52 protein-coding genes, 2 tRNA genes and 4 pseudogenes (1 of these 58 only partly in view) are annotated in these 56,115 nt (G+C 58.7%); 27 read left to right on the forward strand and 31 right to left on the reverse strand.

Annotated features, from left to right (window positions below; genetic code table 11):
• Positions 1 to 295 precede the first annotated feature (295 nt).
• Both QRN20_RS23075 and QRN20_RS23080 read right to left on the reverse strand, forming a co-directional pair.
• Entirely contained in the window at positions 296 to 934 is a 639-nt protein-coding gene (locus QRN20_RS23075) for a peroxiredoxin (RefSeq protein WP_122415802.1), read from the reverse strand.
• Positions 935 to 1,103: 169 nt separating this feature from the next.
• The gene (locus QRN20_RS23080; protein WP_029243870.1) at positions 1,104 to 2,456 is read right to left on the reverse strand and encodes an OprD family porin; all 1,353 of its coding nucleotides are present in this window, start codon (positions 2,454 to 2,456) and stop codon (positions 1,104 to 1,106) included.
• Positions 2,457 to 3,235: 779 nt separating this feature from the next.
• Between QRN20_RS23080 and tauA the strand changes: the two genes are divergently transcribed.
• Genes tauA through tauC form a run of 3 tightly spaced genes read left to right on the forward strand, consistent with a single transcriptional unit; the run spans position 3,236 to position 5,850 of the window.
• Positions 3,236 to 4,213, forward strand: coding sequence for a taurine ABC transporter substrate-binding protein (tauA, locus tag QRN20_RS23085; RefSeq protein ID WP_029243871.1), 978 nt, complete (start codon positions 3,236 to 3,238; stop codon positions 4,211 to 4,213).
• A 24-nt stretch (positions 4,214 to 4,237) separates the two neighbouring features.
• Complete coding sequence (tauB, locus tag QRN20_RS23090) at positions 4,238 to 5,023, forward strand: taurine ABC transporter ATP-binding subunit (RefSeq protein WP_029243872.1); 786 nt, start codon at positions 4,238 to 4,240, stop codon at positions 5,021 to 5,023.
• Entirely contained in the window at positions 5,020 to 5,850 is an 831-nt protein-coding gene (gene tauC / locus QRN20_RS23095; protein WP_029243873.1) for a taurine ABC transporter permease TauC, read from the forward strand. Before tauB ends, tauC begins: the two co-directional genes overlap by 4 nt.
• A 278-nt stretch (positions 5,851 to 6,128) precedes the next feature.
• On the opposite strand, the gene QRN20_RS23100 is transcribed toward tauC, so the two are convergent.
• Complete coding sequence (locus tag QRN20_RS23100; RefSeq protein WP_029243874.1) at positions 6,129 to 6,569, reverse strand: hypothetical protein; 441 nt, start codon at positions 6,567 to 6,569, stop codon at positions 6,129 to 6,131.
• Between QRN20_RS23100 and QRN20_RS23105 the strand changes: the two genes are divergently transcribed.
• Complete coding sequence (locus QRN20_RS23105) at positions 6,568 to 7,023, forward strand: tRNA (cytidine(34)-2'-O)-methyltransferase (RefSeq protein ID WP_025993333.1); 456 nt, start codon at positions 6,568 to 6,570, stop codon at positions 7,021 to 7,023. The two genes, QRN20_RS23100 and QRN20_RS23105, sit on opposite strands and share 2 nt — an antisense overlap.
• Positions 7,024 to 7,179: 156 nt before the next feature.
• Here QRN20_RS23105 and secB read toward each other — a convergent pair whose 3' ends face one another.
• Genes secB through QRN20_RS23120 form a run of 3 tightly spaced genes read right to left on the reverse strand, consistent with a single transcriptional unit; the run spans position 7,180 to position 8,377 of the window.
• A complete protein-coding gene (gene secB / locus QRN20_RS23110; RefSeq protein WP_004883102.1) occupies positions 7,180 to 7,671 on the reverse strand; it encodes a protein-export chaperone SecB in 492 nt (163 codons plus the stop codon).
• 38 nt (positions 7,672 to 7,709) lie between these two features.
• Positions 7,710 to 7,961 (reverse strand): glutaredoxin 3, encoded by a 252-nt coding sequence (grxC, locus tag QRN20_RS23115; protein ID WP_029243875.1) that lies wholly within the window; start codon positions 7,959 to 7,961, stop codon positions 7,710 to 7,712.
• Between the two features lie 2 nt (positions 7,962 to 7,963).
• Positions 7,964 to 8,377: a rhodanese-like domain-containing protein gene (locus tag QRN20_RS23120; RefSeq protein ID WP_004883098.1), complete on the reverse strand. Its 414-nt coding sequence runs from the start codon at positions 8,375 to 8,377 to the stop codon at positions 7,964 to 7,966.
• Positions 8,378 to 8,522: 145 nt separating this feature from the next.
• Here QRN20_RS23120 and gpmI point away from each other — a divergent pair, with 145 nt between their 5' ends.
• The 4 genes from gpmI to QRN20_RS23140 all read left to right on the forward strand — a co-directional run bounded on the left by gpmI (position 8,523) and on the right by QRN20_RS23140 (position 13,670).
• A complete protein-coding gene (gene gpmI, locus QRN20_RS23125; RefSeq protein WP_025993335.1) occupies positions 8,523 to 10,055 on the forward strand; it encodes a 2,3-bisphosphoglycerate-independent phosphoglycerate mutase in 1,533 nt (510 codons plus the stop codon).
• Positions 10,056 to 10,208: 153 nt separating this feature from the next.
• Positions 10,209 to 11,519: a murein hydrolase activator EnvC family protein gene (locus tag QRN20_RS23130; RefSeq protein WP_004883095.1), complete on the forward strand. Its 1,311-nt coding sequence runs from the start codon at positions 10,209 to 10,211 to the stop codon at positions 11,517 to 11,519.
• A 33-nt stretch (positions 11,520 to 11,552) separates the two neighbouring features.
• On the forward strand, positions 11,553 to 12,884 hold the full coding sequence (locus QRN20_RS23135) for a S41 family peptidase (RefSeq protein WP_025993337.1): 1,332 nt from the start codon (positions 11,553 to 11,555) through the stop codon (positions 12,882 to 12,884).
• Positions 12,885 to 12,887: 3 nt separating this feature from the next.
• On the forward strand, positions 12,888 to 13,670 hold the full coding sequence (locus tag QRN20_RS23140) for a divergent polysaccharide deacetylase family protein (protein WP_285361305.1): 783 nt from the start codon (positions 12,888 to 12,890) through the stop codon (positions 13,668 to 13,670).
• Between the two features lie 3 nt (positions 13,671 to 13,673).
• Here QRN20_RS23140 and QRN20_RS23145 read toward each other — a convergent pair whose 3' ends face one another.
• The 8 genes from QRN20_RS23145 to QRN20_RS23180 all read right to left on the reverse strand — a co-directional run bounded on the left by QRN20_RS23145 (position 13,674) and on the right by QRN20_RS23180 (position 20,710).
• Positions 13,674 to 14,429 carry a substrate-binding periplasmic protein gene (locus QRN20_RS23145; RefSeq protein ID WP_029243877.1) on the reverse strand — a complete coding sequence of 252 codons (756 nt, stop codon included), beginning with the start codon at positions 14,427 to 14,429 and terminating at the stop codon, positions 13,674 to 13,676.
• Between the two features lie 189 nt (positions 14,430 to 14,618).
• Complete coding sequence (gene hisF, locus QRN20_RS23150) at positions 14,619 to 15,389, reverse strand: imidazole glycerol phosphate synthase subunit HisF (RefSeq protein ID WP_122428848.1); 771 nt, start codon at positions 15,387 to 15,389, stop codon at positions 14,619 to 14,621.
• A gap of 35 nt (positions 15,390 to 15,424) precedes the next feature.
• Entirely contained in the window at positions 15,425 to 16,162 is a 738-nt protein-coding gene (gene hisA / locus QRN20_RS23155; protein ID WP_057409562.1) for a 1-(5-phosphoribosyl)-5-[(5-phosphoribosylamino)methylideneamino]imidazole-4-carboxamide isomerase, read from the reverse strand.
• A 23-nt stretch (positions 16,163 to 16,185) separates the two neighbouring features.
• Entirely contained in the window at positions 16,186 to 16,446 is a 261-nt protein-coding gene (locus QRN20_RS23160; protein ID WP_069143216.1) for a DUF2164 domain-containing protein, read from the reverse strand.
• Between the two features lie 5 nt (positions 16,447 to 16,451).
• On the reverse strand, positions 16,452 to 17,090 hold the full coding sequence (hisH, locus tag QRN20_RS23165; RefSeq protein ID WP_004883085.1) for an imidazole glycerol phosphate synthase subunit HisH: 639 nt from the start codon (positions 17,088 to 17,090) through the stop codon (positions 16,452 to 16,454).
• A complete protein-coding gene (gene hisB, locus QRN20_RS23170; RefSeq protein ID WP_004883084.1) occupies positions 17,090 to 17,683 on the reverse strand; it encodes an imidazoleglycerol-phosphate dehydratase HisB in 594 nt (197 codons plus the stop codon). Before hisB ends, hisH begins: the two co-directional genes overlap by 1 nt.
• Positions 17,684 to 18,237: 554 nt before the next feature.
• Positions 18,238 to 19,434: an amino acid aminotransferase gene (locus QRN20_RS23175; RefSeq protein ID WP_029241411.1), complete on the reverse strand. Its 1,197-nt coding sequence runs from the start codon at positions 19,432 to 19,434 to the stop codon at positions 18,238 to 18,240.
• A 262-nt stretch (positions 19,435 to 19,696) separates the two neighbouring features.
• Positions 19,697 to 20,710, reverse strand: a complete 1,014-nt coding sequence (locus QRN20_RS23180; protein ID WP_217386425.1) for a zinc-dependent alcohol dehydrogenase family protein — start codon at positions 20,708 to 20,710, stop codon at positions 19,697 to 19,699.
• 179 nt (positions 20,711 to 20,889) lie between these two features.
• Here QRN20_RS23180 and QRN20_RS23185 point away from each other — a divergent pair, with 179 nt between their 5' ends.
• Positions 20,890 to 21,789, forward strand: coding sequence for a LysR family transcriptional regulator (locus tag QRN20_RS23185; protein WP_122606333.1), 900 nt, complete (start codon positions 20,890 to 20,892; stop codon positions 21,787 to 21,789).
• A gap of 106 nt (positions 21,790 to 21,895) precedes the next feature.
• On the opposite strand, the gene QRN20_RS23190 is transcribed toward QRN20_RS23185, so the two are convergent.
• A complete protein-coding gene (locus QRN20_RS23190; protein WP_043306308.1) occupies positions 21,896 to 23,557 on the reverse strand; it encodes an OFA family MFS transporter in 1,662 nt (553 codons plus the stop codon).
• 263 nt (positions 23,558 to 23,820) lie between these two features.
• On the opposite strand from QRN20_RS23190, the gene QRN20_RS23195 reads away from it, so the two are divergent.
• The 5 genes from QRN20_RS23195 to QRN20_RS23215 all read left to right on the forward strand — a co-directional run bounded on the left by QRN20_RS23195 (position 23,821) and on the right by QRN20_RS23215 (position 28,262).
• The gene (locus QRN20_RS23195) at positions 23,821 to 24,225 is read left to right on the forward strand and encodes an acetyl-CoA sensor PanZ family protein (RefSeq protein WP_122606300.1); all 405 of its coding nucleotides are present in this window, start codon (positions 23,821 to 23,823) and stop codon (positions 24,223 to 24,225) included.
• 103 nt (positions 24,226 to 24,328) lie between these two features.
• Positions 24,329 to 26,551, forward strand: a complete 2,223-nt coding sequence (locus QRN20_RS23200; protein WP_122606302.1) for an AsmA family protein — start codon at positions 24,329 to 24,331, stop codon at positions 26,549 to 26,551.
• A 197-nt stretch (positions 26,552 to 26,748) separates the two neighbouring features.
• The gene (gene mutY, locus QRN20_RS23205; protein WP_004883066.1) at positions 26,749 to 27,816 is read left to right on the forward strand and encodes an A/G-specific adenine glycosylase; all 1,068 of its coding nucleotides are present in this window, start codon (positions 26,749 to 26,751) and stop codon (positions 27,814 to 27,816) included.
• Entirely contained in the window at positions 27,813 to 28,085 is a 273-nt protein-coding gene (locus QRN20_RS23210) for an oxidative damage protection protein (RefSeq protein WP_004883065.1), read from the forward strand. The genes mutY and QRN20_RS23210 overlap by 4 nt, the downstream gene beginning before the upstream one ends.
• A 101-nt stretch (positions 28,086 to 28,186) precedes the next feature.
• A tRNA-Phe gene (locus QRN20_RS23215) sits at positions 28,187 to 28,262 on the forward strand.
• A 130-nt stretch (positions 28,263 to 28,392) separates the two neighbouring features.
• On the opposite strand, the pseudogene QRN20_RS23220 reads toward QRN20_RS23215, so the two are convergent.
• Together QRN20_RS23220 and QRN20_RS23225 are read right to left on the reverse strand one after the other, a co-directional pair.
• Positions 28,393 to 28,602: pseudogene (locus QRN20_RS23220) on the reverse strand (type II toxin-antitoxin system RelE/ParE family toxin); the annotation flags it as partial.
• A gap of 73 nt (positions 28,603 to 28,675) precedes the next feature.
• Positions 28,676 to 28,921 (reverse strand): type II toxin-antitoxin system ParD family antitoxin, encoded by a 246-nt coding sequence (locus QRN20_RS23225; RefSeq protein ID WP_029244074.1) that lies wholly within the window; start codon positions 28,919 to 28,921, stop codon positions 28,676 to 28,678.
• Between the two features lie 181 nt (positions 28,922 to 29,102).
• On the opposite strand from QRN20_RS23225, the gene QRN20_RS23230 reads away from it, so the two are divergent.
• The 4 genes and pseudogenes from QRN20_RS23230 to QRN20_RS23240 all read left to right on the forward strand — a co-directional run bounded on the left by QRN20_RS23230 (position 29,103) and on the right by QRN20_RS23240 (position 31,649).
• Complete coding sequence (locus QRN20_RS23230) at positions 29,103 to 29,384, forward strand: hypothetical protein (protein ID WP_004883057.1); 282 nt, start codon at positions 29,103 to 29,105, stop codon at positions 29,382 to 29,384.
• Positions 29,385 to 29,717: 333 nt separating this feature from the next.
• Positions 29,718 to 30,425 (forward strand): annotated as a pseudogene (locus QRN20_RS26970) (PAS domain-containing protein); the annotation flags it as partial.
• A gap of 102 nt (positions 30,426 to 30,527) precedes the next feature.
• Positions 30,528 to 30,995, forward strand: a pseudogene (locus QRN20_RS26975) (methyl-accepting chemotaxis protein); the annotation flags it as partial.
• Between the two features lie 168 nt (positions 30,996 to 31,163).
• Positions 31,164 to 31,649: a hypothetical protein gene (locus QRN20_RS23240; RefSeq protein ID WP_069143187.1), complete on the forward strand. Its 486-nt coding sequence runs from the start codon at positions 31,164 to 31,166 to the stop codon at positions 31,647 to 31,649.
• Positions 31,650 to 31,914: 265 nt separating this feature from the next.
• Here the strand turns inward: QRN20_RS23240 and gabP are convergent, their stop codons facing one another.
• Complete coding sequence (gabP, locus tag QRN20_RS23245) at positions 31,915 to 33,306, reverse strand: GABA permease (protein WP_029244071.1); 1,392 nt, start codon at positions 33,304 to 33,306, stop codon at positions 31,915 to 31,917.
• 537 nt (positions 33,307 to 33,843) lie between these two features.
• Here gabP and QRN20_RS23250 point away from each other — a divergent pair.
• The 5 genes and pseudogenes from QRN20_RS23250 to QRN20_RS23270 all read left to right on the forward strand — a co-directional run bounded on the left by QRN20_RS23250 (position 33,844) and on the right by QRN20_RS23270 (position 38,117).
• On the forward strand, positions 33,844 to 34,617 hold the full coding sequence (locus QRN20_RS23250) for an ABC transporter ATP-binding protein (protein WP_029244070.1): 774 nt from the start codon (positions 33,844 to 33,846) through the stop codon (positions 34,615 to 34,617).
• Positions 34,618 to 34,630: 13 nt separating this feature from the next.
• Entirely contained in the window at positions 34,631 to 35,401 is a 771-nt protein-coding gene (locus QRN20_RS23255; RefSeq protein WP_122413250.1) for an ABC transporter substrate-binding protein, read from the forward strand.
• 66 nt (positions 35,402 to 35,467) lie between these two features.
• Entirely contained in the window at positions 35,468 to 36,163 is a 696-nt protein-coding gene (locus QRN20_RS23260) for an ABC transporter permease (protein ID WP_122437673.1), read from the forward strand.
• On the forward strand, positions 36,160 to 36,849 hold the full coding sequence (locus QRN20_RS23265) for an ABC transporter permease (RefSeq protein WP_285361309.1): 690 nt from the start codon (positions 36,160 to 36,162) through the stop codon (positions 36,847 to 36,849). Before QRN20_RS23260 ends, QRN20_RS23265 begins: the two co-directional genes overlap by 4 nt.
• Before the next feature lies 1 nt (position 36,850).
• Positions 36,851 to 38,117 (forward strand): annotated as a pseudogene (locus tag QRN20_RS23270) (methyltransferase).
• Positions 38,118 to 38,418: 301 nt separating this feature from the next.
• Here QRN20_RS23270 and QRN20_RS23275 read toward each other — a convergent pair.
• The 3 genes from QRN20_RS23275 to QRN20_RS23285 all read right to left on the reverse strand — a co-directional run bounded on the left by QRN20_RS23275 (position 38,419) and on the right by QRN20_RS23285 (position 41,443).
• Positions 38,419 to 38,745, reverse strand: a complete 327-nt coding sequence (locus QRN20_RS23275; RefSeq protein WP_043306320.1) for a DUF6124 family protein — start codon at positions 38,743 to 38,745, stop codon at positions 38,419 to 38,421.
• Between the two features lie 454 nt (positions 38,746 to 39,199).
• Complete coding sequence (locus QRN20_RS23280) at positions 39,200 to 39,523, reverse strand: DUF6124 family protein (RefSeq protein ID WP_088236210.1); 324 nt, start codon at positions 39,521 to 39,523, stop codon at positions 39,200 to 39,202.
• Positions 39,524 to 40,429: 906 nt separating this feature from the next.
• Positions 40,430 to 41,443, reverse strand: a complete 1,014-nt coding sequence (locus QRN20_RS23285) for a J domain-containing protein (protein WP_122434474.1) — start codon at positions 41,441 to 41,443, stop codon at positions 40,430 to 40,432.
• An 822-nt stretch (positions 41,444 to 42,265) separates the two neighbouring features.
• On the opposite strand from QRN20_RS23285, the gene QRN20_RS23290 reads away from it, so the two are divergent.
• The 4 genes from QRN20_RS23290 to QRN20_RS23305 all read left to right on the forward strand — a co-directional run bounded on the left by QRN20_RS23290 (position 42,266) and on the right by QRN20_RS23305 (position 46,164).
• A tRNA-Thr gene (locus tag QRN20_RS23290) sits at positions 42,266 to 42,341 on the forward strand.
• A gap of 1,406 nt (positions 42,342 to 43,747) precedes the next feature.
• On the forward strand, positions 43,748 to 44,791 hold the full coding sequence (locus QRN20_RS23295; RefSeq protein ID WP_285361311.1) for a DUF262 domain-containing protein: 1,044 nt from the start codon (positions 43,748 to 43,750) through the stop codon (positions 44,789 to 44,791).
• Between the two features lie 2 nt (positions 44,792 to 44,793).
• Positions 44,794 to 45,447: a hypothetical protein gene (locus tag QRN20_RS23300; protein WP_285361313.1), complete on the forward strand. Its 654-nt coding sequence runs from the start codon at positions 44,794 to 44,796 to the stop codon at positions 45,445 to 45,447.
• A gap of 69 nt (positions 45,448 to 45,516) precedes the next feature.
• Positions 45,517 to 46,164: a hypothetical protein gene (locus QRN20_RS23305; protein ID WP_285361315.1), complete on the forward strand. Its 648-nt coding sequence runs from the start codon at positions 45,517 to 45,519 to the stop codon at positions 46,162 to 46,164.
• Between the two features lie 3 nt (positions 46,165 to 46,167).
• Here QRN20_RS23305 and QRN20_RS23310 read toward each other — a convergent pair whose 3' ends face one another.
• The 10 genes in view from QRN20_RS23310 to QRN20_RS23355 are tightly spaced (at most 8 nt apart) and all read right to left on the reverse strand, a layout consistent with a single transcriptional unit that may run on beyond the window.
• On the reverse strand, positions 46,168 to 47,139 hold the full coding sequence (locus tag QRN20_RS23310; RefSeq protein ID WP_285361317.1) for a phage baseplate assembly protein V: 972 nt from the start codon (positions 47,137 to 47,139) through the stop codon (positions 46,168 to 46,170).
• Entirely contained in the window at positions 47,124 to 47,822 is a 699-nt protein-coding gene (locus QRN20_RS23315; protein WP_285361318.1) for a hypothetical protein, read from the reverse strand. Before QRN20_RS23315 ends, QRN20_RS23310 begins: the two co-directional genes overlap by 16 nt.
• Positions 47,819 to 48,355 (reverse strand): baseplate complex protein, encoded by a 537-nt coding sequence (locus QRN20_RS23320; protein ID WP_043305069.1) that lies wholly within the window; start codon positions 48,353 to 48,355, stop codon positions 47,819 to 47,821. Before QRN20_RS23320 ends, QRN20_RS23315 begins: the two co-directional genes overlap by 4 nt.
• Entirely contained in the window at positions 48,352 to 49,284 is a 933-nt protein-coding gene (locus QRN20_RS23325; protein ID WP_285361319.1) for a hypothetical protein, read from the reverse strand. Before QRN20_RS23325 ends, QRN20_RS23320 begins: the two co-directional genes overlap by 4 nt.
• Positions 49,274 to 49,765 (reverse strand): hypothetical protein, encoded by a 492-nt coding sequence (locus QRN20_RS23330; RefSeq protein ID WP_285361320.1) that lies wholly within the window; start codon positions 49,763 to 49,765, stop codon positions 49,274 to 49,276. Before QRN20_RS23330 ends, QRN20_RS23325 begins: the two co-directional genes overlap by 11 nt.
• Positions 49,762 to 52,104: a phage tail protein gene (locus QRN20_RS23335; RefSeq protein ID WP_285361322.1), complete on the reverse strand. Its 2,343-nt coding sequence runs from the start codon at positions 52,102 to 52,104 to the stop codon at positions 49,762 to 49,764. Before QRN20_RS23335 ends, QRN20_RS23330 begins: the two co-directional genes overlap by 4 nt.
• Before the next feature lie 8 nt (positions 52,105 to 52,112).
• Positions 52,113 to 52,637, reverse strand: a complete 525-nt coding sequence (locus QRN20_RS23340; protein WP_029242418.1) for a phage tail protein — start codon at positions 52,635 to 52,637, stop codon at positions 52,113 to 52,115.
• Positions 52,634 to 53,803, reverse strand: a complete 1,170-nt coding sequence (locus tag QRN20_RS23345) for a baseplate J/gp47 family protein (RefSeq protein WP_285361323.1) — start codon at positions 53,801 to 53,803, stop codon at positions 52,634 to 52,636. The genes QRN20_RS23340 and QRN20_RS23345 overlap by 4 nt, the downstream gene beginning before the upstream one ends.
• A complete protein-coding gene (locus QRN20_RS23350) occupies positions 53,800 to 54,117 on the reverse strand; it encodes a DUF2590 family protein (protein WP_285361324.1) in 318 nt (105 codons plus the stop codon). Before QRN20_RS23350 ends, QRN20_RS23345 begins: the two co-directional genes overlap by 4 nt.
• Positions 54,117 to 56,115: the 3' portion of a phage tail tape measure protein gene (locus tag QRN20_RS23355; protein WP_285361325.1), read on the reverse strand. Its footprint extends 365 nt past the window's final position; 1,999 of the gene's 2,364 nt are visible here — the last part of the coding sequence; its start codon lies off the right edge, out of view; the stop codon is at positions 54,117 to 54,119. Before QRN20_RS23355 ends, QRN20_RS23350 begins: the two co-directional genes overlap by 1 nt.

A 56,115-nucleotide genomic window follows, 5' to 3' on the forward strand; every position in this document is an offset into this window, starting at 1 on the left:
TGCCGGCGATGCTTTTTCTGAAGCGACCTATCAGTGACTGAACGGACGCCATCGCTGGCAAGCCGCCTCCCACGGGGTATGCATTCAGTCAGTCACTTTCGTTTAGGCCCCCGTTTTGCGCGTCTTGCGGACTTGTGTATAACGATGAGCGCGGAGCGTGGGTATGCAGCCCGTGACGCTGCGCGTCACATTTCCAAGTGAACACAGGGGCATCGAACATGACTGTCCTCAAAAACCGCCGATAAAAAAGGGCCGATAAATCGGCCCGAATACCCCACGCTTGGTGAATCAGGAGTCAACGATTCGGCTGAGGCGTCAGGCGCAGATATGGCGTGACGGCCTTATAGCCCTTGGGAAAGCGCTGCCTGATCTCTTCCTCGTCCTTGATCGACGGCACGATCACTACGTCCTCACCATCCACCCAGTTAGCGGGCGTGGCGACCTTGTAGTTGTCGGTCAATTGCAGGGAGTCGATGACCCGCAGAATCTCGTGGAAATTACGCCCGGTGCTGGCGGGATACGTAATGGTCAGACGCACCTTCTTGTTCGGATCGATCACGAACAGCGAGCGTACGGTGAGGGTGTCGCTGGCATTGGGATGAATAAGGTCGTACAGGTCGGACACCTTACGGTCCGCGTCAGCCAGAATCGGGAAATTGACCTGGGTGTTCTGTGTGGTGTTGATGTCGTCGATCCATTTGACGTGCGAGTCCACCTGGTCCACCGACAGCGCAATGGCCTTGACGCCGCGCCTGGCAAACTCGTCCTTCAATTTGGCAGTGAAGCCCAGCTCAGTGGTGCAGACCGGCGTGAAGTCTGCGGGATGGGAAAACAACACACCCCAGCTGTCGCCCAGCCACTCATGAAAGCGTATACGGCCTTCGCTGGAGTCCTGTTCGAAGTCGGGGGCGATATCGCCAAGTCGCAGTGTCATGGTGTGGCTCCTGTCTTGTTCGATTGAGTCTTTCAGTCAAGACCACTCTGCCTGTCGTTGAAGTAAATTAAAAAGAATGGATATCGCTTTGATTAGATCGATAACGAATATCAAAAAACAGGTAAAAGAAACCCCGCACGGGGCGGGGTTTCTTTGACACTCAGTACACTTACATGAAGTTGTAGGTGTAGTTGAAGATCAGACGGGTCTGATCGGTGTCAGCAGTGGTTGCGCTGTCGCCGCGGAAAGTACCGTGACGCAGAGTAGTGCCGAAGCCCTTGAGTGGACCGCTCTGGATGACGTAGTCAACACGCATGTCGCGTTCCCACTCGGAGTGAGAGTCACGAGCACGGTTCACGTCACGGATGTCATCACCGCTCAGGTAGGCAATGGCAGCTTTCAGGCCTGGAACACCAACCTTGGCGAAGTCGAACGAGTACTGACCGAACGTGGTGTTTTCACCCGCGCGGTTGAAGCCGTTGATCATCGAGTCAGTGAACAGGTAGAAGCTGGAGCCACCGTTACCTTCCAGGCTGCCAACGCCGTTGTTCTTACGAACGTTGCCTTGGCCGAGGTAAACCATGCCGCCATCGTCGCCTACCTGCTGGTGACCAACCATGAGTGCGTGGCCGCCCAGAGAGTAGGTGAACATTGCAGACCAGGTCTGGTTATCAACTTCGCCCGGAGTCTTGGCATAGCCACCGTTGTTGTTGAAGCTATAGCCAGAGGTGTTGCTGCTGTTCTTGCCATCAGCGCTGCTGTTGAAATAGCGCAGGTCAGTCTTGAAGGACTGGTTGTCGTTGATCTGGTAGACGTGAACCAGGCCCAGGAAGTGCTGCTTGTAGAAGTCTTCCAGATTGGCGTAGTAGTACTGCAGGGTCAGGTCTTTGGTGACTTTCCAGTCGGCACCGGCAAAGCGGAACTCGTCGCTGGTCTTGGCAGCACCGGCTACGGACAAGTCAGTCCAGTTGCTCGAAGCACGGCCAATGGATTTGCTCAACTGACCAGCAGTGAAGGTCACATTGTCCAGATCCTTGGAGGTCACGATGCCGCCCTGGAAGGCTTGCGGCAACAGACGGCCATCGTTGCTGACCAGAATCGGCAGGTTAGGCGCGAGAGCGTTACCCACTTTCAACTCGGTCTTGGAGAAGCGGACCTTGGCGTTGGCGCCGGCACGGCTCCAGTCGCTGACAGAAGAGCCGTCAGTGTCGGTCGGAACAACGGTGTTGGCCGTGGTCGCGTTGTGGTGCTGAATGCCACCACCCAGATGCAGACCCATAACTGCCTGTGCATCAAGACCGAAACCAACGGTGCCTTGTGTGTAGCCCGACAGGTAGTCGAACTTCAGGCCGGTAGCGGTTTCACGCTGATCTGGAGCACGACGGCCTTCACGCAGATCGTTGTTGAAATACAGAGTACGAGAACTGACGGACGCTTTACTGTCTTCGATGAAACCAGCTGCACCGGCCTGTTGCGCCAATACACCAACGGTTACGGCCAGGGCCAGGGTGGACTTCTTCATTGCAACGCTCCTCGTGAATCTAATTTTTTATTTCCACGGTGCCGGGCATTTTTGCCCTGACCCATGGATTCGCGCAGGTGACAGGCCCGACCTTGAGGTCAATGGTTTCTGTGCACCCCGACTGCATGACTAGACCGCGCATGTCGGTGGCTGGACGGTAGTGAAAACCCTGAAGATCAGAAAGGAATCAATTAACCCCCATCAATAACTTTTCGGCATATGTCACAACTCGTGTCAATCACGACGTCACGGAGTGTATCGACCTAATTCGCTAATTCACAAAATATATTTTGCTACCGCTCGTCAGATCGCTCTGTTTCGTGCAACCAAATGGCCAGTTCAAGACCCGCCGGTCACGCCCGCCCCGCAAGCGGCATTAGGCCATCTCGCCTAAAACCCTTGTAGGCCGGGAGCTTCGGAGAGAATAGGGATCAAATGTTACAGTTGTCATCACTGCGCAGACGCACGCTCCCCTGCCTCAAATATTTTTTGAAGAATGGTTTTTCAGGCCATAAAAAGGTCGGTTTTGCTTCGTGAACCACTTCCGACAGGGGCGCATGCGTGAACAAATCGCCCGTTTTACTGTCTTGCGCCAGCGATGTGAGCCAGTTGGCAGATGCAGAATAGACGTGAATGTGCGGATTGCCCGTTTTGCATTCTCAAAAAAGAGACAAAAACCGTTTCTAAGCTAATGCTCAAAAGTTATTTATTTAGAAATTCTTAGATCATTTAGGCTCCAGATCAGCCAGCCCCCCGGCCCGCTTGACTCGGAGCAACCCATGAAACTGCACTTTTCCTTGCGCCTGTTAACGGCGTTATCACTGACAGGCGCGGCGTTTATCGCCCAGGCGGCTGACTTTACCGTGGCTTACCAGACCACGGTTGACCCGGCCAAAGTGGCGCAATCCGACAATGCCTATGAAAAAGCCACTGATTCGAAAATAGCCTGGCGCAAGTTCGAAAATGGCGCTGACGTGATCACCGCGATTGCTTCCGGCGATGTACAGATCGGCTATCTGGGCTCTAGCCCGTTCACAGCAGCCGCCACCCGCAAGCTGCCGGTGGAGACGTTCCTGATCGCTACCCAGATCGGTGCCGCAGAAGCACTGGTGGCGCGCAACGGGTCGGGGATCACTTCGCCCCAGGACCTGATCGGCAAGAAAGTCGCCGTGCCGTTCGTGTCCACCGGGCACTACAGCCTGCTGGCTGCGCTCAAGCACTGGAACATCGATCCTGCCAAGGTGACGATTCTGAACCTGGCTCCGCCCGCCATCGCTGCGGCATGGAAACGTGGCGACATTGACGCCACCTATGTGTGGGACCCTGCATTGGGTGTCGCCAAGGAAACCGGCAAGGTACTCATCACCTCCGGCGAACTGGCGAAGGTCGGGGCGCCGACCTTCGATGCCTGGATCGTGCGGAAAGACTTCGCCGCCAAGCATCCTGACGTAGTCAGCGCCTTCGCCAAGGTGACGCTCGACGCTTACGCCAACTACCGCCAGGACCCTGGTGCCTGGATCGCCAACGCCTCCAACATCGACAAGCTGACCCGCCTTTCCGGTGCCAAGGCCGCAGACATCCCGGGCCTGCTGCAAGGCAACGTTTATCCGCTGGCCGCAGACCAGATCGCGCTGCTCGGCGCGCCCACCATCGAAGCCGTGACCAAAACCGCCGCCTTTCTCAAGGAGCAAGGCAAGGTCGACGCCGTGCTGCCTGATTACTCACCTTACGTGACGGACACATTTATCCCTCGCTGACCGACCCGGAAGGAGCCAAGAGCCATGGCCTTATTGAAGCTTGAGCGCATCGGCGCACGGTATCCCGGCGCAGCACAGCCCGTACTGACGGACATCAACCTGAGCCTCGGCCCCGAGCAATTGCTGGTGGCGCTTGGGCCATCCGGCAGCGGCAAGACTTCGTTGCTGAACCTGATAGCAGGCTTCATCAAGCCCGCCACCGGACGCATCACGCTAGACGGCAAAGACGTTGAAGGGCCAGGCGCCGAACGCGGCGTCGTGTTTCAGGACGATGCCTTACTGCCCTGGCAGGACGTGCTGGCCAACGTCGCTTTTGGTCTTGAGCTGGCAGGCGTAGGGCGGGCCGACCGGGAAGCGAAGGCGCGGGACATGCTCGCGCTGGTGGACCTGAGCGGCTTTGAACGACGGCGCATCTGGCAACTGTCCGGCGGACAACGCCAGCGTGTGGGTCTGGCACGCGCGCTGGCTGCGGACCCGCGAGTACTGTTGATGGACGAGCCGTTTGGCGCACTGGACGCCTTCACACGCGAAAACATGCAGGAGTTGTTGCTACAGGTGTGGCGACGCACGGCCAAGCCTGTTTTCCTGATCACCCACGACATAGAAGAAGCGGTTTTTCTGGCCACGGACCTGATCCTGCTCGCGCCCAATCCTGGACGCATCGCCGAACACCTGCGTCTGGACTTCGGCCAGCGTTACAGCTCTGGAGAGTCCGCACGGGCGATCAAATCCGATGCGCGCTTTATCGATACCCGCGAGCACGTGCTGGCCAGCGTGTTCTCGCAACGCGCCCGGGAGCAGCAGGCATGAACAGTTATGAACTGAGCAACCCGATCGAACCCGGTATTTCGGCACGCAGGCCGCGCTTATACCTGAGCACTCGCGCTATTAGCGTTGTGACCCTCGTGGTGCTGCTGGCACTGTGGTGGGCCGTGACTGCGGCCGAATGGATCGAGCCATTGTTCTTGCCGCCGCCCTCGGCCGTACTGGAAAAAGCCTGGCTGCTGCTGACCAAGGGCTACATGGATTCCACGCTCTGGCAGCATCTGGGCGCCAGCCTGCAACGCATCGGCATGGGTCTGGGCGCAGCGATCCTGACGGCGATTCCGGTGGGGATTGCCATCGGCCACAACCGCATCGCGCAAGGTATTCTGGATCCGCTGATCGAGTTCTACCGCCCTATCCCGCCGCTGGCCTATCTGCCGCTGATCGTGATCTGGTTCGGCATCGGTGAGTTTTCCAAAGTGCTGCTGATTTATCTGGCGATCTTCGCACCCATCGCGATTGCTACTGCAACCGGCGTACGCACGGTCGATCCGACCAGAGTGCGTGCCGCGCAATCGCTGGGCGCCACACGCTGGCAGCTGATTCGGCACGTCATCCTGCCCAGCGCGCTGCCGGACATCCTGACCGGTATTCGCATCGGGCTCGGCGTGGGCTGGTCGACACTGGTGGCCGCCGAACTCATCGCCGCCACCAGCGGGCTGGGGTTCATGGTGCAGTCGGCGGCGCAGTTTCTGGTCACCGATGTCGTAGTGCTGGGCATTCTGGTCATCGCCATCATCGCCTTCGCCATGGAACTGAGCCTGCGGGCACTGCAACGCCGGCTGGTGCCTTGGCACGGGCAGCATCACTGATTCGGCAGGTTCTGGACACAAATTGCATCAGCTTGGTGTGGGGCACCGTTGTGATGCGCAAATTGGGTGCATAAATAGGGGCGGCGGGCTGCACGGCCGGAGCAGCTGAAAGACTCGGCGACCATTATCGGATTATTCAGAACCCGCCAAACGAGGGCTTTCGAAGGATTAACACGGGTTTTATCGCTGCTTTCTCAAAACTGGCACGCTGCCTGCAATAGGTATTACATCACCAGTTTTGGGGACCTTGGTACAGGCAGGCCGGGGAATCCCCTCTTTTATTCCTCCCGGAGACTGACCTCCAGTCTCCAGCGCCCGTCAACCTTCTCAGTGCGCCAGTCGCCCTGAAGTGGACGGGCCGCCAGGAGCGTCAGCACCAACCCTTTCTCCCCTCGTTCCAGCTTCCAGCGCGCAACCTTGCTGTCGAATCGCAATTGGCCGCTCCACGGCCGTCCTGAAGCATCGAGCCTGAGCACTACTGCGCCGTCTACCGTCCTGCCCTCATAGCGGGGCTCTTCGTCGAACCACAGCGCCAGACCCGTTGGCAGCTCTTCAATCTGCTCCAGTTCAACCGGCACAGGTTGCTGCAGGCGACCGATGATTGTGCCGATGGTGAAGCCGACAATGGCCATCGAACCAAGAACACGCGGCCATAGCTTCGGTCTGGGGTCCGCTTCAGGGGTAGAATGCATCCCGTCATTTTGTTCGGAGCCGTGCATGTTTCACGTCATCCTTTTTCAACCAGAAATTCCGCCGAATACCGGCAATGTCATCAGGCTGTGCGCCAACAGTGGCTGCACCCTGCATTTGATCGAACCGTTGGGTTTCGAGCTGGACGATAAACGCCTGCGCCGGGCGGGTCTCGACTATCACGAGTATGCCACGCTGCAGACGCACGCCGACCTGCCCGGTTGTCTGGAAAAGATCGGCAACCCACGGCTGTTCGCCTTCACCACCAAGGGCTCGCGGCCGTTTCATGATGTCAGTTTCGAGCCGGGCGATGCGTTTCTGTTCGGTCCGGAAAGCCGGGGCCTGCCTGCCGATATTCTCGACTCGCTGAGCGGCGACCACCGCCTGCGCCTGCCGATGCGCGAAGGCTGCCGCAGCCTGAACCTGTCCAACACCGTCGCCGTGGCAGTTTACGAAGCGTGGCGGCAGCATGGGTTTGCGTAGCGCCTCAGGCGGACGCGGAGCGTCCTGAGAGGCGTTACCACGCTGGAGCGTGGGAACGATCCAGATCTGATTGTGCCGATGCTTTGCTTCATCTCACGCTGCGGTCATCAAAAAAAAGCGCCCCGAAAGGCGCTTTTTTACATTCAACCGTAACGCTTACTGAACGGTCGGCGTTTCGCCGGCTTCCTGCATGCGTTGCAGTTCCTGTGCGTACAGCGCGTCGAAGTTCACCGGGGCCAGCATCAGCGCAGGGAACGAACCGCGGACAACCAGGTTGTCGATGGCTTCGCGAGCGTAAGGGAACAGGATGTTCGGGCAGAACGCGCCAAGGGTGTGGCTCATCGACGCGTCGTCCAGGCCCTTGATCAGGAAGATACCGGCCTGTTGCACTTCAACGATGAAGGCGACTTCGTCACCGTTGTTGACGGTCACGGACAGGGTCAGCACCACTTCGTAGAAGTCGCCTTCCAGCGGCTTCTGACGGGTGTTGAGGTCGAGGCTGACAGTCGGGGTCCATTCCTGGCGGAAGATCGCCGGGCTTTTCGGTGCTTCGAAAGACAGGTCGCGAACATAGATACGCTGCAGGGAGAATTGCGGAGCGTTTTCTTCTTCGTTGGCCACGGCGCCGTTGTTCGGTTGATCGGTCATTTCGGATCCTTCTCAAATGGGGCGGTTAAATAGGGGAATCAGCCGAGCAGCGCATCGAGCTTGCCGGCGCGTTCCAGAGCGAACAGATCATCACAGCCGCCCACGTGGGTCGAGCCGATCCAGATCTGGGGTACCGAAGTACGACCGGCCTTTTTGGTCATCTCGGCACGAACCTGCGGCTTGCCATCGACCCTGATTTCCTCGAAGGCCACACTCTTGCTCTGCAACAACTGCTTGGCCCGTATGCAATACGGGCAGTAGTCGCTGGAATAGACGATGACTTGAGCCATTTTCATTTCACCAGTGGGAGATTGTCGCCGCGCCAGGTCGAGATACCGCCGGACAGCTTGGCCGCCTTGAAGCCGGTCTTGAGCAGCTCGCGGGCGGTGCTGCCAGCATGCTGCCCCATTGCGTCGACGATGATCAACGTCTTGTCCTTGTATTTCTGCAGTTCTGCGGTGCGGGTCAGCACTTTGTCCTGCGGAAAGTTCAGGGAGCCGACGATGTGGCCGTTGGCGAAATCCTTCTTGGAGCGCACGTCAATGACCACGCCCTGGTCGCTGTTGACCAGTGCGGTCAGCTCGCGGGTGCTCAGGCTCGCGCCGCCTTTGCTCAGTTCGTAAGCGATCAGCAGTCCCAACAGAATGACGAAGGCACCGGTGATCAAATAGTGGTTAGTAGCGAATTCAAGCAGATGAGCAACCATCGGTAGGTTCCAGGGCGTTAAAATGTCGGCCAGTATACACAGCACCCAAGGTCGGCCAAAGTCCGTACGGCAGTGACGCCGTTTGAACTTGTCCTTAAAATGCCGATCCCTTGTTCTTTATTCCAACCAGCCTCGAGTGGGTTCTATGACTGCCACCCCAAAACCTCTGGTCCTTATCATCCTGGACGGCTTCGGACACAGCGAACACCGTGAAGGCAACGCTATCCTGGCTGCGAAGATGCCAGTCATGGATCGCCTCTACAAGACCATGCCCAACGGCCTGATTTCAGGTTCCGGCATGGATGTCGGTCTGCCGGACGGGCAGATGGGCAATTCTGAAGTCGGCCACATGAACCTGGGTGCCGGGCGCGTGGTGTATCAGGATTTCACTCGAGTGACCAAGGCCATTCGCGACGGCGAGTTCTTCGAGAACCCGACCATCTGCGCCGCCGTGGACAAGGCGGTTGCCGCTGGCAAGGCCGTGCACATCATGGGCCTGCTGTCCGATGGCGGCGTTCACAGCCACCAGGACCATCTGGTCGCCATGGCTGAGCTGGCCGTCAAGCGCGGGGCCGAGAAGATCTACCTGCACGCGTTTCTGGACGGCCGCGACACGCCACCGCGCAGCGCAAAGAAATCCCTTGAGCTGATGGATGAAACCTTCGCCCGCCTGGGCAAGGGCCGTACCGCCACGATCATCGGCCGCTATTTCGCCATGGACCGTGATAACCGTTGGGACCGTGTCTCCAGCGCTTACAACCTGATCGTCGACAGCGCCGCCGAATTTCACGCTGACAGCGGCGTGGCCGGGCTTGAAGCCGCCTACGCCCGTGATGAAAACGACGAGTTCGTCAAAGCCACGCGCATTGGTGAGCCGGCAAAAGTCGAAGACGGCGACGCCGTGGTGTTCATGAATTTCCGTGCCGACCGCGCCCGCGAACTGACCCGCGTGTTCGTCGAAAACGATTTCAAGGACTTCGAGCGCGCCCGCCAGCCGAAGGTCAACTACGTGATGCTGACTCAATACGCCGCCAGCATTCCTGCGCCGTCCGCGTTTGCCGCAGGCAGCCTGACGAACGTGCTGGGCGAATACCTGGCCAACAACGGCAAGACGCAACTGCGCATCGCCGAGACCGAGAAATACGCCCACGTGACCTTCTTCTTTTCCGGTGGACGCGAAGAACCGTTCCCGGGCGAAGAGCGCATCCTGATTCCATCGCCGAAAGTGGCCACCTACGACCTGCAGCCGGAAATGAGCGCGCCGGAAGTGACCGACAAAATCGTCGATGCTATCGAGCATCAGCGCTATGACGTGATCGTCGTCAACTACGCCAACGGCGACATGGTCGGCCACAGCGGCATCATGGAAGCGGCGATCAAGGCCGTTGAGTGCCTGGACGTCTGCGTCGGCCGCATCACTGAAGCGCTGGAAAAGGTCGGTGGCGAAGCACTGATCACCGCGGACCACGGCAACGTCGAGCAGATGACCGATGATCACACCGGCCAGGCTCACACCGCGCACACGTCCGAGCCCGTACCGTTCGTGTATGTCGGCAAACGCCAGCTGAAAGTCCGCGAGGGCGGTGTGCTGGCCGATGTCGCGCCAACCATGCTGCACCTGCTGGGCATGGAGAAACCGCAGGAGATGACGGGTCACTCGATCCTTGTGAACGAGTAATCGGCTGAAAACCGGCACAAGGCCATCAGGCGGTGCCGGTTTTTTGTGTTACAGGCCCCAAAGCAGTACGACCGGGGCGTTTTTTTTGTACCCCATGCCGGGCATACTAGGCCTGACACTTTTTCTCACAATTCCTCGGTATCGCCCACCCTCATGCTTCGCGCCTTGATCGCCCTTGTTCTGATCTGCCTGCTCAATCCGGCGTTCGCCGAAGACGAGCGTGCGCAAACCCAAAAACAGATAGACGCTGCGCGTCAGGATGTCGCTGAGCTGCAAAAAGTCCTGAAACAGGTTCAGGAAGAACGCACAGGCGTCCAGAAGGACCTGCGCACCACCGAAACGGAAATGGGCAAGCTGGAAAAGCAGGTCGAGGTCCTGCAAAAGGAACTAAAAAAGACCGAAGCCGAGCTGACGAAGCTCGACGGTGAGAAAAAAAAACTGAATAGCGCCAAGGTTGAACAGCAACGCCTCATCGCCATTCAGGCCCGCGCCGCCTACCAGAGTGGCCGCCAGGAATACCTCAAGCTGTTGCTCAATCAGCAGCACCCTGAAAAATTCGCCCGCACCCTTACCTATTACGACTACCTGAGCCAGGCGCGCCTGGAGCAGCTACGCAACTTCAATGAAACCCTGCGTCAGCTGGCCAACGTCGGCAAAGACATCGACCTGCAGCAGGCGCAGTTGCTGGTTCAAAAGAGCAACCTCGACAGCCAGACAGAAGAATTGGCCAAGGTTCGTCAGGAACGTCAGCAGGCTTTGGCTAAACTCAATCAGGACTACAAGGCCCGCGACCAGAAGTTGCAGGCCCGTCAGCAGGACCAGGCCGATCTGGCCAAGGTACTGAAGACCATCGAAGAGACGCTGGCCCGACAGGCCCGCGAAGCTGAAGAAGCACGCCAGAAGGCCCTGTTGGCGGCAAAGGAAGCAGAAGAGAAACGTCAACGTGAAGCCGAGGCCGTCGCCCGCAACAGCGGCAAAACCGATGATGAACCCGCTCCGCGTCGTCCGGTCAAAAGCCCCGGCGCGCTGGTTTCCAGTGCCGGTGTTTCGTACGGCGGACCTTTTGCAGAGGCCAAGGGAAAACTTCCATGGCCCATCGATGGTCGATTGCTTGCACGCTTTGGTGAAGCGCGAGGTGATGACGAGCGGACCAAATGGGACGGCGTCATGATCAGCGCTTCGGCCGGAAGTCAGGTACATGCCGTGCACGGAGGGCGAGTGGTTTTCGCTGACTGGTTGCGCGGCGCCGGGCTTCTGGTCATTCTCGACCATGGTAATGGCTATTTGAGTCTGTATGGACACAATCAGAGCCTGCTCAAGTCGGCAGGCGATATCGTAAAAGCCGGTGAAGCGATTTCCACCGTAGGCAACAGCGGCGGTCAGGACACATCAGCGTTGTACTTTGCTATTCGTCAGCAGGGTCGCCCAAGCGATCCAGCCCAATGGTGCCGCACTCAAGGATAAGTCGGCACCAATATCAGTAGGAGCTCGTTAGACATGCTGCATTTGTCCCGCCTCACCTCGCTGGCCATGGCGATTGCCATCGTTATCGGCGCGCCGCTGGCGCAAGCTGCCGAAAAGACCACGCCAGCTCCGACAGCAGCAGTCGCTCCGGCCAATGCCAACGCCAAGCCGCCGCTGCCGCTCGAAGAGCTGCGCACGTTTGCCGAGGTCATGGATCGGGTCAAGGCCGCCTACGTAGAGCCGGTGGATGACAAGACCCTGCTGGAAAACGCCATCAAAGGCATGCTCAGCAACCTTGACCCGCACTCCGCCTACCTCGGCCCGGAAGACTTCCAGGAGCTGCAGGAAAGCACCAGCGGTGAATTCGGCGGCCTTGGCATTGAAGTCGGTGTGGAAGACGGCCTCGTCAAAGTGGTTTCGCCTATCGACGATACCCCGGCCTCCAAGGCAGGCATCGAAGCCGGCGACCTGATCGTTAAGATCAACGGCGCGCCGACGCAGGGTCAGACCATGCAGGAAGCGGTCGACAAGATGCGCGGCAAGATCGGCGAGAAAATCACCCTGACGCTGGTACGCGACGGCGGCACGCCGTTCGACGTGACGCTGGCGCGCGCGACCATTCAGGTCAAGAGCGTCAAGGCGCAGATGCTGGAGAACGGCTACGGCTACATCCGCATCACCCAGTTCCAGGTCAAGACCGGCGACGAAGTGGGTAAGGCGCTGGCCAAGCTGCGCAAGGACAACGGCAAGAAGATGAGCGGGCTGATTCTGGACCTGCGCAACAACCCTGGCGGCGTATTGCAGTCGGCGGTGCAGGTGGCGGACCACTTCCTCACCAAGGGCCTGATCGTCTACACCAAGGGCCGCATCGCCAACTCCGAGCTGCGCTTCTCGGCCGACCCGGCAGACGCCAGCGAAGGCGTGCCTCTGGTGGTGCTGATCAACGGCGGCAGCGCCTCGGCGTCGGAAATCGTCGCCGGTGCGCTGCAGGATCAGAAACGCGGCATCCTGATGGGCACCGACAGTTTCGGCAAAGGCTCGGTGCAAACTGTGCTGCCGCTGAACAACGATCGCGCACTTAAGATCACCACGGCGCTGTATTACACGCCAAATGGCCGGTCTATTCAGGCACAGGGCATCAATCCTGACATCGTGGTGCGTCGTGCCAAGGTCACCAACGAAGTCGATGGCGAGAACTACAAGGAAGCCGACCTGCTCGGTCACCTGGGTAACGGCAACGGCGGCGCGGACAAACCGACTCTCAAGGGCGGCGCGGCGGCCAAGGCGCGTCCGCAGGACGATGACTTCCAGCTCAGCCAGGCCCTCAGCCTGCTCAAGGGGTTGAGTATTACGCGCGGCAACTGACGGATGCGTATTCTCTGCTTTCTGCTGTTGGCATTCTCGATCACTGGCGCTGCCCACGCAGCGCCAGTCGAGACCCGTGCAAAACCGGCCAAAGCCTACCTCAGCCTGATCATCGATGACCTGGGCCAGAACCCCGAGCGCGACAGCCGCACGCTGGCGCTTCCCGGTCCGGTTACGTTGGCGATCATGCCTGACACACCTCACGCCACCGAATTCGCCAGACAGGCGCACCGCGCGCGCAGGACCGTGATGCTGCACATGCCCATGGACCCGGCAACAGGTCCCTATGCGTGGCATCCCGAACTGCCGTTGCCGGAACTCGAAAGCCGCCTGAACGCCGCACTGCTAAAGGTGCCGTACGCAGCAGGCATCAACAACCACATGGGCAGCCGCATGACCGCAGAGCCGGTTGCCATGGCGTGGTTGATGGAAGAGTTGCAGCGTCGGCACATGTTCTTCGTTGACAGCCGCACCAGCGCCAAGACCGTCGCCGCCGCCCAGGCGCAACGCATCGGTCTGGCCAGTGTGTCCCGCGACGTGTTTCTTGACGATGAGCGCACGGCCGAGGCCATTACCCGGCAATTACAGACGGCGATCAAGCTGGCGCAAAAGCAGGGCTCGGCGGTGGTGATTGGTCATCCCTACCCTGTCACGCTGGACGTGCTTGAGCGCGAACTGCCCAAACTGAAAGCGCAGGGCATCGAGTGGATCGAATTGCGCGAGATGATCAGCCAGCGTGGCAACAAGGCCATGGCCGGTCATGGCAAAGACGGGACCTATCGCTAGGTTTTACAGGTAACGGTCGTTGATTTTCTTCAATTGCCCTTCGTCGCGCATCTTATCCAGCGCGGCCTGCAGGCGATCCACTACGTCCTGCGGCGTGTCCTTGTTCAAGGCCAGATACAGCTCGGCGGTATGGAAACGCAGCACGGTCTTGAGATCGGTGATGCCTTCCTGCTTGGCCAGATAAAGCCCTACAGGATCAGCCGTTGCCCACAGATCGATCTGCCCGTTGACCAGCTTTCGAGCGTTGTCCTGATCGCGCAGCATCACCACCGGATCCAGCCCCTTGAGCGCCAGATGCTCGGCGACCGCGTCGCCCTTGTAGGCGCCAATCCGATAACCCCTGGCCTGTTCCAGACTCGACAGCGCAACCGTGCTGTTCGCCGGTGCCAGCAGGACCCAGTCCACCGGCCCGATGGGTCCTACCCACTTGAAGAGGTTTTCCCGCTCCGGCGTACGCACCGTAGAAAACACGCCATAGCCGTGCTTCTCCAGCGCAAGCTTGTACACACGCTCCCAGGGAAAGCGCAGGGTGAGGTTGTAGCCGACACCGGCACGCTTGAACATTTCGCGAACCACATCCACGGCGATGCCATTGATGTTGCTGTCCTGAGCGAAATTCTTGCCATCCGCTGCCATGTTGTAAGGCGGGTAGTTTTCGGTCAGCAGAACCATTGAATAGGCAGGCGAGGTGCCGGCCCGGGCAACCTCGCTGAGCAGAACCCCTGCTCCGACCAGTGCGAGAAAAAGACGTTTGAGCATGTTCCGGCACTCGATCTTGAACGACTGAGGCAGAGTGCCGCGAACCTGCGGCAGTGTCTAGCCCGGTGCTATCGGATGTCGCTTCCAGGCAATAAGTCAGAAGCAAAAGCAGGGTGCCAAACGAAAAAGAGCGCTGCTCTCTCAAACCCGGAGGTTTGAAACAACAGCGCTCGCTTCATGCACAACAACTCAGCGCATGACGATACCGCGGCTGGTCATGTAAGCCTTGGCTTCAGGCACCGTGTATTCACCGAAGTGGAAAATACTCGCGGCCAGTACGGCACTGGCGTGGCCTTCCAGCACGCCAGCAGCCAGATGCTCCAGATTGCCGACACCGCCCGAGGCGATCACCGGAATGCCCAGCGCATCACTGATGGCGCGGGTGACGCCCAGGTCGAAGCCGTTCTTCATGCCATCCTGGTCCATGCTGGTCAGCAGGATTTCGCCCGCACCCAGCTCTTCCATCTTCTTCGCCCAGACCACAGCGTCCAGCCCGGTCGGCTTGCGGCCGCCGTGGGTGAAGATTTCCCAGCGCGGCGTTTCACCCGGTCCGGAAACCTTCTTGGCGTCGATGGCGACCACGATGCACTGCGAACCGAAACGCGCAGCGGCTTCGCCGACGAACTCCGGGTTGAACACAGCAGCGGTGTTGATCGATACCTTGTCGGCACCGGCGTTGAGCAGGTTGCGGATGTCCTGCACGGTACGCACGCCGCCGCCCACGGTCAGCGGGATGAATACCTGACTGGCCATGCGCTCGACGGTGTGCAGCGTGGTGTCACGGCCATCGACGCTGGCGGTGATGTCCAGAAAGGTGATTTCGTCGGCGCCCTGCTCATCGTAGCGACGAGCGATCTCTACCGGATCCCCCGCGTCGCGGATGTTCTCGAACTTGACGCCCTTGACCACTCGACCGTTGTCGACGTCCAGGCAAGGGATGATGCGTTTGGCTAGGGCCACAGGATCAATCTCCGGTTAATTGAACCAGCGCAGACTCAGCGCTGTTCCAGATCACACAAGGCCTGGGCCTCGGCGACGTCCAGCGTGCCTTCGTAGATGGCGCGACCGGTGATTGCACCGATGATGCCCGGCGCCCTGGCATCAAGCAGCGCCTTGATGTCACCCAGGTTATGGATGCCGCCCGACGCGATGACCGGAATCCGCGTTGCCGCCGCCAGTGCAGCGGTGAACGGGATGTTGCAGCCCTGCATCATGCCGTCTTTGGCGATGTCGGTGTACACGATGGCCGATACGCCATCGGCTTCAAAACGCTTGGCCAGGTCGATGACCTGCACCGAGCTGACTTCAGCCCAGCCGTCGGTCGCGACGAAACCGTCCTTGGCGTCCAGGCCGACAATCACCTTGCCGGGGAACGCGCGGCAGGCTTCGGCCACGAACTCGGGCTCTTTGACTGCCTTGGTGCCGATGATCACGTAGCTCACGCCCGCCTTGACGTAATGCTCGATGGTTTCCAGCGAACGGATGCCGCCGCCGATCTGGATCGGCAGGTTCGGGTAGCGCCGCGCGATGGCGGTGACCACGTCACCGTTGACCGGCTGGCCTTCGAACGCGCCGTTGAGATCAACCAGATGCAGACGGCGGCAGCCACCTTCGACCCACTTGGCGGCCATGGCCACCGGATCATCGGAGAACACCGTGGAATCTTCCATGCGGCCCTGACGCAGGCGCACGCAGGCGCCGTCTTTAAGGTCGATAGCGGGGATAATCAGCATCGGGGAACCTACTTGTCCGGAAGTTAGTTTTTCTCGAGCGCCCACAGGTCACTTTCGATGCTCTCGAACCTCTCCTTGAGGTGCTGCTGAACATCGAAAATGGCTCGATTGTAGTAATGCGGGGCAATCTCGCGCGTGAACAGCTCAAGCACCTCGGCCACCTCGAACGACCCCAGCTCCAGCTCGAAACGGTCTGCAAACAGACGCTTGAGCTTGTCGATCGCCTGCTGCTCATGCTCGGGCGAGAGGGTCAGGATGGGTGGCTTGGCCTTGGTTTTGCTCATGTCGATTACCAGCGACCGTCCCACGCCGCGAAGTTCTGCAGCAACTGCAGGCCATGGGTATGGCTCTTCTCCGGGTGGAACTGCACGGCAAAGCGCGAACCGTCGGCGAGCGCTGCAGCGAAGTCGATGCCGTAACGGCCACGGCCCACCACCTGACGCTGATTGACGGCGTCGATGTAGTAGCTATGGACGAAGTAGAAACGCGCCAGATCGGGGATGTCGTGCCACAGCGGGTGATCGACCGACTGAGTGACCTGATTCCAGCCCATGTGCGGCACTTTCAGGTGCTCGCCGTCTTCATGCAGGTCCTTGCCAAAGAACTTCACCTGACCGGGAAACATGCCGATGCAGTCCACACCGTCGCTCTCTTCGCTGCTGTCGAGCAACGCCTGCATGCCGACGCAGATACCCAGAAACGGACGGTCCTTGCTGACTTCCTGCACCAGCGAGTCAAAGCCCAGACGGCGGATTTCGGCCATGCAGTCGCGAATCGCCCCCACACCCGGAAACACCACACGGTCGGCTTCACGAATCACATCGGCGTCGCTGGTGATCAGCACACGGCCTGCGCCAACGTGCTCCAGGGCCTTGGCGACCGAGTGCAGGTTGCCCATGCCGTAATCGATGACCGCAACTGTCTGCATCAGAGAACACCCTTGGTGGAAGGCATCTGTCCGGCCATGCGCTCATCCAGCTCGACCGCCATGCGCAGGGCACGGCCGAAGGCCTTGAAGACCGTTTCGATCTGGTGGTGAGTGTTGTGGCCACGCAGGTTGTCGATGTGCAGCGTCACGTTGGCGTGGTTGACGAAGCCCTGGAAGAATTCCTGGAACAGGTCGACGTCGAAGCCACCGACGGTTGCACGGGTGTACGGCACATGCATCTGCAGGCCGGGACGGCCCGAGAAGTCGATGACCACACGCGACAGCGCTTCATCGAGCGGCACGTAGGCATGGCCGTAACGGCGAATGCCTTTCTTGTCGCCAATGGCCTGACTGAATGCCTGACCCACCGTGATACCGACGTCTTCCACCGTATGGTGATCGTCGATTTCCAGGTCGCCCTTGCACTCGATGTCCAGGTCGATCAGCCCGTGCCGGGCGATCTGGTCGAGCATGTGCTCAAGGAAAGGCACGCCGATATCAAATCGGGCCTTTCCGGTGCCATCCAGGTTGATCGAGGCTTTGATCTGGGTTTCCAGAGTATTGCGCTCGACGTAAGCCTTACGTTCGGCCATCACCAGCTCCGCAAAATCATTGGGCGAAAAAGGCGATCATTATAGGCCCAGAACGGCCCCGCATGAAGCAAACAGACGACAGACAGGGGATTTACTGTACAGCGCCCTTTTGCGCCTCGGCAAGTCCGCTTTTATCAAGCAACCTGTAAGCCACTGAAGAAACGCCAGCTTTTTGTGGGAGGCGGCTTGCCGGCGATGCAGTGGACGCGGTGGGTCAGGCAAATCGCGTCATCGTTCATCGCCGGCAAGCCGCCTCCCACAGTCCCGTATTTGCTACGCGACAGCGCCATGTTGAATACTGGGTCGCGCCTCTTATCAAACAACCTGCAACCCACTGAAGAAACCGGATTTTGTGGGAGCGGACCGGGCGGCGTTCCGTTTGTCCGCGAATACTGTATTTCAGTCGATGAATATTCGTCGGATGTAATGACCTTTTCGCGGACAAGTCCGCTCCCACCAAGTTTGCTGCGCGACAGCGCTGCGTCGAAGACGTGGTGGCGCCTCCCACACATCACGTTTCCCAGCGGATTACAGGTTACCCATCACTGGAGAAATCAGCTGAAAAGGCCTGCAATCGCATCGCAGACCTTGTCTATATTCCCCTCGTTCAACCCGGCCAGGCACATGCGGCCGCTGCGGATCAGGTAGACGCCGTGGGTGTCCTTCAGCTCATCGACCTGCGCAGGCGTCAGGCCGGTGTAGCTGAACATGCCGTTCTGGCGGAGGATGAAGCTGAAATCGTGCTGCGGAACCTTCTGCGCCAGCACCGCCACCAGACGAGTCCGCATGTCGAGGATGCGTTGACGCATCACTTCGACCTCGGTCAGCCACTGGTCTCGCAGTTGCGGCGAGTTGAGCACGCGGGAAACCACCTGCGCGCCATGAGCAGGCGGGCTGGAGTAGTTGCGGCGTACGGTCGCCTTGAGCTGGCCCAGCACGTTGACGGCCGAAGCGCTGTCTTCGCAGACCACCGACAGCCCGCCCACACGCTCGCCGTACAGCGAGAAAATCTTCGAAAACGAGTTGCTGATAAACGCTGTAACACCAGCCTCGGTCATCGCACGAATCGCGTAGGCGTCTTCGTCCATGCCGTTGCCGAAGCCCTGATAGGCGATGTCGAGAAACGGAATCAGCTCGCGAGCCTTGACCAGTGCGACCACCTGATCCCACTGCGCAACGGACAGATCCGCGCCGGTCGGGTTATGGCAGCACGGGTGCAGCAACACGATGCTGCGTGCAGGCAATTGCTGCAGCGCATCCAGCATGGCGTCGAACTTCACGCCGCCGGTCTGGGCATCGAAGTAGGGATAGGTGTTGACCTTGAAACCCGCGCCGCCAAACAGCGCGTTATGGTTTTCCCAGGTCGGATCGCTGACCCAGACCTGCGAATCCGGAAACGCATATTTGAGGAAGTCGGCACCCACTTTCAGCGCGCCGGAACCACCCACGGTCTGGATCGTAGCGACACGACCGGCGAGCACGGCCGGATTGTTCTCGCCGAACAGCAGGGTCTGCACTGCCTGACGATAAGGCGCGAGGCCCTCCATCGGCAGGTACAGCGAAGCCGTCTGCTCGCCCTCGGCCAGTTGCTTCTGTGCGCTCACTGCCGCGTCGAGACGAGGAATGCGGCCTTGTGCGTCGTAATACAGACCGATGCTGAGATTGACCTTGTCGGCGCGAGGATCCTTGCCGAAGGTTTCCATCAACGAAAGGATCGGATCACCGGCGTACGACTCCACGTGGGCTAGCATGCAAACAACTCCTTAAAGAATGAAATCAGGCCGGACAACGATCAGGTCTGTGGTTCTGCTGCGGGATATTAACCCTGCCAAGGCGGGTATTTGGCAGAAAAATACACCTGTGGGGCAGGACAGGCATTAAACCCCACCTTACCGTTTCCTTGAGGCAGCATCCAACGTCCGCCGGGGCAAACGCCAACTGACCTGAAGCACCTCAAGGTGATCCGTCGAAATCACAGATCCACGCTCGCGCAGGGCCGCTCCATGCGCCCGGTCATCCGCCAATCTTGATGACGACCTTTCCGAAAGCACCTCTGGCCAAATGCTCATAAGCCTCGCGAGCCTGATCGAATGAATAAACGTGATCGATCACGGGGCGAATCCGATGCTTATTCAGGAATTCATTCATCCGGTCAAATGACGAGCGTGGCGCAACGGCGATGCCGCGGATTGTTGTCTGACGGAAAATCATAGGCATCAGATTCAGCGCAGAGGTCTGCCCCGTCAAAAAGCCGATCTGTGCGATCCGTCCCCCCGCCTTCGTGGCAGCAATGGATTGATTGATGCCGTCACCTCCCGCCACATCCAGCAGAAGATCGACCCCTTTACCCTCGGTGAGCTTAATCACATGCTCTGCCCATTCAGGGTGAGTGCGGTAATTCACCCCTGCAACAGCACCCAGCTTTTTCAACGCGTCCAGATTGTCATCCCGACTGGAGGTGGCGATGACGCGAGCGCCCAGCGCTGTTGCAATCTGTGCTGCAAAAACGGAAACACCTCCAGACCCCTGAACCAGAACCGTCTGACCCGGCTCGATCCGGCCAAAATCAACCAGCGCATACCATGCCGTCAGAGCAGCGATCGGAAGCGTCGCGGCCTCTTCATCCGACATGTTATCGGGGGCCCGCACGGCGCTGTCTTCGTGGATGATCATGTATTGCGCCAGACCGCCCGGCAGTGGCGAGCCGAAGCAGTAGTCAGGCTCATCCGGCCCGGGCATGCCATCCAGCCAGCGTGAATACAGGTGCGAGTTGACCCGGTCTCCGACGACGAAGCGGCTGACGCCATCACCCACTGCCACGACAGTACCTGCCGCATCGCTGACCGGAATGAGCGGCTTGGGTACCATGTGGGGCTCATAAATGCCGTCAACGATTTCCTTGTCCCGAAAGTTGAGCGATACCGCGCCGACCTTTACCAGCAACTCTCCGGCTTTGGGCACCGGAGTTTCAACGTCTTCCTGCACCAGGTTGTCCAGCCCGAAGTCTTTCAGAAGCCATGCTTTCATTTTTTGTCTCCAGCCATTTTCAATTGCAGGAGGCAGACTCCTCCTTGCGCTGGAGCCATTGTTGAGGTTTCGTCGCCTGCGATAAATGCGCAGAAACCGATAGGATTGTTATCCTGATCAGCAACAATCATCTATTCAATATGCTTTGGGAAAGAAGACTTATGGAGCTTCTACAGTCGATGCAGGTATTCGCCAAGCTGGCTGAGTTGGGGAGCTTCACCAAAGTCGCAGAGGCATTGCAGATTGGACGTCCGCATGTCACGCGCACCATTCAGGAGCTGGAGGCCTCGCTGGGTGTCCGGCTCTTCCAGCGCACCACGCGCAAAGTAAACCTGACTGCAGAGGGCGAGCAATTTTACGAGCGGGTGAAAGAGATCCTGGCAACCATCGCTCAAACCACGTCCATGTTCGACCGTAGCGGTTCCACGTTACGGGGGCGGCTTCGAATTGATATTCCAGCTGCCTTTTCCCAACGCAGCTTCATGGGGAGCCTGAGAAAATTTACCGAGGCATTTCCGGGAATCGAGCTTGCACTTGGCGTGACCGACCGTGCAGTGGATCTCGTGGCCGAGGGCATCGACTGTGCGCTACGTATCGGTGATCTTCCCGACTCCAGCATGGTCGCCAGAGAAATCGGCACCGCTACCATGGTCACCTGTGCATCCCCGGATTATCTCCAGAGGCACGGCGTTCCAATGAACCTGCAGGACTTGTCGGGCCATCGGTGCGTCAGCTTCCTGTCCGGTCAGAACAACAGACCGCTGCTCTGGCACTTCACGATAGACGCTGACAATCATCCGTACACGCCTCGTGGCGGGATTACCTTGAACGAGTCAAATGCCTATGTTCAATGCGGTGTGGCAGGCTTCGGCATTGTTCAGGCGCCGGGCATTACCGTTGAGACATTCCTCGCCAACGGGGAACTGGTCGAGGTACTCAGGGAGTTTCGTCCACGACCGCGACCGGTTTCGGTGCTTTACCCCAGCAGAACGCACCTTGCCCCGCAGGTGGATGCATTCGTGAATTGGCTGAAAGAGCATATCCCACGACTGCACCCCAACTGGTTCACGTCTCGCTGATCTGCGTTTGTATCAAGCGAAGCCCGTAACTACAGCGCCCCCGAAAACCGGGCAAAAAAAAGCGCATGCACCGAAGTGCACGCGCTTTTTCAGGACTCGCAGACTGTTAGTGGAACAGTACGGCGGTCTTTTGCAGTGTCACCCAGACGCCCCACGCCAGTGGAATGCCCACTGCCAGCCAGGCGGCAATCACCAGCGGCTTGCTGCCCGCTGAAGCTTTCCATTCCAGCGAAGTGGTCGCATCAGAGCCCTTGTCGTGGCCGATGGCTTGCTCAGCCGCCAGCTCCGCGTCGGTCATGAAGTACTTGTCGGCCACCGGACGGATCAACAGGTTGCAGATGAAACCGAGCACCAGCAGACCGGCAAGGATGTACAGCGTGATGTCGTAGGCATCGGCACGTGCAACACCGTGGCTGAGTTGATACTCACGCAGGTAGTTGACCAGTACCGGACCCAGTACACCGGCTGCAGCCCAGGCAGTCAGCAGGCGACCATGGATTGCACCGACCATCTGTGTGCCGAACAGGTCGGCCAGGTAGGCAGGTACGGTTGCGAAACCGCCGCCGTACATCGACAGCACGACGCAGAACGCAGCCACGAACAGCGCGATGCTGCCCATGTGACCCAGTGTCGGCACCGACGCGTAGAGCACGAAGCCCAGTGCGAAGAACACGAAGTAGGTAGCCTTGCGACCGATGTAGTCCGAGCACGAAGCCCAGAAGAAGCGACCACCGATGTTGAACAGGCTCAACAGACCGGTGAAGCCCGCAGCGATGGCGGCGATGGCTTTCAATTGGTCAGCATTGAGCTGGCTGAACGTCAGGTCATTGCCCAGCAGCTTGCCGGCGAACACTTCCTGCAGCAGTGGCGAAGCCATGCCCAGGATGCCGATACCGGCCGAAACGTTCAGGCACAGCACCAGCCAGACCAGACGGAACTGCGGCGTCTTCCAGGCCACGCTGACGTGCACGTGACGGTTGGTGATCATCGCGTTCTTGGCCTTGGCAGCCGGAGCGGTCCAGCCTTCAGGTTTCCAGCCGGTCGGCGGAACGCGGTAGCCCAGTGCGCCGCCGATCATGAAGATGAAGTAGATCACCGCCATCACGACAAAGCTCTGCCATACGCCCACGCTGTCCGCAGAAGCGAAGTGACCCATCAGGAAGGTCGCCAGAGGTGCACCCACCATCGCGCCGCCGCCGAAGCCCATGATCGCCATGCCGGTCGCCATGCCGCGCTTGTCCGGGAACCACTTGATCAGGGTCGACACCGGGGAGATGTAGCCAAGCCCCAGCCCGATACCGCCGATGACACCCGAGCCCAGCCACATGAGCCAGATCTGGTGGGTATAAATACCCAGCGCCGAAATCAGCAGACCGCCACACCAGCACAGTGCCGAAACAACACCGGCCTTGCGTGGACCTGCGTGCTCGAGCCAGCCACCCCAGATGGCAGCCGAACAGCCCAGGAAGATGAAGAACAGGGTGTAGATCCAGCCCAGCATGGAAATCTGCCAGTCACAGGTCGATGCAAACATCTGTGCAAAGAAGCCCATGTCCGGTGTGCATGCCACAGGTGCCGAAACACCGACCGCTTTCGACAACGGCAACCAGAAAACCGAAAAGCCGTACGCCATACCAATACAAAGATGGATGGCCAGTGCGGCGGGTGGAACAAGCCAGCGGTTGAAACCGGGCTTGGCGATAATGCGCTCTTTGGACAAGAACGCAGGCTGAACGGCTGCGCCGCCCAATGCTGTGCTTGTGCTCATTATAATTACCCCAATGTGTGAAGCTTGCAGATGGTCCCGCTGATCCGCCACAGACTCCATGCCGAGCGGCCATGTCTGTTTTATCGGCAGGATGTTCAGATACGTGACAAAAAGACGCACCCGAGCCAGCAGATGCGGAGACTATCACTTACTGATGGCTAATAAGCATCTTGTTACAGTGTTTTTATTATTAAAATCACCCACTTAATCCACGTTATCTATGACCCCATAGATGCAGTCAATTAAACATCAGGAGAAGATGCATGCCGGTCTTAGTTGGGCTATTAAGTTCGCCCACTTTTCAGGATCAGGAAGACCTGCAAAAGATATATCTCGACGCACCTGCAGATATGTTCCCGCCCTTTTTCGGTGCAGCACAGTTGATCGAAACAACACTGGCAGACGGCGCCTTGCTGACCGGACGCTTCAACGACCGGCTGTTGGGCGCGGCCCGGCTTGAGCGCGGCAAGACTGTCTGGCACCTGTCTCATCTGTGCGTGCGCAAACCGACACGTCGACGCGGCGTGGCCGAGCGCATAGTCTGCGAGGGGCAGAAACTGGCCCGGGAGGCGGGTTGCGAACTACGCTTGCTGGCAACCGCCGAGTGTCCCGAAGTCCTCGCCCTGGCGGCCAGGCTTTCTGTGCAACTGGACGTCACAACGCCCTGAATCACCGGGCGTCATCCAGCCATGAAGGCATCCGAAGCCCGAGACCCTCCTCAGAGCGGTATACTCGTGGGCTATTTTTGAACATCGACACAAGGACTCGCCCATGAAAGCGTTCGGCAAAATCCTGGGGCTGTTTATTCTCGGGTTGTTGCTGATCATCGTGGCTCTCGGCTTTGCCCTGACCCATCTGTTTGATCCCAACGACTACAAAGACGAGATTCGGCAACTGGCACGTGAAAAGGCCAACGTCGAGCTGACGCTCAATGGCGATATCGGCTGGAGCCTGTTCCCCTGGCTCGGGCTGGAACTGCACGACACCCATGTGGCGACCCTGACCGCTCCCGACCAGCCCTTTGCCGATGTTCAGATGCTGGGCTTGTCCGTCCGCGTCCTGCCCTTGCTGCGCAAACAGGTGCAGATGAGCGACATCCGTGTCGAAGGCCTGAACCTGATGTTGCATCGCGATGAGCAGGGTCACGGCAACTGGGAAGACATCGGCAAGCCGCCTGCCGTCGCGTCCACCGATGCGAAACCGGAAACCACGCCGACGCCGGAAGCACCCAAGCCGGAACGCGCTTCTCAGCCTCTGAAGCTGGACATCGACAGCCTGACCGTCAACAACGCCCGCGTGGATTACAGCGACGCTCGCAAAGGCCAGACCTTCACGGCAGAAAGTATCCAGCTGAGCACCGGTCCGATTCGCGAAGCGTCGGATATTCCAATCAAGCTGACCGCCTTCCTGAGCACCAACCAGCCCGTGGTGCGCGCCAAGACCGAACTGGTCGGCGAACTGCGCATGGACCGCGTGCTCAAGCGCTATCAATTCGAAGACATGCGCCTGTCCGGCGAAGTCGCTGGCGAGCCACTCAAGGGCAAGACCGTGACCTTCTCGGCACAAGGTCAACTGCTGGTGGATCTGGCGGCCAATATTGCCGAATGGAACAGCCTGAAGATATCGGCCAACCAGATGCGCGCCCTCGGCGAACTGCGTGCCCGCGAGCTGGACAAGACCCCGCAGCTCAGTGGCGGCCTGTCCATCGCCCAGCTCGATGTTCGCACCTTCTTTGAAAACATCGGCCAGCCACTGCCGCCGATGGCCGATGGCGCACTCAGCAAGGTCGAAATGGTCACACGCCTCAGCGGCACGCCCACCAGCGTGGTGCTGGACGGCCTGAACCTGAAAGTGGACGACAGCACCTTCACTGGCCGTGTCGCGATAGACGACTTCGCCAAGCAGGCCCTGCGCGTGCAGCTCAAGGGCGACACCTTCGACGCCGACCGCTATCGCCCTGCCGAAAGCGAAGAAAGCAAAGGCGCCAAGGCCGCGCGCAAATCCGAGGTGCAGAGCGGTGAAGCCGCAGCTGTCGCCGGGGATTCGCCATTGCCCGAACAGCCCACCAAGGCTGCCTGGAGCACTGCCAAGTTGTTGCCACTGGAGCGCCTGCGCACGCTGGATGTCGAGGCTGACATCAGCCTGGGCAAGCTGACTCTGAACAAGCTGCCTATCGACAATGCTGTGTTCAAGACCCAGGCATTGGGCGGCGTCATCAAGCTCGATACGCTCGGCGGCAATCTCTACAACGGCAACTTCGAGGTCAAAGGCAATCTGGATGCGCGTCCCGACCTGCCGACCATCAGTGTGCAAACCCGCACTGCGAAAGTACCGGTGGACCGCGTTCTGGAAAGTCAGGGCCAGACGCCGCCGGTGCGTGGCCTGCTGACACTGAACAGCAGCCTGACCGGCCAGGGCAACAGCGAGAAAGCGCTGATCGACAGCCTCAACGGCACCGCCAGTTTCGCGCTCAACAACGGCGTGCTGGTCAACGCCAACCTTGAGCAGCAACTGTGCAAAGGCATTTCGACGCTGAACCGCAAACCGCTGACCGGCGAGCCGCGCGCCAAGGACACGCCTTTTCAGCAACTGGACGGCAATCTGGTGATCCGCAACGGCGTGGCGAGCAACCCGGATCTGAAAGTGCGTATCCCCGGCCTGACCGTCAACGGCAATGGCGACGTGGACCTGCGCGTGCTGGGCATGAACTACCGCGTCGGCATCATCATCGAAGGTGACAAGAGCGACATGCCGGACCCGGCCTGCGAGGTCAATCCGCGCTACGTCGGCATCGAGTGGCCGGTGCAGTGCCGAGGCCCGCTGGAACTGGGCGCCAAGGCCTGCCGTCTGGACCGCGAAGGCGTCGGCCAGATCGCCGCAAAACTGGCAGGCGACCGGATCAGCGAAAAACTCGAGGACAAGCTCAACGAGAAGCTGGGCGACAAGGTCAGCCCGGAACTCAAAGATGCGCTCAAGGGGTTGTTCAAGCGCTAGAAAAGCAAGGCGGCGCGATGTCCCTGACACAGCGCCGCCTCGCAAGATACAAAGGACTGTAGGAGCGCGCTTGCCCGCGAAAGCGTCCACTCAGTCACTGATGAGTCGCCTGATACATCGCATCGCGGGCAAGCGCGCTCCTACAACTATCAGCATTTCATCAGGTCACGAGCTGTTTCACAGGAGCCCACCAGGCGATGCAACCCGAGCAATTTTCCAGCGCAGTTCTGGATTGGTATGACCGCCACGGCCGACACGACCTGCCTTGGCAGCAAGGCATCACGCCGTACCGGGTCTGGGTGTCGGAAATCATGTTGCAACAGACGCAAGTCAGCACTGTGCTGAACTACTTCGACCGCTTCATGGAAGCCCTGCCCACCGTACAGGCCCTGGCTGAAGCGCCCGAAGACGAAGTGCTGCATCTGTGGACCGGCCTGGGCTACTACACCCGCGCCCGCAACCTGCAAAAGACCGCGCGTATTGTCGTGGCCGAACACGGCGGTGAATTTCCCCGCGATGTGGAAAAGCTGACCGAGCTGCCCGGCATCGGCCTGTCCACCGCAGGCGCCATTGCCAGCCTGAGCATGGGTATCCGCGCCTCGATCCTGGACGGCAACGTCAAACGCGTTCTGGCGCGCTTCACGGCGCAGGAAGGCTATCCGGGCGAGCCCAAGGTCGCCAAACAGTTATGGGCCACGGCAGAGCGCTTCACGCCCCATACGCGCGTGAACAACTACACCCAGGCGATGATGGACCTGGGCGCAACGCTCTGCACCCGCAGCAAACCCAGCTGCCTGCTCTGCCCGCTCGAGCGCGGCTGTCAGGCACACATGCTGGGTCTGGAAACCCGCTACCCGATCCCCAAGCCGCGCAAGACCGTGCCGCAAAAGCGCACTCTCATGCCCATCTTCGCCAACGGCGACGGCGCAATTCTGCTGTACCGCCGCCCGTCCAGCGGACTGTGGGGCGGCCTGTGGAGCCTGCCGGAACTCGATCACTTCGACGACGTGCAGCATCTGGCAACACAACACTCGCTGGAATTGGGCAAGCATCACGAACTGCCCGGCCTGATTCACACCTTCAGCCACTTCCAGTTGAGCATAGAACCCTGGCTGGTACAGGTCCAGGAGTCCGCCCATCACGTGGCCGAGGCCGACTGGCTCTGGTATAACCTCGCCACCCCGCCGCGCCTGGGCCTTGCCGCCCCGGTGAAAAAGCTGCTCAAACGCGCAGCCGACGTATTGAACGCAGGAGAGTCGTCATGACCCGCACCGTAATGTGCCGCAAGTACAAAGAAGAACTGGAAGGCCTCGAGCGCGCCCCTTATCCGGGAGCCAAGGGCGAAGACATCTTCAACCACGTCTCGAAAAAAGCCTGGGCCGACTGGCAGAAGCACCAGACCCTGCTGATCAACGAACGCCGCCTGAACATGATGAACGCCGAAGACCGCAAATTCCTCCAGGCCGAAATGGACAAGTACCTGTCCGGCGAGGAATACGCTCAGGCTGAAGGCTACGTTCCGCCCGAGAAATAAAGCGTTTCGCGCAGTGAAGGTCGTAAGCGTCGGTAATAATTCAATATTTTTTGAGAACGCGCTTGACGACCTCCTGAAAAACACGTTTAATGCGCCCCGTTGCCCAGATAGCTCAGTCGGTAGAGCAGGGGATTGAAAATCCCCGTGTCGGCGGTTCGATTCCGTCTCTGGGCACCACCTTCCGTTTTCAGGTGATGCCAAGCACACCTGAAAGCACACAAGAAACCCGCCTAGTGCGGGTTTTTTGTTGTCCGGGATTTACCTCATTCCTTACGACCACCCCCTGCGCGGTCGCGATTGAAACGAGTCAAATGTAACGCGACACATCCATTCGGTCGTGCAGGACACGGATAACAGCAATGCCATACTCCGTCGCGCGGAAATAAATGACATGCCGCTCAATGCTGCGACGACGATAACCTGAACGAATGTGATCACAGGCAGGTGCGGTTTTCGGATTTTGCGCCAGCTCAGCGAACGCCTCAGTAATAATGTCCACATAGTGGTTGGCCTGTGCTGAGCCCCACTCCTGAAACGTTTAGAGCCAGATTGCCTCCAGATCGCGTTCTGCGGCAGGCGCAAGACGGTATTCAGTCATGCGCGTTCAACATCCTTTTCTTGAACTCATCGACACTGAACCGCCGGGGCTCTCCGCTCGCCTCACCTTCTATCAGTGCCTGGCGGATACCTTCAATTTCTGCACTACGCTCCTGCTCACGCCGAATCAGGTCGCGAATATACTCGCTGTCATTGGTGTATCGGCCCGCATCTATCTGGGCCTTGATCCAGCTGTCCTGCTGATCGGTGACGGTAATGGTCTTGCGAACGGTTCCCATGATTGAACCTCAAGTGAAATCATTGACGGCGATCATCTTGTCATACTATTGGTGCGTTTTCGCACACCAGCGATCCGATAGGTTGCATCCACAGTACGTTCGCCCCCATGCCTATAACCGATTGAACTTAGCCCCACCCATCCCCTCGAACTCATACATTTGTTTTCAAAGGAAAAATCCTGTGCTCAAGTTTACCGCCTCCGCCCTCGTCATCGCCGCCACCCTTGGCCTCGCCGCCTGCGACAGCAAATCCGAGCAGAAAGCCCAGGACGCTCAGGCGCATCAGGAAAACGCTCAACAGAAGATGGAATCGGCTCAGGCCAAGGTGAACGACGCAGCGAAAGAGAATGCCGAAGCCGCCAAAGACAAGGCTGCATCCAAGGAAGCTGCTGCCGAAGAGTCGAAAACCTTCGTGCCGACCTCCGAAGTGACCAACACTGTTCAGACACCTGAAAAAAAGTAAAAACGGCCTGTTTTCTTCACAAAGTTTTCACAGCCGATAAGCCATTGTAGAGCTGCTCCCAAGTGTGAATCCTTAAGCCCGCTCCCCCATCGCGGGCTTTTCTTTGTCCGGCGTTTGGCGCTGACCGCTTTCAGCTAAAAATTACCGCCATCCTCACCCTATCCCGCCTGTCCAAAACGTCATTCCAGCCCTAATGCCTTCAACTCTGGTGTCGATAGCCTGATGAATAGAGTTTCGTAAAAACAACACCAAAGGCGGCAGGTTATGTTCGGAAATAAAAGCAAAAACGAACTGGCAGCCATGAAGGCAGAAGTAGATAGCGCAAAAGGACTGATGGGCGCACTTGAAAAATCGATGGCGGTGGTCGAGCTGGATCTTGATGGCAGGATCCTGCGTGCCAACGACAACTTTCTAACAGCAATGGGTTATCGGGCCGAAGAGCTTCCCGGCAAGTCCCACCGCGACTTCTGCGAGCCTGAAATGGCACGCAGTCGTGAGTATGCTGATCTATGGGCATCGCTGCGGGCAGGCAAATTCATCTCAGGCACCTTCAAGCGTGTCAGCAAAACCGGGAAAAGTGTCTGGCTAGAGGCCAGTTACAATCCGGTGATAGACGCTCAGGGCAAAGTGATCAAGATCGTTAAGTACGCACTCGACGTCACCCGGAAGGTCATGCTTGAAAACGAAACTCACAGCAAACTCAATGCAGTGGACCGCGCCATGGCGGTGTGCGAGTTCGACCCGGCCGGCCATGTGCTGACAGCCAACGACAACTTCCTGCACGTGATGGGTTTTTCGCTGACGGACATCAAAGGCAAACACCACAAGACCTTCTGTGAGCCGACGTTCGTCAACAGCTCGGAGTACACCGAATTCTGGCGCAAGTTGAACCACGGCGAGTTTGTGGGCGGCCAGTTCAAGCGTCTGGGCAAGCATGGCCGAGTCGTTTGGCTGGAAGCGACCTACAACCCGGTCTATGACGTCGAGGGCAAGCTGTACAAGATCGTGAAGTTCGCCAGCGACATCACTGACCGTGTGGAAAAGCAGGAAGCCGACGCACACGGCGCGTCCAAGGCCTATCACATCTCGGCCGAAACCGAGAAGGTAGCCGAACAGGGCACACTGGTGATCCAGGAAACGGCACGCGAGATGCGGCAGATTGCCGAGAACATCGGCGCATCCGCCAGACTGGTCGGGCAGCTGGGCGATCGCTCGGAACAGATCACGGCCATCGTCAACACCATCCGTGGGATTGCCGACCAGACCAACCTGCTGGCGCTCAACGCGGCCATCGAAGCGGCACGGGCTGGCGATCAGGGTCGTGGGTTTGCGGTCGTGGCCGATGAAGTCCGGCAACTGGCAGGACGCACCAGCGGCTCGACCACGGAAATCGCCGAGATGATTGGCAAGATTCTGGCCGAGACACGCGAGGCGGTAGCGAGTATGAGCGCGACTCAGGAAGGCGCAAACCGTGGCGTTACGCTGGCTGATCAGGCCGGGCAGGTGATCGTGCAGATTCGTGACGGCGCGAGCGATGCCGTTGAGGCGGTCAGCATGTTCGCCAACCGTATGGACGAGGCAGAAGCCTTCTCCAAAACCGGCAAAAAATGACCGTTCGCTGTACCGCTACACTGAAAGCCCGCGCCCTGCGGGCTTTTATGTTTCTGCGCCCAGGACATCAATAGCAAACCCGCTCGCCAGCATCCCGGCCTTGGCTATTCGGGCGCTGTGCGCTTCAATAGCCGCCATTGCCCTTACCGCCGGACAAAGGACCGCCTCATGGCCTCGCCAGACAAGCAACAAAAACGTGCCAAGCGCGCAAAGATCAAGGCCAAGCAGAACCGCTCCGGGAAGTCACCGACCAACGTCGTGCATCCCGTGTTCGCCTCTGCACTGGTTAACCAGCCGTTCGACGATGTGCAGCTGGACATGAATACGTTCGACTTCAAGGACATCGTTGAAAACGGTTTCGACCCGGCCGACTACGAAGACCTGTTCGACACCATGAAGTCCGCCGAGGCCATCAGCCAGCTGGCGATGTGTCTGGTGTTCCTGCAATACCCGGTGCTGGCGCTGGTGGTTTCGGAAGAAGACGAAGAGGAAGCGACCGACTTCATGATGGGCCTGCTCATCACCTACCGCGCCATCCACCACGGCGAAGACGAAGACACCGCCGTGGAGTGGGTCGAAGGCAAGGCTTTCCAGGCAGATTTCCAGATGGCGTCGGACTTGCTGATGAAGCGCGACACCAGAGCGATGCGCTGAAAGAGTTAATCGTTCCCACGCGCTCATCGTTATACACAAATCCTCCTGGAGGAATACGATGATGATCGTTCCTACGCTCTGCGTGGGAATGCCTCCCAGGATGCTCCGCGTCCGCTCTCGAACGTGGCGCAGATGTGCGCCCAAGCTCCAGCGTTATCCACGTCATGCGCTTGGCTCACTGAATCCGCAGTCTGTGCCATTCGTGACGCGGAGCGGCACGGGCGGCATACCCACCCAGAGCGTGGGCACGATCAGACATTTGCCATCACCCCAGCGCAGCAGCCCCGACCCGCGAAGCCTTACGGCGGCGGGAGACGATCAGGCCGGCCCCGACCACCAGCAGGCTGAGCAGTCCGGTCGCGATGATTTCGATGCGGTGCTCTTCCTGGATCAGCATGATCGTCAACACAGCAACGATGAACACAATCACCATCCAGGTCAGCCACGGGAACAGCCACATCTTGAAATCGATGGCCTCACCCGCCGCGATACGCTTCTGACGCATGCGCAGCTGCGACACCGCGATCACCAGATACACCAGCAAAGCGATGGCGCCGGAACTGGCCAGCAGGAAGTCGAATACAGCCGCAGGCGCGATGTAGTTGGCGAATACGGTCAGGAACGCTGCCGCTGTCGACAGCAGAACCGCCCAATAAGGCGTGCCGCCCTTGCTGGTGCGCTTGGACAATGCAGGTGCGTCACCACGCTTGCCCAACGAGAACAGCATGCGCGACGCGGTGTACAGCGCCGAGTTGAGGCAACTGGTCACCGCAACCAGCACCACCAGATCAACAATCAGCTTGGCGTTGGGAATGCCCATGGCATCCAGCACGGTCTGGTAGGAGCCCACTTCCGCCAGGCGCGGGTCGTTCCACGGCACCAGCGACACAACGATGAAAATCGAAACCAGATAGAACAGGAAGATCCGCCAGATCACCGAATTAGTGGCCTTGGTGATCTGCTTGCCTGGATTCTTGGATTCGGCCGCCGCAATGGTCACGATCTCGGTGCCCATGAACGAGAACATGGTGGTCAGCATCGCCGCCAGCACAGCGCCCATGCCGTTGGGCAGGAAACCGCCGGTATCGAATAGATGGCTGACACCGCTGACCTGGCTGGTCGGCAGCAGACCGAAGATCGCCGCCACCCCCAGCACCACGAACGCGATGATCGCCACGACCTTGATCAGCGCGAACCAGAACTCGAACTCGCCGTAGTTTTTCACGCTGAACAGATTGGTGGCTGTCAGCAGCAAAGTGATGACCAGCGTGAACATCCAGATGGCGATGCTCGGGAACCAGGCGTGCAGGATGGTCGCCGCCGCGTTGGCCTCCAACGGAATCACCAACACCCAGAACCACCAGTACAGGTAACCAATGGTGAAACCGGCCCAGTGCCCGATGGCACGGTCGGCGTACGTCGAGAATGAACCGGTATCAGGCGAGGCGACGGCCATTTCGGCCAGCATGCGCATCACCAGCACCACCAGCGTACCCGCTGCAGCGTAAGCCAACAGCACGGCAGGTCCGGCTTCGGCAATGGCATGGCCGGAGCCTACGAACAGGCCGGCGCCAATGACGCCAGCAATCGACAACATAGTGATGTGTCGAGGTTTCAGCCCTTGTTCGAGCTCGGAAGAGTTAGCGGTACTGCTCATAAAACCACCTGTGCAAGACGAGCGAGGCACACCGAAGCAGCTCGTAAAAAGAAAGCAACGGTGCCGTTCTGTATTCTTGACGCAAGAATTGCGCCAAAATATTTCAAAAACGACGTCGCTCCTGAAACATAGGGGTTGTAGGCGAGCGGTTCTTGAATGGACAAATTGAAAATACGGTCTATGGCGTAGGATTTGTTACCTGACGCCCCAAAACCGCTTCACACCACCGCACCGAAAATGCACACGCCACACATAAAAGCTCACCAATGGTGCGCGCCATCAGGCGCCGCTCCGCAAAAGCTGCTTCCAACACCCGGTCAAAAATGGCAACATCGCGCCTTTTTCGCGCACACCCACCTCAAACGGGTACTGGATACACGCGCCTGCCTGCCATTTGGCGACAGTCTGCTGCGGCGATGCGACAAACCGTAAAACGCTGTCACATTCACTCTTCGGCGCAGTTGGTTGTCTTTTGAACGCTGTGCTAGCTTGGCGCTCGCCTCGCAGAAAGAGCGCACAACACTATGAGGACCCCACATGGCTGAGGCCACGCCCGCCCTGGAAATCCGCAACCTGCACAAACGCTACGATCAGCTTGAGGTGCTCAAGGGCATCTCGCTGACAGCGCGTGAAGGTGACGTCATCTCGATTCTGGGTTCATCCGGTTCCGGCAAGTCCACCTTGCTGCGCTGCATCAATCTTCTGGAAAACCCGCATCAGGGTCAGATTCTGGTCGCAGGCGAAGAACTCAAGCTCAAGGCCGCCCGCAACGGCGAACTGGTTGCAGCCGACAATAAACAGATCAATCGCCTGCGCAGCGAGATTGGTTTCGTGTTCCAGAACTTCAACCTGTGGCCGCACATGAGCGTGCTCGATAACATCATCGAAGCGCCGCGCCGCGTGCTGGGCCAGAGCAAGGCCGAAGCCATCGAAGTTGCAGAAGCGCTGCTGGCCAAGGTCGGTATCGCTGACAAGCGCCATGTCTACCCGGCCCAGCTCTCGGGCGGTCAGCAACAGCGCGCGGCCATCGCCCGCACGCTGGCCATGCAACCCAAAGTCATTCTGTTCGACGAGCCGACTTCGGCACTCGACCCGGAAATGGTTCAGGAAGTGCTCAACGTCATCCGCGCGCTGGCCGAGGAAGGCCGCACCATGCTGCTGGTGACCCACGAAATGAATTTTGCACGCCAGGTTTCAAGTGAAGTCGTGTTTTTGCATCAAGGAATGGTCGAAGAACAGGGCACACCGCAGCAAGTGTTCGAGAACCCGCTGTCGGTAAGGTGTAAACAATTCATGTCGAGTCACCGCTAACGGAGCAACACCCATGCAGACGTACAAGAAGATCCTGCTGGTCGCAGCGGCCACCCTGGCTTTCACGACCAGTGCTTTTGCCGAAACCTTGAAAATGGGTATCGAAGCGGCCTACCCGCCGTTCAACAACAAGGACGCCAGCGGTCAGGTCGTGGGGTTCGACTATGAGATTGGCCAGGCCCTGTGCGCCAAGCTCAAGGCTGAATGCCAGGCGGTGACCTCTGACTGGGACGGTATCATCCCGGCCCTTGAAGCGAAGAAGTTCGACTTTCTGATCTCGTCGATGTCGATCACCGACGAGCGCAAACAAGCCGTCGATTTCACCGATCCGTATTACTCGAACAAGCTGCAGTTCATTGCGCCGAAAACCACTTCGTTTGATGCTGACACCGCCGACCAGGCCAAACAAAGCATCAAAGGCAAATACATCGGTGCCCAACGCGCGACCCTGTCAGGCATCTGGCTGGAAGACCAGCAGCTCGAAATGCCCGATGTGAACGTCAAGCTCTATGACACCCAGGAAAATGCTTTCCTCGATCTGTCGTCCGGTCGTGTCGATGCCATGCTCGCCGACAAGTACGTCGGCTACGAATGGCTCAAAAGCGAGGCGGGCAAGAACTTCGAGTTCAAAGGTAATCCCGTCAAGGATGACGACAAGATCGGTATCGCTGTGCGCAAGGACGACCCGCTGCGTGAGCGCCTGAACACCGCCCTGAAAGAAATCATCGCTGACGGCACCTACAAGAAGATCAACGACAAGTATTTCCCTTTCAGCATTCTCTGATTCACCTGACGGCGTCGCTGCGGCTTCGACTCGAAGCCCGGCGACCGGTCCTGAATAAGCCTGCCCATGAACATTGATCTCCACGGATTCGGCCCGGCCCTCGCGGCTGGCGCGCTGATGACCGTCCAACTGGCCCTTTCGGCCCTGTGCCTGGGGCTGATACTCGGCCTGCTCGGCGCCCTGGCCAAGACCTCGCCCTACAAGCCCCTGCAATGGCTGGGCGGCACCTACTCAACCATCGTGCGCGGCGTTCCTGAATTGCTCTGGGTATTGCTGATCTACTTCGGCACCGTCAACGGCATGCGCGCGCTGGGTGAATTGTTCGGCAAGCCGGACCTGGCGTTGAGCGCGTTCGCCGCAGGCGTCATCGCGTTGGGCCTGTGCTTTGGCGCCTATGCCACCGAAGTGTTTCGCGGCGCCATTCTGGCGATTCCCAAAGGTCATCGTGAAGCCGGGCTGGCGCTGGGCATGTCGCGCACGCGCATCCTCTACAAGCTGATCCTGCCGCAGATGTGGCGCATCGCCCTGCCCGGCCTGGGCAACCTGTTCATGATCCTGATGAAAGACACCGCGCTGGTCTCGGTGATCGGCCTTGAGGAAATCATGCGCCACGCGCAGATCGCCGTGGGCTTCACCAAGCAAGCGTTCACCTTCTATATGGTCGCGGCCATCATGTACCTGGGCCTGACCGTGCTAGCGATGATCGGCATGTACTTCCTGGAAAAACGCGCCGCCCGCGGCTTTGCGAGGAGCGCATCATGAACTGGGAAGTCATCATCAAGTGGCTGCCACGCCTGGCACAGGGCGCCACCCTGACGCTGGAACTGGTGGCGATTGCGGTCATTGCGGGCCTGATTCTCGCGATCCCGCTGGGCATCGCCCGCGTCTCACGGCACTGGCCGGTTCGCACGCTGCCCTACGCCTACATTTTCTTCTTCCGCGGCACGCCGCTGCTGGTGCAGCTGTTTCTGGTCTACTACGGCCTGGCCCAGTTCGATGCCGTGCGCGCGAGTTCACTGTGGCCGTATCTGCGCGATCCGTTCTGGTGTGCGGTCATCACCATGACCCTGCACACCGCCGCCTACATCGCAGAAATCCTGCGCGGCGCGATCCAGGCTGTACCGCCCGGCGAAGTCGAGGCAGCAAGGGCTCTGGGCATGTCGAAATGGAAAGCGCTGTTCTACATTGTCCTGCCACGCGCCGCCCGCATCGGACTGCCGGCCTACAGCAACGAAGTGATCCTGATGCTCAAGGCCAGCGCACTGGCCAGCACCGTCACGCTGCTGGAACTGACCGGCATGGCCCGCACGATCATTGCCCGCACCTACATGCCGGTGGAGATCTTCTTCGCCGCAGGCCTGTTCTACCTCGTCATGGCGTTCGTGCTGGTACAGGGCTTCCGCCTGCTGGAAAAACTGTTACGCGTAGACGCGAGCCAGGGTCGCTGATATGAAGGGGGCTGGCTTTCATCCGGCCAGTCTCCCACGCGAAGCCGCCGACCATGAATTCTGAACCCAGCCTGCAGAACGACACGCTTCGCAGCCACTTCGGTGCGCTGGACAGCTTCCTGTTCGCGCATCAGGGTTTGTGGCGGCCCAGGCCATTCACCCATCTGCACCTGCCGTGGGAAGACCAGTACCCCGAACTGACACAATGGTTGCGCCAACGTACCCTCGAACAGGCTGAAGCGGCGCACCTGGACCCCGACCAACTCGACGCGCCCTTCCCGTTTGCGGCACTGGCATCCGAAGCCGTTGCCCTGAGCCAGGTCGCCGAACTGCCCGTCTACCCGCTCGCCCCCGTCGAGCCGCGCATGAGTGCCGATGTACCGGGACGTAAGTGGCAGCAGATCGAAGCCTTCGCCCGTCATGTGGACACCGGACAGGCAGGCACTCACTGGCTGGACTGGTGCGCGGGCAAGGGTCATCTAGGTCGTCGCCTGACCGGGCGCGGCCAGCAACTCACCTGCCTTGAGCGCGACCCGGCGCTGGTCGAAGCGGGCCGTACCCTCAGCGCTCGCCAAGGGCTGGAAGCCCGGCATGTTCAACAGGACGTCATGGCCGATGATGCGTGGCGCAGCCTGCAGCCGCACCATACGCCCGTCGCGCTGCATGCTTGCGGTGATCTGCATGTACAACTGATGCAACTGGCCAGCCACACCGGCTGCCAGCGCCTGGCGATTGCGCCCTGCTGTTACAACCGCACCCGCTTCGATCATTACCAGCCGCTGTCCCGCGAGGGCAAAGCATCGGGGCTGACATTGTCGCGTGACGAACTCGGTTTGCCGTTGAGCGAAACCGTGACCGCCGGTGCCCGCGTCCGTCGTCAGCGCGACACCTCGATGGCACGCCGCCTGGGGTTCGACCTGCTGCAGCGCACGCTGCGCGGCATCGATGAATATCTGCCCACACCGTCATTGCCCGTCTCGTGGCTTGACGCTCCCTACGAAGATTACTGCCGTCATCTGGCGCAACTGAAAAACCTGCCCTTGTCGGGCGAACAGAACTGGGCGCAATGGGAGGCTGCGGGCTGGCAGCGACTGGCTCAGGTGCGCAATCTGGAACTGGTCCAGAACCTGTTCCGACGCCCGCTGGAAATGTGGCTGGTGCTCGATCGAGCCCTGTATCTTCAGGAGCAGGGTTACAGCGTCAGCGTGGGGACTTTCTGTCAGCGCCAGCTTACGCCTCGCAACATGCTGATACTGGGCCATAAATGAAGCTGTAAAACCACAGAACATCCTGTGGATAAGTCTGTTGATGAAAATTCTGAATGGCGCGTTAAAGCTTGGCGCACCAGTTACTGAAGTCCCTGATTTTTCCTGCCTGTTCCGTCAGGAACCCACAAAAACAGTGGTTTGCGACGCAGGCGGGGTATTTGCACACTTATTGGCATGTACGCAAATATTGATGTAGCGATTGTGCATAAAGATTTGGTAACGGCTCTGGAACGGGCCTGTTGCGGTGCCGGATCGCATACGGGTAACACGCCGTTCACGATCCGGTTTTCAAGCGGATATCTCAGACTTCTTCGACACACTCCAGGGATCGCTCGACCATCACCTTGGCCATCTCGGCCATGTGCATCGCAGCAAACGCCAGGTCCCGTTTCGACCCGATCAACTCATCGCCCAGTTCATAAGCCGTCGCCGAGGCACAGCGCAGAAAGTCCAGCGCATGCAGTAACGTCGCTTCCAGGTTCATGTAATCGGCGCTGTTGTCTTGAGCGTCGTTGTTGGGGCGACTGGTGGGCAGGTAACACGCCATCGCACGTTTGACGACGGCCTGATCGAAGACCGGTGCGCCAGTGGAAGTGTTCGTGGGTGGATCGGGGGTGACTTTGACCATGTTCTAGCTCCTTCGATGAAATCGCTGTCCTCTCGCTACTAAACGAAAGGGCGGCGACTGTGCACGAGTTAGTAGACCGGTGAGCCAGGCAACCGGCGCACCCGAAGGCGCCAAGCGCACAGCCGCCATAGCATCGGGACGGACCTGATGAAACACGGTTGTGATGCCTTGCTCATTGCGGGCTACTAAACCCCATCGCTGATGGGCAGCGACGGACGGGAGAGTAGAAGCACAGACGGCAAGGCACAAGCGGGCCGGGATTCTCTCGGAAATGTCCCGCAAAGGAAAGAGATGAAGCCTTCAAAAACACGCCTGAAAGCGTTGCAAAGCGTGAGCGAGGTCAGTTGATGATCGTTCCTCACGCTCCGCGTGGGAATGTCGCCCAGGACGCTCCGCGTCCGATTCAACTGACTACGCAGATCCTGAGCAAACACAAACGCCCCGCTAAAACTGATTATTCCTCAACACACTCCAAGGATCGCTCGACCATCACCTTGGCCATCTCGGCCATGTGCATGGCAGCAAACGCCAGGTCCCGTTTCGACCCGTTCAACTCATCGCCCAGTTCATAAGCCGTTGCCGAGGCACAGCGCAGAAAATCCAGCGCGTGCAGTAGCGTTGCTTCCAGGTTCATGTAATCGGCGCTGTTGTCTTGGGATTCATTGTTGGGACGACGGGTGGGCAGGTAACACGCCATCGCGCGTTTGACGACGGCCTGATCGAAGATCGGTGCGCCGGTGGATGTTTTCGAGGGTGGATCGGGGGTGACTTTGACCATGCTTAGCTCTCCTCAATGAAACCGCCACCGAGTCGCGACTAAACGAATAAAGGTGGCGGCTGTACGAAGGTTAGTCGACCGGGAGCTAAGAACCGGCGCACCCGAAGGTGCCCTAGGCACAGCCGCCATAAAGAACAGGCCAACGACCTGATCAAACAGCGGCGCAATGCGCCTTAACTCAAACACGGGCGACTAAACCCCACCGCTGATGGGCAGCGACGGACGGGAGAGTAGAAGCACAGACAGCAAGGCACAAGCGGGCCGGGATTCTCTCGGAAATGTCCCGCAAAGGAAAGAGACGAAGCCTTCAAAAACACGCCTGAAAGCGTTGCAAGACATGAGTGATGCAGGTTTGACGATCGTTCCTCACGCTCTGCGATCATCGTTATACACAAGTCCGAAAGACGCGCAAAACGGGGCCAAACGAAAGCGTCTGACTGAATGCATATCCCGTGGGAGGCGGCTTGCCGGCGATGGCGCCTGTTCAGTCACCGATAGATCGCTTCAGAAAAAGCATCGCCGGCAAGCCGCCTCCCACGGTAGTCCGTGGTTGCAGCAAGACTTGGGTGCATGGGCATATCGGCGTGCCTGAGATCACTCTGATCGTTCCTACGCTCTGCGTGGTAACGCCTCCCAGGACGCTCCGCGTCCGCTCTTGAATGTGGCGCAGATGCGTGGCCAAAGCTCCAGCATTATCCACGTCATGCGCTCGGCTCACTGAATCCGCAATCTGTGCAATTTGTGACGCGGAGCGTCACGGGACGCATGCCCACGCGGAGCGATGGGCACGATCAGTGTCGAGGCGGACTTGTGTATACGATGAGCGCTCCGCGTGGGAATGCCGCCCAGGACGCTCCGCGTCCGATTCAACTGACTACGCAGATCCTGAACCCACACGCATACCCACTAAAACTGATCTTCCTTCAACCGCGTAAACGGCACGCTGCGCCCCTGCAACTTACGCAACGTCAGCTTGTACGCGCTGGACTTGATCTGACTGCCCATCGGCGTCTCTTCCAACAGGATCCGCCCCGAGGCAAACGCACAGCCCGTATCCAGCATCTTGTACTTGAGCAGGTACAGACCCGCGTCCATCTTGGCGAACGAGAACGACGCACCCACCGGAATATAGGCATGCCGGAACGCCTTGCGCCCCATTGCGTCCGTGACCTTGGCGTAAACCGCAGAACCGCCTGCCGTGTTATCAACAGTGATCTGCGACCAGCCATTGTCCTTGAGCGTCGGCATGTCCTTCACATAGCCCGCCTTCTGCGGCCAGGGCGCGCCCATCGGATCCACCGTCGGCACCTCACACTCGGACGCAGCCACGTCCGCAGCTTTCTCAGCCACGCTGACAGGCTCAACCACAGGCTCGGGCTCAACAGCCGGTTTGACCCACGGCTGAACCACCGGCACCGATTCAGTCGGCACGAAAGACTTGCCAGCATTAGGGTCGTACCCCATCCACGCGCCGCCCGCACAGAAAATCACGAACACCGCCGCCCAGCGCCACACACTGCCGTGGCGCTGACTTCTGGACGGTTGAGGCGAAGCACTGGCCCGACGCTCAGGGCCGGTATAGGTGGATTGCTGCGGTGCAGCAGACGCCGAGCCAGACGCACTGGCATACACATGAACGGCCCGCCCACGCATCGCCTGCACCTGCCTGCGGCGTGCAGCGTCTTCACGAGCCCTCTGCTCATCGGCCACCAGCTGCGCGTCATAAACCGCGCGTCTGCCAGCATCGGCCAGCACATCGTGAGAGGCGTTGACGACACTCATCATGTCCGAAGCGTAAGGGTCGGAATTCCTGTCCGGGTGCAGCTTCTGAGCGATCTTGCGATAAGCCTTCTTGATCTGATCAGGAGAGGCATCGCGAGCGACATTCAGCAGCTCGTAATGCGTGGGCGTTCTCTGCATTGCACTAGCTGTCCATGGCCGACTGCCATTTTGATACAGCTATATCGGCCAGAACCGCACGAACTCCAATCGCAATGCTACACACCCGATACAAACGCAAAAAAATGCCCGGATCCTGAGACCCGGGCATCGTTTTCAAGCATCGAGACCATCACAGACCCGCCGAAGCGACCTTGACCGTACCCGACTTGGTGATGACTCCATCAGCGTCCAGACGCACATTCATGCGATTCAGACGGCAATGCACAGCCTCTCTATCACCTGACGCCTGCCCGACCGGACACGACGTCGTTACCAATACCTTCAAACCGCTTCTCAGTGAATGGCTGGCCTAAGGTGTACTGCATCCCCGAAGCCCTGCAACGATCCTTCGTGTCATTCAATGGATAATCCTTTATCCCCGACTGAAAAGTGAACGCCCCTCGCCGCCTGACTCAGTGGCTTGGGCCGTTGAGAACAAGCCTATGCAAAGCGTCCCGAGCGTGCAAACGGCCCAAAAGCCCCTGACTCGGCTGAAGCGTTGAACGGCCTCAGATAGCTGCCACCGCCTAAGTCATTGATTCGCATGGGCAGGTTAAAAATCGACGCGGGTTATAGCCGAATCACTCTCATCGAAACGGGGCCAAACCAGCATGTTGAGACACCCTTCTACCCGCCATCAGGCAGCCTAATCCGCCAAACCATAGGGAAACGTCCTTCATTCACCACCGACCCTGTCCTGCATGCCGACGCTAAGCCGCACCGGCGGTCAAATTTTTTCAACTGAATCAGTCAGCTAGGGTTTACAAGCGCATCAGACTCTATATACTCGCAGCCCATTACGCCGGTATAGCTCAGTTGGTAGAGCAACTGACTTGTAATCAGTAGGTCCCGGGTTCGACTCCTGGTGCCGGCACCATATAAATCAAGGGCTTGCAGCGATGCAGGCCCTTGTTTTTTCGCCCAGACGTAATAAGCCACGTAACAAGGCCACCGATCGGGCCTGTCTTACGCGCTCCACGTCGAGCTCCAACCGCAGCTACAGACGCTCATGAGCAGTAGCGCGAGACCCTGGCTAACCGCCCGGTACAGGGTGCCCCGCTCAAAATCTGTGGGGGGTCAGAAAAAAGGTAATATTAGTAATACGGCTCGGGAAAAATGGCTGCAGCCCTTGCAGGCCGTGGCTTTCAGCGTTTCCGGGCAAAGGTAATATTGAAGCGATACAAAGGCGATAATATTACCTTTTACTAAAGCTATATTTTCATTTCCTAAAACCCAATGAATCCGGGGGTCTCAGGAAAATATTACCTTTCATATCGCTTCATATTACCTTCCGATGTAATACGCACAGCCCAGTAAAACCGTGGCCTCCAGCCTAGGTTCGCGGGTCATATAGCTAATATCGCTCTTTTTGAAAACACCCTCCCATACCTGAGATTCAATCTCATTTAAAACGCCCTTTTTCGAAAACCTGACTGCAAGGCATTAAGGCCTGTAGATCGTCACCAGCGCGTGCAATGGTGTGCAATCTCCAAAGCCCCCTGAATGCGGCTACAGCGCCCGTTCTGCTTGAGTTGTAGAGGTTGGATCTGATCTGGCCGCCGATGCCCTGGTGCGCAGCTTTGAGACCGGTGTCGATTTGGAAAACCACCCCATTCCTCGGTTTTCCAATTTTTTGCCTAAGCAGGCCGGGCTTCCGAGGACTGCCCCCGCCTGCACCGCCCTGTCGCTCGCTGTGCAAGGCGCTGACATTTTCCTGCACAAGCTTGCACGTTGTGCAATTGCAGCTCCCCTACGCAACCCCACGGCTGGCTTGGGCTGGAGTATTGCTTTCATCGCATCTGGGTTTGCACAAAAAACGGACGCGGAGCCCGTCGGCGGGAGGGGGATAAGTGCTTTTTTGTTGGCTTTTCTTTGCTCACGCTGAATACCGGATCGATCAATGGGTGTGGAGCAAAATTGATGAGGTGCTCGAATCCTGACCGATCAGTCGTTTTACAAGCATGACTTACTAGCGTAAAGAATTACGTTAGCCAAAGAGTTATGAACCTAGAGCCGGGGGGGGGGGGGGGGGCAGTGGTACCCCAGTTTGAATCGGATAATCTAGAAATCATGTCATTGATCGCCGCATCCCTCCGCTTGGAAAGAGGTCTGGCGATAAGGACGGACTCGACGGGTGAGGCAGAAGCCAAGCTCTTGGCAAAAATCGAGAATCAAGACTGGTGTCAAAAAAGAAATCTATTAGGTACCATACAAAATACAGTCATCGACCAATGAAAATGACCGACCTTCAGTGGTTGGTAATTTTGTAATAAGGAAAAAAATATGCGAATGGATGAAAGTCGATATTCAGTAGCCGAGATCATTGAAATGCTTGGCCGCAAAGATCTTGTAGCAAACAAGGAATATCAACGAGGAACCGGTATCTGGCCGTCAGGTCCCAGAAGCTATTTTATAGACACAATACTTAGCGGCTTTCCGTTCCCAAAAATATATTTCTTCGAGTACCTAGATAGAGCAACTCGAAAAACAAAAAGAGAGCTAGTTGATGGGCAACAGCGCATCTCGTCCGTAGTCTCCTTCGTCGAAAATCGATTTGCCTTAACTAGCGTATCACGAAATTTTGCTGGAAAGCGTTTCAGTGACTTAGAGCCTGAAGAACAAGACACCTTCTTATCGTACCCCATCTCAGTAGATGTTATTCGTAATGCAACGAGGCAAGAAATCCTTGAAATGTTCAAAAGGATGAATGCCTACACACTCCCGCTGAACGACGCCGAAAAAAGACACTCGACTTATCAGGGCGAATTCAAATGGATGATCAACAATTTCTGCACTGAAAATGCAGAGTTTTTTGCTGGATTCAATATACTGGGTAGTCGGAATCTGGTGCGTATGGCTGACGCAGAACTAGTATCAGAACTCTTGTTAGCTACAGAAGAAGGTATAATTTCATCTAGCACGAAAAAGCTTAATGAGTTTTACGAGAAATATGAAGAAAACTTGGACGCAGAAGATTTCTTCAAGGAAGTTCTAATAGAGTTTATAGATTTCTATTCAGAACTACTGGCCGACTATAGAGATACCTTTCTCTCGAAGCCTTATGTAGTACACTCTCTTTTCTGCGCTACCTTTCACAATAAATACGGCCTCCCTAACTTCGAAGAGCAAACAGGCCTTGCGCCAACCGGTTCGCTTTGCAATTCCAAAGAGCGAGCACTCCCGATTTTATTGGAAATGGCTTATGCGCATGAAAACAAAGACGAGCGGAGGTTTTCAGATTACGTAAAAGCTTGCTCGGGAGGAACCAACCGCGCACCCAATAGATTTGTGAGAACTCGTCAGCTTGCGCTTGCATTGCGGTCATAGCTATGAGACTAGATCGTGCTTATTCCAATTTGGAACGTCGACTTTTGTGGGCAGATCAAAACTTTAAAAACAAGCATATGCTTGCCTCAAAAACGATATCGAATGAAGACTTATTTTTTCTAAACGGTATTATTGACTACGTGTGGCAGTCTTGGAATAGATTTTCAAGAGAGTATTTTATTAAATGTTGCTTGGGTTGCATCGCCAAGAACGGTGCAGTCATCCAGCCCGCCACGAACGTAAGCCCACCTACTACAGAACGCATTTCTTACTTAGCAACTAAAGTAAATAGACCATATCAGATTGTTGCCGGAGGTTCCAATAACATTCTTCGCTTTGAACCAACTTGGGGAGATATCGACAAAATTCTCTCGTTGTCACACTTATGCGGATTGTCTAATCATTCAGTTGTTACATCCTCATTCGGCGGCGGCCTGCTAGGTCCAAAGCATTTGCAGAAAGTCAGAAACGCTGTCGCTCACTTGAATAAGGAAACATATGCGGAACTTTTAACACTATCAAGCCTATATCGATCTGGAAAAATCCGTCATCCCGCAGCCAGCTTATTTTGGAGAACCACTGACACTGACAACTATGCGCTTTCATCATGGATTGAAGACATGCTTCTAATTGCAGACGTAGCTACCGAACACTAACTCTGACGTAAAAGCGTGCATGACAAATACAGTCAATGTTAGTCAATTATTTATTATCAGGGACAGAAAATGGATATAGCTGACTTCACACAGTGCTTAGATTACTTCCACTTGGCATCTCAAAACAACGAAGCCGTCTTAGCCTCGCTAACGAATCAAAAGAAAAGCTGGTACGAAACTTTTGCCCCGGTCGCAAACGGGATAATCGGCTTATGCGGAGTAGCTTTAGGTATATTCATAAATAAATTTTTTGAAAAAAGCGGCAAAGCCAGAGAAACTACGAATAAAAAATTAGCAATTCAGGAGGAAATAGAAAGAATCAAATCCCAAGCCAAACATGCATATACCGGAGCTCGGGAATGCAGGGATTACTGCAGCGTTTATGGATTACCCCCTACTTATGACTTACCCATTAAACCAGCAGCCTATTGCTTAGAAGGTTTTTTCACTAGCGTTTTACATGAATATAGCCCCACTCAGAGGGACTGCGCCTTCCACATCATTTCCTTAATAAGCGATCTAAATAACAAAATCGAAAACTACATATCGCTTTATACGGACACAGAGGACGTATCATGTGCAAACGGCGCAGGTACAGCAGAAAACATTTTAATTGTATCGGCAGCTTTATATGGCGCGTGCACAAATTTCATTGACAACGTAAAGTCCTATGAAATGTCTATAACAGAATTCGAGCAACATACTAATTCCAAGTAGCAATCAGAGAGTTACTGCCGACAGCTTCAGTCCCAGCGATGCAGCTTTTGCAGCATCTGTGGTAAACGTCGCAGCATTGCTCGGCAAGGGTGTGGGCCCATGAGTATGCGCAGCAAGCTCGTTGTTCATGTCTTGGACAAGATCGATCAGATCGCAAACAACCTGAAAGATGTTCACTCCTTCAGACCCAACCCAGCTTTTCGGAGCCTGCAGACGCTGGCTCTTATTGGTGATGCTCTCACGGAACCCTTGGATTCGCTCGTGCATGTCGCCACCCACCGTGGCGTTGTGCTTCTGGCCAACAACCAGGTTCAGGTCACGGCCCGTCGCCTGATGCAGGTCGTCCACTGCCGCCAGGCTCGCGGATCCACCTGACAACAGCTTGAGCGCGCCGAGAGCCTCGATCTTCTTCACTCCACCCACAGACTCGGTCGAATGGTCATCCACCGTCCTGGTGTGGCTCTGGAAGTGCTCAGCGTTGGTCATCGCGTCGACCTCGCGCTCAATCGCCTGGTCTTGAATCTTGCCGTCAGTCTTGCGCAGCCAATTGCCGTCCGCGTCGACGCGTTGTTGCACCGCATCGCTGTGCTGCCACACCTGGTCGCCCTTGGGCACCTTCGGCAGCGTCAGACCGTGCGGCAGGATGGTCTGGATGTAGGGCTTGTTCGGCAGGCCATAGGCGAAGCACACCACGACCTGGGTGCCCTCCTCCGGAAAGGCAAAGAACCCCATTTCGTCACCACCCACCGGCATGGGCAGCGGCACGCCGGCCAGCACCGGCAATGCCGGATCGATCTCACCGTCTGGCCCCATCACCTGCAGGTCGACCGAGAAGCGCGGCCGGAAGTCATCGCACACACCGGCACTGGCCGGCGCATCCGCCACAGCCATGACCTTGGCAAAGCGCGGCAGGTGGTAACCGCCGGAAATCTCCGGAAACTGGCGCTCTACACTGCGTTTTATTGCGTCGTCCATTTGATGGCCATCTGTGTGCCGGACAGCGTCACGTTCGTGATCCGCTCGCCCTGATTGATCGATGCGCCGGGTCGCAAGCCTGGTAAGGCTGCGATCATCGCGCTCTGGTTGCCCTGGTAGCCGTTAAACAGGTTGACCGGCAGCTGCAGCGGCGGTCGAGCGCCAAAGAAGCTGTCGGCCCAGGCACCGACGAAGACTTCGCCGTCCCCCTGCTGCTGCCAGACGAAATCGTTGATACCGAACACCCGCGCGATGCTGTCCATCGCTTGATAGCCGGCCGCTAGATTGTAGAAAAACGGCGTCCGGACACGTGTGTAAGCCTTATCCGGAACACGGAAGCGCAGGCCTGTCCTGGTGCTGATGTCGGCCAGGACGGCGCGCAGATCCACATGGCGCAGGTTCATCGGCAGCGGCTGGGCCAGCACCGCGGCTACTTCACGGCACAGCACGACCTGCTCGACGCCGTTGGTGGCCGTGCAGCGCTCCACGTAGCCAATGAAGTGACGCTGCAGGGCCGATTCGTTGTAGCCGATATCAAGCGTCACCAGCCCTTTGACGGTGGCACCGGCCTTGATCGTGAACGTGGCACGGCCTGGACTTTTGAGGTCCAGCCGGACGTCGTCCGTGACCAGGGGCACGGCCACACCGCCGATCGACAGCACCTTATGCAGCTTCATGCTCATGGCGTGCCGCCCAGGTAGTTGTCGACCTTCTTCAGGACCGCCTCAAAGCCGGTCAGCTCTTCGGGAGACGTGCCGGATCCGCCAGATCCTGCCACACCGTCACCAGGCGCTGATTGAGCCGACACGGCGTTGCCGGCGCGTCGGTTCTCGACCTTTTCCGGGTTCGACAGCTTCTCACTCAGGGTGAACTGGACGATCCACTGCGCCAGGGTGTCGTCTTCACGGGCACTGACGCCGTCCGAGAACGTGACCTGGCGGATCCCGAAGGCTTTGGCCGTGTCGTTCACGATCCGATAGGTGCGCAGCTGGCCACCGCCTTCGGTCGATTCAGCCAGGCGCATGATCGTGCGCAGGTTATCTAGATTCTTGTAAGGGATCGTCAACGCGACGGTCAGCGTCTTAGGCTTGAAGCCCTTGTGGGACTTGTCTGTGCCCGAGGTCTGTCCGCCGAGGTCGTCGGCCTCGATCTTGAGGTTGGCCGTCAGCTTCATGCGGTGACCGATGATCTGTTCGCCATTGAGCAGCAGCGTCATAGGCCCACCAGCTCACGAACGAAGCTCAGGCCCTCTGCAGAGCCCACCAGAAGCGCGCCGGCGCACAGCGGCCATTCGTGACCCGGAGATTCGCCCTCAAGCAGTTCGCGGCGCAACTGGCCCGCGTCACCAGGTCCGAGCGTGCGCGACTGAATCGAGACGTCATCGGCGCTGTTGCTGAACTGGGCTTTCAGGTCGGCCAGTTGCTGGTTGCGCTCTTCGGCCTGCGCCTTCTTACGCGCCTGCAGATCTGCCAGGTCTGCCATGGGCGAACTGTCAGCCGCATAGCCTTCAAGCACAGCCAGCTGACCGGCCATCGACTGGCTGGCCAGCTTCGTGATTGGACAGCGCTGAAGCGGCAACTGGCCCCACAGCGGCGTCTGTCCGGCGATGGGCATTTCCCACTTTTCCAGCTCCAGGCGCGCCAGGTGTTCGGCCCGCCGTTCAGCGCGCACCAGGTCAGGCATGGGCAGCACGACGTTGAAACGGCCCAGCGTGGCAGCGAGCTGATCCAGGCGCGTCGCCAGGAAGATCAGCACCAGAGCGCTCTGCTGGCCCTGCGGCCGGACCGCGTCCGTCGTGTCGGTCAACTTGTCGGCCAACAGCTGCAGCAGGTTCGGCGCAGACAGAAAGCGCTGGTGGCCACCGCTGCCCTGGCCGATGCCATGCTGGAACGGCGTCACGACGATGCAGGATGGTATGTTTTCGAACTGGCTGGCCAGCGCGCTGCGCCCAGCGCTGATCACTGACTGAGCCGCATCGGCGATCAGGCCAGGACTGGTCGTGGCAATGTCGGCCAGCATCGAGACGCGCTGGCCGGTATTCACCATTTCCGTCTCGATCAGGTCTCGAGCCGTCGTCATTTGGTCCATCCACTGCGTGGCCTGCTCAGGCCAGCGCAGTTTGATCGGTGCCCACTCATTGGCCATTGTTCAGCACCGTCTGAATCCAGGCCGGGACGTCCGGCCGGCTCGCCTCGTTCGGATAGCCCGCTACCTGCGGCCACTCGCGTACCGCCTGACGCCAGGTCAGCAGCTCGCTGAACTGTTCGGCGGTGATCGGCAACGCAGCGCCCAGATCCCGCGCATCGCGGTATTCGGACACCAGCGTTTCCGAGGTCTTGAGGCTGGCCTCAATCCGCAGCCTGGCCAACAACGCAGGATCGGACTGGACAACGATATCCTCAGCGTAATCCGATGAGGATCCGCCTTGCTCCAGGTAATCACGCACGGCCTGGTATAGCGGCGGGTTGTAGTCCTCGGTCACATGACAACGGTTGCCAGCAACGGTTATCACGAAAGAACCGTCGGTTTTTAGCGCAACATCAGAGAAGGTCATGCCTATGGCCGCTGGTTCCTCTGGAGCTGCGAACACTGGCGGCAGAAATTCTTCAATTACTGTGTCTGTCATGCTGCATACCTCCAGGCGAAACCGTAAATGGTGCTGCCGCCGCTGAATGAAATGACCGTTCCACCCGCCGCCTGGCCGCTGCGGCCAATGACGCCGGCGCCGCCGGAGTAGTAGTGCATCAATGAGTAGCACCAGGTGCCGCCTGCAGGCAGCCGCACTTCGGTAGCGGTGACGGAAACAGCCAGAAAGTTGTTGTTGTCTGGGCGGTAGAAGTTCTGTTCGCCCCACAGCAGCCCGAGATCAGTGGCATCCACCTGTGCACGGACACCTGCGCCGTTGGTGGCCCATCCCAGACGCAATTGGTTGCCGGCCTGGTTTACGCCGCCACCCTGCTGCACGGGCGTGTAGCCGATATGCTTCTGCAGGTAGTGAACGGCACCCGTTGCGGCGCGGCGGAAATAGGGCAACTCCGGGTTGTCACCGGCAAAACCTGCAGTCGTGATCGAGTCAGCCGCGACCCTTGCAGACACCATCGAATTGACCTGGGTGACGGTGTAGCAGTCGGTGATCCCATATCCGGCAATGGAATTGGATTTATTGGCCTTTTGACCGGGATCGAACGACTGCTCGGTCCAGATCCGGCCCATGTCAGTGGCATCCACCGTCAGTTTCAGACCGACGTCCGACCAGCCGATAAACAGCTTGTTGGTCCGCTGGCCAGCACCGCCGCCCTGCTGCAGTGGCGTGTATCCGATCTGCGGTTGGAGGTAGTAAACACCGCCGTTCGACGCACGACGCATATAAGGAAACTGGGGGTTGTCACTGGCAAAACCGATGTATGTGATCGAGTCCGACAGGGCATATCTGCCCAGCAGCTCGTTCACCTGTGGAACGGTATAAGCGTCGGCGATCCCGTAACCGTTGAGGGTGCTGGCTTTATTAGCCTTATCGTTGGGGTTGAACGTCGCCTCGGTCCAGATCCGCCCCAAGTCCTGACCATCGACGCTCACTTTAAGCAACGAGCCGGTCCAGCCGATGTTGATCTGATTGCTCTTCTGGTCAGGCCCACCGCCCTGCTTCACAAAACTGCCATTCGCATCCACCTTGCTGTAAGCATCGGTGATGCCGTAGCCGGCCAGCGTCGTTGGATTGCCGCCGCTGGTGACCAGCCCTTTTGCGTTGACGGCTACCTTTGTGTATGTCCCCGCCACAACGCCGCTATCAGCCAGCGTCAGGGCGATGTCGGTATCACCTGCGCCGTCATAGGTTCCGACGCCGGTTGCCGCTCCGTTGAACCGAATAGCTCGGGCCGTGGCCAGGCGAGCAGCCCTGCCTACGGTGGTGGTGCCATCAACGATCGCAGCAATGGCCTGGAAGATGGCCGTGCGCACGGCATTGACCATCCTAGTGCTGGCCAGCACAGCGCTGCTGCTGTTGGCAGGATCATCGCTGATCGCGTTCGGCACATTGCTCAGCCCGACGTCCTCCTTGGTCGTCGCTCGGGCGCGGAGCTTCGGATAATCCCCGACGCGCGCCGCGAAATGCTTCACCAGCTCGCTGTCGATCGCCTCGATCGGGCGCAGGTCGACCAGAGTGCTGGTACCGGTCATGTCGGCCAGCGGGACCAGGTAATGCCTGGCCGAGGCGCTGTCGACGTAGTCGACTTTCGCGTCCTGGCCGAACACGACCTTGAAGGATGCGACGACATCGTTCAGCTCACGCTGCAGCACCACGTCCAGCCAGGCCTTGTTCGGCAACGACGGCACGGTGATCGGCAGTGTCTCGTTCAGCTGCAGGCGCACGCCTTCGACATACGCGGTACCAGGACTGACCTGGTACGTGCTGCCCACGCGCTGCAGCTGCAGGCCGCTGCCGAAGAAGCAGGCACGGCCGAACATGTCACGGTTGCTCAGCCGCTCACGCTCGTCGATACCCTTCATCCGGGCGGTGTAGTCGAACTGCCAGGTGCTCGCATCGATCTTGATATTGGTCAGTTGCTGGGCACCGTCAAACACCACCAGGAAGTTACGGGTGACGTTGTTGCCGACCTGGTCGGGCAGGATGTTCTTGCGCTTCTGCTGGACAGGCACGTAAGCGACCGACAGCAGCACGTCGTCGCTGGTCTCAAGCCCGATCCAGTTCCAGTCGAAGTCACCGATGTCGGTGCCCATCAACAGGCTGTAGACCACCTGGTTCGGGTTGACGAAACCTTGCTGGGTAACGCTTGCCGTGTGGACGATTTGCGCCGCTGGGGGCTTGAGGCCTGCGCGGTTGACGGGGCCGGTGACGTTGAGGCCTGGCACGTTGGCCAGGACGAACCGGGCGACGGTCAGAGGCAGGTTTGCCGCTTGCTTCTGGGCAATCAGCTTTTCGCCGGCGAGTGTGATGCTTGCAGCCATGAGGGCTCCTAAAGGCTGGCGACCAGCGTTTGCTGATCGTCATTGAAATCGACCAGGGCGACAGCAAGCCGCACGGGTGTGATGGTCACGAAGTCGTACCGCCTGCAGGTGCGTCCGTACTGACGGATCAGCACGCGCAACAGGTCCGGGTTCTCGGACAGTTGGGAATCGCTCAGGGTGAGCAGCACGACGTCCCAGTCGCGCTCGGGCATGCGTTCCTGGATCTCGACGTAACCGACGCCCAGGCGCTCCAGGATCCGTTTCAAACCGGCAGTGCTGCCGGCGTCCACGGAGTTGATAAAGGCGTACTTGACCCGCAGCCGGAACAGGCTTTCCGGCTCGGCCGTAAACCGGGTGACGTCACGCTGCCAGGCCCACAGTTCCAGGATGGACAGGTGACAGGTATCCGCGTCGAACTGCAGATAGGGCCAGCGCAGCCACTCGGTGACCTGCTCCCACCAGATCTGCGCAGTGGTGACCAGCTTGGTCAGCTCCACGCCTTCGAGCCAGAACGGCAGCTTGAGCTTGATCATTGCAGGACCACCGCCAGGCTCTGGATCCGGGGAATGGTCAGCGCTGACACGATGTCGGCATTGGCGAAACGCAGCGAGCTGATGTTGGGAAACTGGACGTGCAGCTCTTCAGTCAGCCGGCTGAAGCTGAAGCGGGACTGGGGAAAGGTGCGCGTCGGGGCGTAATCGCTCTGCGTGCTTTCGCGAAAAGCGGCCCGAATGAACAGCCCGACTTCGGTCTGCAGCGTCTGCAGCTGCAGCGCCGTGAGGTTGGCCACCGGCCAGACGTTGACGCTGATCGCGTGCAGGGTTTCAGGCATGGCCATGGCCAGCAGATCATCACCGTGGCCATGGTTGCCGCCGTCGCGGATATGGGTGTTGATCTGCTCAAGGAAGGTGTCAGCCGGAACGCCGGCGTCGAACAGCACGAACGCATTGGCGCTGCCTGGGCCACGTGGTGCGCCGTGTTCGAAGTACACGCCATCCGCCGCCACGCCCGGAAAACCGGTGATGATCGCCCGATACACCGCGTCGGTGTGCCACTGGTTGACCGCCGAGAACTGGTTGCGGACCCGCAGACGCAACTGGTCGTCGTGCTCGGCGTCCGCGCCTGGCGTCTGCAGCCACTCTGCAGCGTTCACCACCTGGACGACGCCTGGCACCGATTGAGGCAAGACGGCGTAATAACCAGGTGCCAGGTTGTAGCCGCTGCCGGCACCCACGGCCCTGACCGGCACGACCAACTGGCTCTGTCCTTCTTCAAAGCTGCACGGCTCGGTGGTGACCAACTGATAGATATGGCCGTTGAGCGTCGGAGACTGGACCAGGGTGCCGATCGGCACTTCCAGTTCCCCACCGGTATTGGCGCGGGTGAACAGCAGTTCACCGGTGGCCACCGTCGCGGCCTTGCGCTCGACGTTGACCGCCCAGGCCAACATGTCCAGCCACTGGTTACCGGCCGTCTTCACGAAGAAGTTCGGCAGGACCGTGCCGCTGACAAACTCCAGCAGCCACAGCACCGGCTTGGTCACCAGGGCGGTGATAATCCGCCAGAACGGGCTGTATGCGCTGGTGTTGGTCAGCGTGCTGCCCTGCTCGACGGCGAGCTTTTCCCAGGCCTGTTTGAGCTGGGCCTCAGTGGTCGGGATGCCGGAATCACCCAAGGCCTTTTTGAAGTCCACGGTCATAGAAAGATCTCCACCTGACCGAACTTCACGGTCGTGGCGGTCACCAGATACACGCCCGGCTGCGTCTGCTCGATCTGCGCTGTGCCTGGCACCAGGCGTTCGTCGTCCTCCACCAGCAGCTCCATCTGCTGGATGCAGTCGCGCTGACGCAGCCGGTCGCGCTCGGCCACCAACGTGACCAGCAGGCCGCTTTCGCGGATCAGGTGCGCGATGTCCTGGGCGATCGAGGCGCGGTCATCCACCAGCAGCGGCTGACGGGCCGGATCGAGCACCAGGTCGTTGTTCATGATCAACAGATCTACGTATTCGCTCATCAGCCGCCCACCGCCATGGCCATCATGTTTTCCATTTCCAGTGGGGTCATGGGTTTGGACGTGTGGATCTCGACCTTTTCCACGCGGATGCCTTGGCGCTCATGCGGGTTCAGGGCGTTGCTCTGGTTCTGGAACGTTTGCATCAGTCCTCCTTTCGGGACGGCTGTGGGTTTGGTGGGACTGATCGAGGTATTGGCCGAAACCGCCTTGCGGGCTTCAATGCCTTTCTCCGCCTGGGCAGGCAGTTGAATGACCTTCTCGACACGCGCCGGCAACCCGGTGGTGGCCGGCGTCGGGAGCGCCAGACCGGCCGGTGCCGGCGGCAGCTTGATCGGCTCGCCCTGCTGGATCTGCGGGACCGGCATCTGCAGCGGCTTGAACGGCAGCACGTTGGGTTGCGGCACGCTGATGGGCGGTGCTGGCAAGACCTGGACCTTCGGCGCCGGGATCTGCGCCGGCGCCGCTCGGGTGACTGCTGCCGGCACCAGGGCCAGCGGCTTGGGCGGCTGGCTGGCCGGTACCGGCGCGGCCGAGGCCATCTTGGATCCAGGCGCTGTGCCCGCTGGGGGTGTAGCCACTGCAGCCGGCAATTGCGGACCCGGTGTCACGACGGGGCCAGGCACTTCCGGCACCTTGGGCGGCTCCGGCAGATCTGCAAACGTCGTCTCGATGTTGACGCCGGGGATCTTGTTGGCCATCTGGATAAGGCCGTTGATTGCGCCCTTCACCGTGGCCAGGATGCTGTCCCAGGCCGTCTTGGCGATGCCGGACCAGCCGCCCATCGAGCCGAACCAGTTGGACAGACTGGCCAACTGGTCGCTGATCCACTGGAACGCGGTGGTGTTCATGAGCGCCGCGCACAGCTCGTCCCAATACACGACCGCTGCTACGACGGCGGCGACCAGCAGGACGATGCCCGCAACAATCAACAGCACCGGGTTGGCCCACATGGCGGCGTTGACCAGCCAGATCGCGCCCTGCCACAGCAGCATGCCGGCCCGCACCAGACCCATCCAGGTGTACAGGACCACCAGGCCTGCCGCGAAAGCTGCGACCAGCACGGTGTGGAACAGAAACATGGCAATGGACTTGAAGCCCTGCCAGTTGAGCAGCTTCCAGACCGTGAGCATGCCCAGCCAGACCATTTTGCTGACACCGACCACCAGGGTGAGCATGGACATCGCGGCGATGAAGCCAAAGACCACCAGCGTCGTGATACCGATGATTCGCGTGATGTTCGGGAACAGCTGCGTCCAACGGGTCAGCGTCTGGGCGATGCCAACCAGGCGATCCATCAGCGGGGTCAGGGTCGGGATCAATGACTGCCCGAACGCGATGCGCAGCGCTTCGACGGCTTTGCCGAACTGCTGCCATGGATCGACCATGGCCTTGGCCATCTTCTCGGCGTTCTCAAGACCCCGGACCTTGCCCAGCTCGCTGATGCCGCTGCGCAGCCGGTCGGTGTCCTTGGCCAGCGCGCCGATCACCTGGGCACCTTCACCGCCGAATGCTTCCATCAGCTTGGTGCCGGCAGACGCGCTGGTCAGGTCGCCATACTTGGCGGTCAGCTTGTCCAGGATCTCGATCATCGGCAGCGCTTTGCCGGTGGAATCAGTGAATTTGAGGCCGGTTTTCTCGGCCGCTGCGCCCATGTTTTCAAAGAACGCCTTGTAGCGTCCGCCGGCATCGCCGCCTTCCATGGTGCTGGACAGCGAACCGATCACGGCCATCTGCTCGGCCACGCTGACGCCGGCCTGCGTGGCGATCGCACCGACCTCTTTGAACGCGTCCTTGAGCTGCGCACCGTCCGTGCGGAACAGCTTCACGGCCAGCGCGGTCTGCCCAGTCAGCTGTTCGACCCATTCGACCTTGCCCATCTTGTCGGCTTCGGTCTTGAACAGGTTGTACATGGTGCCCAGGTACGCGCCGGTGGTTTCAGCGTCAGCCTTGGTGACCTTGGCCAGCAGGTTGCTGGAACTGGTGATGGCGGCCAACTGG

Origin of the sequence: Pseudomonas sp. fls2-241-TYG-175, assembly GCF_030209155.1 — a bacterium.
GTDB lineage: Bacteria > Pseudomonadota > Gammaproteobacteria > Pseudomonadales > Pseudomonadaceae > Aquipseudomonas > Aquipseudomonas viridiflava.

Bases quoted from the DNA above. Each gene is read 5' to 3' on its own strand.
- QRN20_RS23340 (WP_029242418.1), bottom strand. From the start codon at position 52,637: ATGATCAAGCTCAAGCTGCCGTTCTGGCTCGAAGGCGTGGAGCTGACC.
- tauB (WP_029243872.1), top strand. From the start codon at position 4,238: ATGGCCTTATTGAAGCTTGAGCGCATCGGCGCACGGTATCCCGGCGCA.
- QRN20_RS23320 (WP_043305069.1), bottom strand. From the start codon at position 48,355: ATGACGCTGCTGCTCAATGGCGAACAGATCATCGGTCACCGCATGAAG.
- QRN20_RS23325 (WP_285361319.1), bottom strand. From the start codon at position 49,284: ATGGCCAATGAGTGGGCACCGATCAAACTGCGCTGGCCTGAGCAGGCC.
- QRN20_RS23330 (WP_285361320.1), bottom strand. From the start codon at position 49,765: ATGACAGACACAGTAATTGAAGAATTTCTGCCGCCAGTGTTCGCAGCT.
- QRN20_RS23185 (WP_122606333.1), top strand. From the start codon at position 20,890: ATGCAGGTATTCGCCAAGCTGGCTGAGTTGGGGAGCTTCACCAAAGTC.
- QRN20_RS23250 (WP_029244070.1), top strand. From the start codon at position 33,844: ATGGCTGAGGCCACGCCCGCCCTGGAAATCCGCAACCTGCACAAACGC.
- gabP (WP_029244071.1), bottom strand. From the start codon at position 33,306: ATGAGCAGTACCGCTAACTCTTCCGAGCTCGAACAAGGGCTGAAACCT.
- tauA (WP_029243871.1), top strand. From the start codon at position 3,236: ATGAAACTGCACTTTTCCTTGCGCCTGTTAACGGCGTTATCACTGACA.
- QRN20_RS23260 (WP_122437673.1), top strand. From the start codon at position 35,468: ATGAACATTGATCTCCACGGATTCGGCCCGGCCCTCGCGGCTGGCGCG.
- QRN20_RS23280 (WP_088236210.1), bottom strand. From the start codon at position 39,523: ATGGTCAAAGTCACCCCCGATCCACCCTCGAAAACATCCACCGGCGCA.
- QRN20_RS23195 (WP_122606300.1), top strand. From the start codon at position 23,821: ATGCCGGTCTTAGTTGGGCTATTAAGTTCGCCCACTTTTCAGGATCAG.
- mutY (WP_004883066.1), top strand. From the start codon at position 26,749: ATGCAACCCGAGCAATTTTCCAGCGCAGTTCTGGATTGGTATGACCGC.
- QRN20_RS23075 (WP_122415802.1), bottom strand. From the start codon at position 934: ATGACACTGCGACTTGGCGATATCGCCCCCGACTTCGAACAGGACTCC.
- QRN20_RS23305 (WP_285361315.1), top strand. From the start codon at position 45,517: ATGGATATAGCTGACTTCACACAGTGCTTAGATTACTTCCACTTGGCA.
- QRN20_RS23285 (WP_122434474.1), bottom strand. From the start codon at position 41,443: ATGCAGAGAACGCCCACGCATTACGAGCTGCTGAATGTCGCTCGCGAT.
- QRN20_RS23160 (WP_069143216.1), bottom strand. From the start codon at position 16,446: ATGAGCAAAACCAAGGCCAAGCCACCCATCCTGACCCTCTCGCCCGAG.
- QRN20_RS23345 (WP_285361323.1), bottom strand. From the start codon at position 53,803: ATGACCGTGGACTTCAAAAAGGCCTTGGGTGATTCCGGCATCCCGACC.
- hisB (WP_004883084.1), bottom strand. From the start codon at position 17,683: ATGGCCGAACGTAAGGCTTACGTCGAGCGCAATACTCTGGAAACCCAG.
- QRN20_RS23225 (WP_029244074.1), bottom strand. From the start codon at position 28,921: ATGGGAACCGTTCGCAAGACCATTACCGTCACCGATCAGCAGGACAGC.
- QRN20_RS23120 (WP_004883098.1), bottom strand. From the start codon at position 8,377: ATGGTTGCTCATCTGCTTGAATTCGCTACTAACCACTATTTGATCACC.
- QRN20_RS23255 (WP_122413250.1), top strand. From the start codon at position 34,631: ATGCAGACGTACAAGAAGATCCTGCTGGTCGCAGCGGCCACCCTGGCT.
- QRN20_RS23210 (WP_004883065.1), top strand. From the start codon at position 27,813: ATGACCCGCACCGTAATGTGCCGCAAGTACAAAGAAGAACTGGAAGGC.
- QRN20_RS23315 (WP_285361318.1), bottom strand. From the start codon at position 47,822: ATGAGCATGAAGCTGCATAAGGTGCTGTCGATCGGCGGTGTGGCCGTG.
- QRN20_RS23335 (WP_285361322.1), bottom strand. From the start codon at position 52,104: ATGGCTGCAAGCATCACACTCGCCGGCGAAAAGCTGATTGCCCAGAAG.
- QRN20_RS23100 (WP_029243874.1), bottom strand. From the start codon at position 6,569: ATGCACGGCTCCGAACAAAATGACGGGATGCATTCTACCCCTGAAGCG.
- grxC (WP_029243875.1), bottom strand. From the start codon at position 7,961: ATGGCTCAAGTCATCGTCTATTCCAGCGACTACTGCCCGTATTGCATA.
- QRN20_RS23145 (WP_029243877.1), bottom strand. From the start codon at position 14,429: ATGCTCAAACGTCTTTTTCTCGCACTGGTCGGAGCAGGGGTTCTGCTC.
- QRN20_RS23190 (WP_043306308.1), bottom strand. From the start codon at position 23,557: ATGAGCACAAGCACAGCATTGGGCGGCGCAGCCGTTCAGCCTGCGTTC.
- QRN20_RS23295 (WP_285361311.1), top strand. From the start codon at position 43,748: ATGCGAATGGATGAAAGTCGATATTCAGTAGCCGAGATCATTGAAATG.
- hisH (WP_004883085.1), bottom strand. From the start codon at position 17,090: ATGCAGACAGTTGCGGTCATCGATTACGGCATGGGCAACCTGCACTCG.
- QRN20_RS23310 (WP_285361317.1), bottom strand. From the start codon at position 47,139: ATGGACGACGCAATAAAACGCAGTGTAGAGCGCCAGTTTCCGGAGATT.
- QRN20_RS23135 (WP_025993337.1), top strand. From the start codon at position 11,553: ATGCTGCATTTGTCCCGCCTCACCTCGCTGGCCATGGCGATTGCCATC.
- QRN20_RS23105 (WP_025993333.1), top strand. From the start codon at position 6,568: ATGTTTCACGTCATCCTTTTTCAACCAGAAATTCCGCCGAATACCGGC.
- QRN20_RS23130 (WP_004883095.1), top strand. From the start codon at position 10,209: ATGCTTCGCGCCTTGATCGCCCTTGTTCTGATCTGCCTGCTCAATCCG.
- QRN20_RS23240 (WP_069143187.1), top strand. From the start codon at position 31,164: ATGGCCTCGCCAGACAAGCAACAAAAACGTGCCAAGCGCGCAAAGATC.
- secB (WP_004883102.1), bottom strand. From the start codon at position 7,671: ATGACCGATCAACCGAACAACGGCGCCGTGGCCAACGAAGAAGAAAAC.
- hisA (WP_057409562.1), bottom strand. From the start codon at position 16,162: ATGCTGATTATCCCCGCTATCGACCTTAAAGACGGCGCCTGCGTGCGC.
- QRN20_RS23175 (WP_029241411.1), bottom strand. From the start codon at position 19,434: ATGCTAGCCCACGTGGAGTCGTACGCCGGTGATCCGATCCTTTCGTTG.
- QRN20_RS23265 (WP_285361309.1), top strand. From the start codon at position 36,160: ATGAACTGGGAAGTCATCATCAAGTGGCTGCCACGCCTGGCACAGGGC.
- QRN20_RS23275 (WP_043306320.1), bottom strand. From the start codon at position 38,745: ATGGTCAAAGTCACCCCCGATCCACCCACGAACACTTCCACTGGCGCA.
- QRN20_RS23080 (WP_029243870.1), bottom strand. From the start codon at position 2,456: ATGAAGAAGTCCACCCTGGCCCTGGCCGTAACCGTTGGTGTATTGGCG.
- QRN20_RS23350 (WP_285361324.1), bottom strand. From the start codon at position 54,117: ATGAGCGAATACGTAGATCTGTTGATCATGAACAACGACCTGGTGCTC.
- QRN20_RS23180 (WP_217386425.1), bottom strand. From the start codon at position 20,710: ATGAAAGCATGGCTTCTGAAAGACTTCGGGCTGGACAACCTGGTGCAG.
- gpmI (WP_025993335.1), top strand. From the start codon at position 8,523: ATGACTGCCACCCCAAAACCTCTGGTCCTTATCATCCTGGACGGCTTC.
- QRN20_RS23140 (WP_285361305.1), top strand. From the start codon at position 12,888: ATGCGTATTCTCTGCTTTCTGCTGTTGGCATTCTCGATCACTGGCGCT.
- tauC (WP_029243873.1), top strand. From the start codon at position 5,020: ATGAACAGTTATGAACTGAGCAACCCGATCGAACCCGGTATTTCGGCA.
- QRN20_RS23200 (WP_122606302.1), top strand. From the start codon at position 24,329: ATGAAAGCGTTCGGCAAAATCCTGGGGCTGTTTATTCTCGGGTTGTTG.
- QRN20_RS23300 (WP_285361313.1), top strand. From the start codon at position 44,794: ATGAGACTAGATCGTGCTTATTCCAATTTGGAACGTCGACTTTTGTGG.